The sequence below is a fragment of the Marinobacter sp. B-12 genome (genome assembly GCF_056857915.1).
The window spans coordinates 56,105-113,061 of the sequence record NZ_JBSXOB010000045.1 but is presented as its reverse complement, the minus strand read 5'-3'; the positions used below and the strand labels follow the sequence as shown (position 1 = coordinate 113,061).

Annotated in this window: 52 protein-coding genes and 1 other RNA gene (2 of these 53 running past the window's edge); 21 read left to right on the top strand and 32 right to left on the bottom strand. The window is 58.3% G+C overall.

Annotated features, from left to right (window positions below):
* The 3 genes in view from AC13D2_RS07435 to ptsP are tightly spaced (each overlapping or abutting the next) and all read right to left on the bottom strand, a layout consistent with a single transcriptional unit that may run on beyond the window.
* Positions 1-1,695, bottom strand: the 5' portion of a protein-coding gene (locus tag AC13D2_RS07435; protein WP_292048782.1) for a PTS fructose-like transporter subunit IIB. The gene continues 45 nt to the left of window position 1, outside the view; only the first 1,695 of its 1,740 coding nucleotides appear in the window; its start codon is at positions 1,693-1,695; its stop codon lies beyond the left edge, outside the window.
* Positions 1,692-2,675 carry a 1-phosphofructokinase gene (gene pfkB, locus AC13D2_RS07430; protein WP_292048781.1) on the bottom strand — a complete coding sequence of 328 codons (984 nt, stop codon included), beginning with the start codon at positions 2,673-2,675 and terminating at the stop codon, positions 1,692-1,694. Before pfkB ends, AC13D2_RS07435 begins: the two co-directional genes overlap by 4 nt.
* Positions 2,675-5,503 carry a phosphoenolpyruvate--protein phosphotransferase gene (gene ptsP / locus AC13D2_RS07425; protein WP_482938399.1) on the bottom strand — a complete coding sequence of 943 codons (2,829 nt, stop codon included), beginning with the start codon at positions 5,501-5,503 and terminating at the stop codon, positions 2,675-2,677. The genes pfkB and ptsP overlap by 1 nt, the downstream gene beginning before the upstream one ends.
* Positions 5,504-5,637: 134 nt before the next feature.
* Here ptsP and cra point away from each other — a divergent pair, with 134 nt between their 5' ends.
* Entirely contained in the window at positions 5,638-6,621 is a 984-nt protein-coding gene (cra, locus tag AC13D2_RS07420; RefSeq protein WP_292048779.1) for a catabolite repressor/activator, read from the top strand.
* Between the two features lie 21 nt (positions 6,622-6,642).
* Entirely contained in the window at positions 6,643-7,194 is a 552-nt protein-coding gene (locus AC13D2_RS07415; protein WP_292048778.1) for a macro domain-containing protein, read from the top strand.
* Positions 7,195-7,197: 3 nt separating this feature from the next.
* Here the strand turns inward: AC13D2_RS07415 and AC13D2_RS07410 are convergent, their stop codons facing one another.
* Entirely contained in the window at positions 7,198-8,250 is a 1,053-nt protein-coding gene (locus tag AC13D2_RS07410; RefSeq protein WP_292048777.1) for a ChaN family lipoprotein, read from the bottom strand.
* Between the two features lie 132 nt (positions 8,251-8,382).
* On the opposite strand from AC13D2_RS07410, the gene AC13D2_RS07405 reads away from it, so the two are divergent.
* From AC13D2_RS07405 to AC13D2_RS07380, 6 genes are all read left to right on the top strand, one after another.
* Positions 8,383-10,329: a CASTOR/POLLUX-related putative ion channel gene (locus AC13D2_RS07405; RefSeq protein ID WP_292048798.1), complete on the top strand. Its 1,947-nt coding sequence runs from the start codon at positions 8,383-8,385 to the stop codon at positions 10,327-10,329.
* A 191-nt stretch (positions 10,330-10,520) separates the two neighbouring features.
* Entirely contained in the window at positions 10,521-12,110 is a 1,590-nt protein-coding gene (locus tag AC13D2_RS07400; RefSeq protein WP_292048776.1) for an isocitrate lyase, read from the top strand.
* Between the two features lie 373 nt (positions 12,111-12,483).
* A complete protein-coding gene (locus AC13D2_RS07395) occupies positions 12,484-13,479 on the top strand; it encodes a hypothetical protein (RefSeq protein WP_292048775.1) in 996 nt (331 codons plus the stop codon).
* 59 nt (positions 13,480-13,538) lie between these two features.
* Positions 13,539-13,889: a hypothetical protein gene (locus AC13D2_RS07390; protein WP_292048774.1), complete on the top strand. Its 351-nt coding sequence runs from the start codon at positions 13,539-13,541 to the stop codon at positions 13,887-13,889.
* A gap of 12 nt (positions 13,890-13,901) precedes the next feature.
* Entirely contained in the window at positions 13,902-14,594 is a 693-nt protein-coding gene (locus AC13D2_RS07385; protein ID WP_292048773.1) for a C39 family peptidase, read from the top strand.
* Complete coding sequence (locus AC13D2_RS07380) at positions 14,594-15,091, top strand: hypothetical protein (RefSeq protein WP_300498308.1); 498 nt, start codon at positions 14,594-14,596, stop codon at positions 15,089-15,091. Before AC13D2_RS07385 ends, AC13D2_RS07380 begins: the two co-directional genes overlap by 1 nt.
* An 18-nt stretch (positions 15,092-15,109) precedes the next feature.
* Here the strand turns inward: AC13D2_RS07380 and AC13D2_RS07375 are convergent, their stop codons facing one another.
* The 5 genes from AC13D2_RS07375 to AC13D2_RS07355 all read right to left on the bottom strand — a co-directional run bounded on the left by AC13D2_RS07375 (position 15,110) and on the right by AC13D2_RS07355 (position 20,720).
* Positions 15,110-16,186, bottom strand: coding sequence for a transporter (locus AC13D2_RS07375; protein ID WP_292048771.1), 1,077 nt, complete (start codon positions 16,184-16,186; stop codon positions 15,110-15,112).
* Positions 16,183-17,574 (bottom strand): sigma-54 dependent transcriptional regulator, encoded by a 1,392-nt coding sequence (locus tag AC13D2_RS07370; RefSeq protein WP_292048770.1) that lies wholly within the window; start codon positions 17,572-17,574, stop codon positions 16,183-16,185. Before AC13D2_RS07370 ends, AC13D2_RS07375 begins: the two co-directional genes overlap by 4 nt.
* Positions 17,575-17,819: 245 nt before the next feature.
* Complete coding sequence (locus tag AC13D2_RS07365; protein ID WP_292048769.1) at positions 17,820-18,311, bottom strand: acyl-CoA thioesterase; 492 nt, start codon at positions 18,309-18,311, stop codon at positions 17,820-17,822.
* A gap of 41 nt (positions 18,312-18,352) precedes the next feature.
* A complete protein-coding gene (locus AC13D2_RS07360) occupies positions 18,353-19,423 on the bottom strand; it encodes a M48 family metallopeptidase (protein WP_292048768.1) in 1,071 nt (356 codons plus the stop codon).
* On the bottom strand, positions 19,401-20,720 hold the full coding sequence (locus AC13D2_RS07355) for a YjgN family protein (RefSeq protein ID WP_292048767.1): 1,320 nt from the start codon (positions 20,718-20,720) through the stop codon (positions 19,401-19,403). The genes AC13D2_RS07360 and AC13D2_RS07355 overlap by 23 nt, the downstream gene beginning before the upstream one ends.
* Positions 20,721-20,916: 196 nt before the next feature.
* Between AC13D2_RS07355 and AC13D2_RS07350 the strand changes: the two genes are divergently transcribed.
* From AC13D2_RS07350 to AC13D2_RS07340, 3 genes are all read left to right on the top strand, one after another.
* Entirely contained in the window at positions 20,917-22,731 is a 1,815-nt protein-coding gene (locus AC13D2_RS07350; protein ID WP_292048766.1) for an SLC13 family permease, read from the top strand.
* Positions 22,732-22,813: 82 nt separating this feature from the next.
* Positions 22,814-24,190: a selenoneine synthase SenA gene (gene senA, locus AC13D2_RS07345; RefSeq protein ID WP_292048765.1), complete on the top strand. Its 1,377-nt coding sequence runs from the start codon at positions 22,814-22,816 to the stop codon at positions 24,188-24,190.
* Positions 24,191-24,199: 9 nt separating this feature from the next.
* Positions 24,200-24,943 carry a putative 4-mercaptohistidine N1-methyltransferase gene (locus AC13D2_RS07340; RefSeq protein ID WP_292048764.1) on the top strand — a complete coding sequence of 248 codons (744 nt, stop codon included), beginning with the start codon at positions 24,200-24,202 and terminating at the stop codon, positions 24,941-24,943.
* Here AC13D2_RS07340 and AC13D2_RS07335 read toward each other — a convergent pair whose 3' ends face one another.
* The 13 genes from AC13D2_RS07335 to AC13D2_RS07275 form a co-directional block, all read right to left on the bottom strand.
* A complete protein-coding gene (locus tag AC13D2_RS07335) occupies positions 24,944-25,582 on the bottom strand; it encodes a methyltransferase domain-containing protein (RefSeq protein WP_300498311.1) in 639 nt (212 codons plus the stop codon).
* Entirely contained in the window at positions 25,582-27,156 is a 1,575-nt protein-coding gene (locus AC13D2_RS07330) for a cation:proton antiporter family protein (RefSeq protein WP_300498313.1), read from the bottom strand. Before AC13D2_RS07330 ends, AC13D2_RS07335 begins: the two co-directional genes overlap by 1 nt.
* A 105-nt stretch (positions 27,157-27,261) precedes the next feature.
* Positions 27,262-28,209 carry an alpha/beta fold hydrolase gene (locus tag AC13D2_RS07325; protein WP_300498314.1) on the bottom strand — a complete coding sequence of 316 codons (948 nt, stop codon included), beginning with the start codon at positions 28,207-28,209 and terminating at the stop codon, positions 27,262-27,264.
* A 44-nt stretch (positions 28,210-28,253) separates the two neighbouring features.
* Positions 28,254-29,540, bottom strand: coding sequence for a phosphoribosylamine--glycine ligase (purD, locus tag AC13D2_RS07320; RefSeq protein WP_482938398.1), 1,287 nt, complete (start codon positions 29,538-29,540; stop codon positions 28,254-28,256).
* 21 nt (positions 29,541-29,561) lie between these two features.
* Entirely contained in the window at positions 29,562-31,142 is a 1,581-nt protein-coding gene (gene purH, locus AC13D2_RS07315; RefSeq protein ID WP_292048759.1) for a bifunctional phosphoribosylaminoimidazolecarboxamide formyltransferase/IMP cyclohydrolase, read from the bottom strand.
* An 85-nt stretch (positions 31,143-31,227) separates the two neighbouring features.
* Positions 31,228-31,545: a DNA-binding transcriptional regulator Fis gene (gene fis / locus AC13D2_RS07310; protein WP_292048758.1), complete on the bottom strand. Its 318-nt coding sequence runs from the start codon at positions 31,543-31,545 to the stop codon at positions 31,228-31,230.
* Positions 31,542-32,537 (bottom strand): tRNA dihydrouridine synthase DusB, encoded by a 996-nt coding sequence (gene dusB / locus AC13D2_RS07305; RefSeq protein ID WP_292048797.1) that lies wholly within the window; start codon positions 32,535-32,537, stop codon positions 31,542-31,544. The genes fis and dusB overlap by 4 nt, the downstream gene beginning before the upstream one ends.
* Before the next feature lie 219 nt (positions 32,538-32,756).
* Entirely contained in the window at positions 32,757-34,010 is a 1,254-nt protein-coding gene (locus AC13D2_RS07300; RefSeq protein ID WP_292048757.1) for a DUF3426 domain-containing protein, read from the bottom strand.
* 62 nt (positions 34,011-34,072) lie between these two features.
* The gene (prmA, locus tag AC13D2_RS07295) at positions 34,073-34,969 is read right to left on the bottom strand and encodes a 50S ribosomal protein L11 methyltransferase (RefSeq protein WP_292048756.1); all 897 of its coding nucleotides are present in this window, start codon (positions 34,967-34,969) and stop codon (positions 34,073-34,075) included.
* A gap of 38 nt (positions 34,970-35,007) precedes the next feature.
* A complete protein-coding gene (gene accC, locus AC13D2_RS07290; protein WP_300497134.1) occupies positions 35,008-36,354 on the bottom strand; it encodes an acetyl-CoA carboxylase biotin carboxylase subunit in 1,347 nt (448 codons plus the stop codon).
* A gap of 16 nt (positions 36,355-36,370) precedes the next feature.
* Positions 36,371-36,829 carry an acetyl-CoA carboxylase biotin carboxyl carrier protein gene (accB, locus tag AC13D2_RS07285; protein ID WP_300497137.1) on the bottom strand — a complete coding sequence of 153 codons (459 nt, stop codon included), beginning with the start codon at positions 36,827-36,829 and terminating at the stop codon, positions 36,371-36,373.
* Positions 36,830-36,857: 28 nt separating this feature from the next.
* Positions 36,858-37,298, bottom strand: coding sequence for a type II 3-dehydroquinate dehydratase (gene aroQ / locus AC13D2_RS07280; RefSeq protein ID WP_300497140.1), 441 nt, complete (start codon positions 37,296-37,298; stop codon positions 36,858-36,860).
* Positions 37,299-37,570: 272 nt separating this feature from the next.
* Positions 37,571-39,184 carry a diguanylate cyclase gene (locus tag AC13D2_RS07275; RefSeq protein WP_300497143.1) on the bottom strand — a complete coding sequence of 538 codons (1,614 nt, stop codon included), beginning with the start codon at positions 39,182-39,184 and terminating at the stop codon, positions 37,571-37,573.
* Positions 39,185-39,383: 199 nt separating this feature from the next.
* Between AC13D2_RS07275 and AC13D2_RS07270 the strand changes: the two genes are divergently transcribed.
* Positions 39,384-41,372: a bifunctional diguanylate cyclase/phosphodiesterase gene (locus AC13D2_RS07270; protein ID WP_482938397.1), complete on the top strand. Its 1,989-nt coding sequence runs from the start codon at positions 39,384-39,386 to the stop codon at positions 41,370-41,372.
* Between the two features lie 131 nt (positions 41,373-41,503).
* The gene (locus AC13D2_RS07265; RefSeq protein ID WP_482938396.1) at positions 41,504-42,553 is read left to right on the top strand and encodes a DUF2333 family protein; all 1,050 of its coding nucleotides are present in this window, start codon (positions 41,504-41,506) and stop codon (positions 42,551-42,553) included.
* A gap of 77 nt (positions 42,554-42,630) precedes the next feature.
* Here AC13D2_RS07265 and ppa read toward each other — a convergent pair whose 3' ends face one another.
* From ppa to rpiA, 3 genes are all read right to left on the bottom strand, one after another.
* Positions 42,631-43,158: an inorganic diphosphatase gene (gene ppa / locus AC13D2_RS07260; protein ID WP_036210530.1), complete on the bottom strand. Its 528-nt coding sequence runs from the start codon at positions 43,156-43,158 to the stop codon at positions 42,631-42,633.
* A gap of 102 nt (positions 43,159-43,260) precedes the next feature.
* Entirely contained in the window at positions 43,261-44,400 is a 1,140-nt protein-coding gene (locus tag AC13D2_RS07255; protein ID WP_482938395.1) for an acyl-CoA dehydrogenase family protein, read from the bottom strand.
* 216 nt (positions 44,401-44,616) lie between these two features.
* Positions 44,617-45,297 (bottom strand): ribose-5-phosphate isomerase RpiA, encoded by a 681-nt coding sequence (rpiA, locus tag AC13D2_RS07250; protein WP_292048749.1) that lies wholly within the window; start codon positions 45,295-45,297, stop codon positions 44,617-44,619.
* A gap of 139 nt (positions 45,298-45,436) precedes the next feature.
* Here rpiA and ilvA point away from each other — a divergent pair, with 139 nt between their 5' ends.
* Together ilvA and AC13D2_RS07240 are read left to right on the top strand one after the other, a co-directional pair.
* Positions 45,437-46,972 (top strand): threonine ammonia-lyase, biosynthetic, encoded by a 1,536-nt coding sequence (ilvA, locus tag AC13D2_RS07245; RefSeq protein WP_292048748.1) that lies wholly within the window; start codon positions 45,437-45,439, stop codon positions 46,970-46,972.
* A gap of 271 nt (positions 46,973-47,243) precedes the next feature.
* Positions 47,244-47,393 carry a hypothetical protein gene (locus AC13D2_RS07240; RefSeq protein WP_292048747.1) on the top strand — a complete coding sequence of 50 codons (150 nt, stop codon included), beginning with the start codon at positions 47,244-47,246 and terminating at the stop codon, positions 47,391-47,393.
* A gap of 3 nt (positions 47,394-47,396) precedes the next feature.
* Here the strand turns inward: AC13D2_RS07240 and AC13D2_RS07235 are convergent, their stop codons facing one another.
* A complete protein-coding gene (locus AC13D2_RS07235; protein WP_292048746.1) occupies positions 47,397-48,047 on the bottom strand; it encodes a 5-formyltetrahydrofolate cyclo-ligase in 651 nt (216 codons plus the stop codon).
* A 137-nt stretch (positions 48,048-48,184) separates the two neighbouring features.
* Between AC13D2_RS07235 and AC13D2_RS07230 the strand changes: the two genes are divergently transcribed.
* Positions 48,185-48,568, top strand: coding sequence for a DUF2750 domain-containing protein (locus AC13D2_RS07230; RefSeq protein WP_482938394.1), 384 nt, complete (start codon positions 48,185-48,187; stop codon positions 48,566-48,568).
* 18 nt (positions 48,569-48,586) lie between these two features.
* Here the strand turns inward: AC13D2_RS07230 and ssrS are convergent.
* The 5 genes from ssrS to AC13D2_RS07205 form a co-directional block, all read right to left on the bottom strand.
* Positions 48,587-48,767, bottom strand: a non-coding RNA gene (ssrS, locus tag AC13D2_RS07225) — 6S RNA.
* A gap of 64 nt (positions 48,768-48,831) precedes the next feature.
* Positions 48,832-49,128, bottom strand: a complete 297-nt coding sequence (locus AC13D2_RS07220) for a cell division protein ZapA (RefSeq protein ID WP_007153201.1) — start codon at positions 49,126-49,128, stop codon at positions 48,832-48,834.
* Positions 49,128-49,334, bottom strand: a complete 207-nt coding sequence (locus tag AC13D2_RS07215; protein WP_292048743.1) for a TIGR02449 family protein — start codon at positions 49,332-49,334, stop codon at positions 49,128-49,130. Before AC13D2_RS07215 ends, AC13D2_RS07220 begins: the two co-directional genes overlap by 1 nt.
* Before the next feature lie 102 nt (positions 49,335-49,436).
* Positions 49,437-50,711 (bottom strand): ABC transporter permease, encoded by a 1,275-nt coding sequence (locus AC13D2_RS07210; protein WP_300497159.1) that lies wholly within the window; start codon positions 50,709-50,711, stop codon positions 49,437-49,439.
* Positions 50,708-51,448: an ATP-binding cassette domain-containing protein gene (locus AC13D2_RS07205; protein ID WP_482938393.1), complete on the bottom strand. Its 741-nt coding sequence runs from the start codon at positions 51,446-51,448 to the stop codon at positions 50,708-50,710. The genes AC13D2_RS07210 and AC13D2_RS07205 overlap by 4 nt, the downstream gene beginning before the upstream one ends.
* A gap of 49 nt (positions 51,449-51,497) precedes the next feature.
* Here AC13D2_RS07205 and AC13D2_RS07200 point away from each other — a divergent pair, with 49 nt between their 5' ends.
* Positions 51,498-52,040: a DUF3299 domain-containing protein gene (locus AC13D2_RS07200; protein WP_421911414.1), complete on the top strand. Its 543-nt coding sequence runs from the start codon at positions 51,498-51,500 to the stop codon at positions 52,038-52,040.
* Positions 52,041-52,063: 23 nt separating this feature from the next.
* Here AC13D2_RS07200 and AC13D2_RS07195 read toward each other — a convergent pair whose 3' ends face one another.
* Positions 52,064-52,693: a ZrgA family zinc uptake protein gene (locus AC13D2_RS07195; RefSeq protein ID WP_482938392.1), complete on the bottom strand. Its 630-nt coding sequence runs from the start codon at positions 52,691-52,693 to the stop codon at positions 52,064-52,066.
* A 140-nt stretch (positions 52,694-52,833) separates the two neighbouring features.
* Between AC13D2_RS07195 and AC13D2_RS07190 the strand changes: the two genes are divergently transcribed.
* The 4 genes in view from AC13D2_RS07190 to AC13D2_RS07175 are tightly spaced (at most 27 nt apart) and all read left to right on the top strand, a layout consistent with a single transcriptional unit that may run on beyond the window.
* Complete coding sequence (locus tag AC13D2_RS07190; protein WP_292048740.1) at positions 52,834-53,430, top strand: UPF0149 family protein; 597 nt, start codon at positions 52,834-52,836, stop codon at positions 53,428-53,430.
* A gap of 27 nt (positions 53,431-53,457) precedes the next feature.
* Positions 53,458-54,780: a Xaa-Pro aminopeptidase gene (pepP, locus tag AC13D2_RS07185; RefSeq protein WP_482938391.1), complete on the top strand. Its 1,323-nt coding sequence runs from the start codon at positions 53,458-53,460 to the stop codon at positions 54,778-54,780.
* A 2-nt stretch (positions 54,781-54,782) separates the two neighbouring features.
* Positions 54,783-56,063 (top strand): 2-octaprenyl-6-methoxyphenyl hydroxylase, encoded by a 1,281-nt coding sequence (gene ubiH / locus AC13D2_RS07180; protein ID WP_482938390.1) that lies wholly within the window; start codon positions 54,783-54,785, stop codon positions 56,061-56,063.
* Positions 56,056-56,957, top strand: partial view of a UbiH/UbiF/VisC/COQ6 family ubiquinone biosynthesis hydroxylase gene (locus AC13D2_RS07175; protein WP_292048737.1) — the 5' portion only. 322 nt of this gene lie beyond the right edge of the window; the window shows 902 of its 1,224 coding nt (coding positions 1-902); the start codon lies at positions 56,056-56,058; the stop codon falls past the right edge of the window. Before ubiH ends, AC13D2_RS07175 begins: the two co-directional genes overlap by 8 nt.

Here is a 56,957-nt window from a genome sequence, read left to right as displayed (position 1 = left end):
GGCATAGCCAAACCCGATCACCAGTGAGCCGATGGCTATGGCGGCCACATAGGGCAGTACCGCGCTCACTGCATTGGGAATGGCGAGCACGAACAGGCCGCCATGAGGTGCCATGAGTTTGACGGTGAACAGCATGGACAGGGCGCCGGTGATGGCGCCCCCTACCATGCACACCGGGATAACCCGCAGTGGGTCCTTGGCCATGAAGGGGATCGCGCCTTCCGAAATAAAGCACAGTCCCAGCACAAAGGAGGCCCGCCCGGCCTGCCGTTCCGCTTCGGCAAACTTGGTATGGGCGATAAAACTCGCCACACCCATGCCGATGGCAGGCACCATGCCAGAAGCCATGATCGCTGCCATGGGGGCTGAGCCACCACTGCCTTCCGATAGCAAACCGACACCGAAGGTATAGGCGGCTTTGTTCACCGGCCCGCCCAGATCAAAGCACATCATGGCCCCGAGAATGCCCCCCAGCAAGATGGCATTGGTGGTGCCCATGCTTTCCAGGAAGTTGGTCAGCCCATCCATCAGGGTGGCGGCGGGTTCGCCGATCACGTAGATCATAGCCAGGCCTGTGACCAGGCTGGCCAGCAGCGGAATGATCAGAATGGGTTTGAGGGATTCGACACTCTCTGGCATTGGCAGTTTCTGGCTGATGAAGCGCGCCACATAACCGGCCAGGAAGCCGGCGATGATGCCACCAAGAAAGCCGGCACCGAGGGTGCTGGCCAGATAGCCACCGATCATGCCCGGCGCCAGGCCAGGCCGGTCGGCAATGGACCAGGCGATATAGCCGGCCAACAGAGGAATCATCAACTGGAAGGCAGTGCCGCCGCCGATCTGCATCAACGCGGCTGCCAGGGTGCCTTCCTCTTCAAACGCGTCAATGCCGAACACGAATGACAGGGCGATCAGCAAGCCGCCGGCCACCACCATGGGCAGCATGAAGGATACGCCCGTCAGCAAATGCTTGTAGGGGCCGCGTTTCTCGCCACCACCTCCTGAGGTCGCTTTTTTCTGGCCTTCCTCAACGGAGGCATTGGTCATGGCGTCATCAATGGTGGGCCCCGGTTTTTTCAGGGCGCTGCCGGTGGATGTGCGCCAAAGCCGCTTGCCGGCAAAACGGCTGGGATCGACCTCGATATCACAGGCCAGGATAACCACATCCGCCGCCTCGATTTCCTCGGCGGTCAGCGGGTCCTGTGCGCCCACGGAGCCCTGGGTTTCGACTCGGATCTGATGGCCAGCAGCCGTCGCGGCTGCGGTCAGGGCTTCTGCCGCCATGAAAGTGTGGGCAACGCCGGTGGGGCAGGCGGTGACGGCGACGATGCGTTTGCCTGCGTTACCTGAGGTGGCATGCTCTGGCTCTGAAACCTCTGTTGGTTGATAGGGCTCGGCCTGCTTTTCGGCCTGGTCCAGAATCGTACCGGGATCGGGTAGGGCGGCTGTTACGGGTACCTGATAGAGACGCTTGCCGGCGTAGGCGTTCAGGTCCGTTGGTGTTCCTGTTGCGGCAACGACCAGGTCCGCCGAGGCGATGACATCCTCGGGCAGGGACGACAGTGGTTGTTGCGGGCTGCGAATGTCTGTTCTGGATTCCCAGCCTTTTTGCTGCGCGGCCCGTTCCAGGGCCCGGGCCGCCAGGAAGCTGGTGGCCACGCCCTGAGGGCAGGCGGTTACAATGATCAGTTTCATGATGGCATCTCCCCATTGTTGTTGTGCCCGGGCCAGGGGGTGAAGGAGGTGTAGAGAGTGACGCGGGTTTGCTGAATCAGTTGGGTGAAGTCGTCGGCCATTGGATCGCCAACGCCAATGTGGCGAACGCATTCGGCCGACAGCGCGGTGGCGGTCGACAGCACCTGTTCAGGGTGGTGACGTTCGAGTAGGCCGTGAATCATTCCCGCCACCAAAGTGTCGCCGGCGCAGACGGTGCTTGTGGCGGTCACGGGCGGTGGCGACGCTTGCCAGTTGCCCTTCGGTGACAGCCAGAGCACGCCTTTCTCGCCCATGGAAATCACCACATTGGCGATGCCGGTGGCCTGAAGTGAGCGACCTGCCTCGGCGATGGCGTCGAGGCTCTCCAGAGGGTGCCCGGCCCACTCAGCCAACTCGTCCGTATTGGGCTTGATGCCGTCCGGCAGCGCTTTGACCCCAGCTATGAGGCCTGCGCCGCTGGTATCCAGCCACACGGGGATGTCTGCTTCGCGAGCCAGGGTGACCAGTTCCGCCAGCGCCTCGGGCGGAAAGCCGCCGGGAAGACTGCCGGCAATGGCAACGGCATCGAACCTGTTTTTCAGGTTTCCCAGACGTGCCTTCAATCGGCCCAGGGCATCAGCGGGTACATCGAATCCGGGCCCGTTCAGGTCTGTCACACGGCCATCACCCTCGGCAATTTTCACGTTGATGCGATTCTGCCCGGGGATGCGGACAAAGTGGTCTGCCAGGATGTCAGACGAAAACAGGCGATCGAAGGGCGCGGCGTTGATTTCTCCCAGCAACCCGGACACGGTCACGGTATGGCCGAGGCGTGACAGCACACGGCCCAGGTTAATGCCTTTGCCGGCAGCTTCCAGGCGTGTGGACCGAGAGCGGTTCACGTTACCCAGTCGGATTGAGTCGGTCTCGGCATTAAGGTCCAACGCCGGGTTCAGGGTGATGGTGAGTACGCGGGCCATTACAGTGTCTCCAGGGCGTCGCGCACTTCGGCTGCGGTGGCTTTGCCCAGCGCCAGTTTCGCCTGTTCACGGGCGTGTTCCCGGCTCAGCCCGCGGATACAGGCTTTGACCAGTGGCACTCGCCGGCTGGTCACCGACAGCTCGTCCACATCCAGGCCCAACAATACCGGAATAGCCTGGGGGTCGGAGGCGAGCTCGCCACAGATACCTACCCAGCGTTGGTGAGCATGGGCGGCTTCGACGGTCATGCGGATCAGTTGCAGCACCGAGGGGTGCAACCCGTCGGACTCGGCCGAAAGCTGGCCGTGGCCACGGTCGATGGCCAGGGTGTACTGGGTGAGGTCATTGGTGCCCACTGAGAAGAAATCCACTTCCGGTGCCAGGGTGTGGGCCAACAGGGCGCAGGAGGGCACTTCAATCATCACGCCCACCTGCAGGCCATGGCAGGGAATCTCGGCGCGGACCCGTTCGACGATGGCCTTCGCCGCGCGAAATTCTTCCAGGTCCTTGACCATGGGAAACATGATTCGCAGTGGGCGGTTGTCGGACGCCGTCAGCAGCGCTCGCAGCTGGGTTTCGAGGATCTCCGGTCGCGTCAGCGACAAGCGAATACCGCGCAGCCCAAGGAATGGGTTGTCCTCATGGGGAAGGGGCCAGTAATCCAGTGGCTTGTCGCCACCCACATCAAGGGTGCGTGCGACCAGTGGCAGGCCGTTGAGGGCGTCGAAGGCATCGCGATATTCTCTTACCTGGGTGTCCAGGTCAGGTGCTTCCGGGTGTTCCATGAAAATGAACTCGGTACGCAGCAGGCCAATGCCATCGGCGCCCCGGTCGACGGCATCCGGGGTGTGGGCGGTGTTGCCAAGGTTGGCGCATACGTCGATGGTGTGGCCATCGGTGGTGGTGGCTGGCTCGTTCCGGCACTCGTGGGCGTCCGCCTGCAGGCGGGTGAGTTGGTCCAGGCGACGGTCAATGCGGTCGCGGCGTTCGGCGCCGGGGTTGGGCACCAGGCAGCCGCGTTCGCCGTCGACCACCAGGTCCGTTCCGTCGCTGATGGTCAGAATACGGTCACCAGCCCCGACCACGGCTGGGAGCCCCAGCGCCCGAGCCAGGATGGCGCTGTGGGATGTGGCGCCACCACGTGCCGTGATCAGGCCTCGAACGCGTTGGGTGTCCAGCCTTGCCACATCAGAAGGGCCCAGGTCGTCCGCTACCAGTACATAGGGTTCGTCCGGCGGTGTCGGCATGGCCACTCCACAGAGGTTGGCCAGCACGCGCCGGCCAACATCCCGCAAATCTGCCGCCCGTTCGGCCAGAAGCCGGTCCGCCAGTGCTTCCTGGGCCCGCGCGGCGGTATCAATGGCGTGCCACCAGCCGGCTTCGGCGGACGCACCTTCGTTGATGGCTTCCAGGGCGGCCTGGTAGAGATCGTCATCCTGGAGCATCTCCACATGTACCGACAGAATTGGTGCCGCCTCTCCGCCTTCGGCCTGGCGAATCAGCGTACGCAGTTGTCCGTCGGCCTCGTCGATGGCCTGGCCCAGTCGGCTGGTCTGTTCAGCGGCATCGCTGGCGATGGCGGGGTAGTCCAATGTTGGCTGGCGCATGACGAAGGCGGGTGCCAGAGCCAGGCCCGGTGAGGCGGCGACCGCTTTCAGGGGTTCGTCATCGGTCAGAGGTTCGGGTTCCGGCTCGGCAGGCGCCGGCTGGCTCTGTTGTTGTCGAAGCGGGGAGACGGTTTCTCCGAGCCCGTCATTGATGGCCTGGCAAACGGCTGCTACCGCCTGTTCCGCATCGTCGCCGGTAGCGGAGATGATCAGGGTTTGCCCCCTGCGGGCACCGAGGCCGATGATCCGGGTGAGACTGGTCGCCGATACCGAATTGCCATCGCCGTCTTCCAGGCGGATGCGAATGTCAGCGTTGTGCTGGCGAGCCTCCTGTACCAGTTGTTTGGCCGGCCGGGCGTGAAGGCCATGGGTATTCAGCAGGCGCACTCGGTCGCTGACCGCATTGGCCTGCTCGCCGGAAAGCCGGGAAAGTACAGCATCCACGGACTGGCCTTCCAGAGGGATGTTCTGTGCCAGGAAATTATCGATACGCTCCAGCAGTTCGCGGCAGTCGTCGCCAGGGCCCGCCAGGCAGAAAACCCCGGCGAGGTCGTCGCTGGGTTCTTTGGGTGTTGCCAGTGCCAGCGCAGGTCGGATACTGCCAACGCTGTGGTGCACCAGCCAAAATCCCTGGCCCAGCCCGACGGGTGGCTGGCTGACAATTTCCTTCATAAAGCTGGCGTCGACACAACTCAGCCCCTGCAGCCGGGCAGCAGCGCTGACGGCCAGTTCGCTGGTGGCCTGAGTGTTGACGCCCAGGCACAGGGTCTGCGCGTCGCATTTTGGCACCACCGGCTCCTTCGACAGTAGAGTCACCAGCGCCTCGGTGTCGTCGGCTTCGGCCAGTTTCCGCGACAGGCCGGGTTTGTCCAGTACGCGGGTCAGGTGGCGCAGGATATCCAGATGCTCATCCGACTGGGCCGCGATGGCGACCAGCACATACACCGTGGCGTTGTCATGCCAGGTAACGCCGCCAGGAAACTGCAACACGCGGATGCCTGTGCTGGTAACCGCGTTGCGGCTTTCCGGTGTGCCGTGGGGGATGGCAATGCCGTTGCCAAGGACGGTGGAGGACTGTTGCTCCCTGGCCAGCATGCCCGCGTGGTAGTCGGGAGTGGTCCGGCCTGCATCCTGCAGTTCCTGGCTGGCCTGGTTCAGGGCATCCTGCCAGTCGGTTGCAGTGCAGCCCAGGCGGATATCATTGGCTGTTAGCGTCAGCATGTGGGGGGGCTCGCCTTGTTGTTGTGAATACCAGTAAAATCTGGGTTGCTGAATCGTGTCAGCAAACATAGAATGAATCATGAAACAGATATGATCAGAAATCAAGCAATCTGTGCCCAGGAGGAATCGGCCCCATGACCCTTGCAGAACTTGCCCTCCTGGCGGGGGTGTCCCGCACCACCGCCAGCTACGTGATCAATGGCCAGGGGCCAGCCCGCCGGATCAAGCCGGCGACTATCGAAAAGGTGATGGCGGTTGCACGGGACAACCACTTCCAGATCGACCCGCAAGCCGCGTCGCTGCGTGGCGGGGCCAGCCGTACCCTGGGGTTTATCCTGCCGGACCTGGAGAACGCCAGTTACGCCCGCCTGGCAAAGTTGCTGGAGCAGGGTGCCCGTGCCAGAGGCTATCAATTGCTGATTGCCGGCTCCGGGGATGACCCGGATACCGAGCTCGAGCTGGCCCGTTCTCTCAAGGCAAGGCGATGCGATGCCCTGATCGTCGCCAGCGCTCTGGCCCCGGACGATACTTTCTACGAGCAGTTGCAGCAGGAAGACCTGCCGGTGATCGCGGTGGACCGATCGCAATCACCGGGTGTGATCAGTTGCGTGGTCAGCGACAATCGCAAGGGCGCAGCCACACTGGCCCGTTCAGTGCTGGAACCGGGCACCGGGTCGGTGGTCTGGCTTGATGCGGTGCCGGCGCTGGCGATGACACGGGAGCGCCGCGAGGGCTTTGAGGAGGTGGCTCGGAGTCGTAGTGGGCAGTGGGCGGTCTACAGCGGTGAACGCTATGACCGAGCCTCCGGCGCCCGACTGATGCAGCAGGTGCTGGCGGATCAGGGGCTTCCGGATGCGTTGATTACTGCCTCTTACACCCTCTTGCAAGGGGTGCTAGACGTGCTGCTGGAGCAGCCGGGAGGCTTGCCGCAATCGCTCAGGATGGCTACCTTCGGAGATGATCGGCTGCTGGATTTTCTGCCGGTCAAAGTCCACTCGTTACCCCAAAAACACGAAGCCATTGCGGAGGCAACGCTGGATCGGGCTCTGGCTGCCATCGCAGGTCAAGGCGAGCCGGAAACCGTTATTATAAACCGCTCGCTGAAGCGGCGACGCTGAGGCAATGGCCGGGAGGTTTCCATGGCACAGGTTGAACTGAATGGCAAAACCGTGGAATGCGTTCGCGGCGACATCACCCGCCAGGATGATCTGGAAGCGGTCGTTAACGCCGCCAATGCCCAGTTGATGTCCGGGGGCGGTGTTGCCGGTGCGCTCCATGCGGCCGCAGGGCCAGGGCTGGCTGAGGAGTGCCGGCCCATGGCACCGATCCGTCCGGGTGAGGCGGTTCTTTCAGGGGGGCATAACCTGCCAAACCAATACGTCGTCCACTGCCTGGGCCCTGTCTACGGGGTGGATGAACCCTCTGATCACTGGCTGGCGGAATGCTATCGCAATGCCCTCGAGTTAGCAGACAGTAAAGCCATTGAATCCATTGCGTTTCCCGCCATTTCGGCAGGAGCTTTCGGTTACCCCGTGGAAGGGGCAGCGGAGGTTGCCATGGCCACGGTCAGACAGGTATTGCCGCGCCTGGGACGTGTAAGGTACGTGCGCTTCGTACTTTTCAGTGAAGCGGACGAGGCAGTCTTTTCCCGTGCCTTGGAGTCGGCCTTCGCGAAGGCCGATGGGGCTTAGTCCTTAGTCACAGGTTGTTTCGGGCACCTTCCGGAATGCGTCCATCATTGCTTCGTGCCCCCGTGCTTCGTCTCGGTACTCCGGGGGCAGGGGCAGCAGGAAATAGAGATAGTCGCCCTTGTTCCGGTTAGCGGTGACCGGAAGTTCGTCACTGTCGAACTGCTCTTCCTTAAAAACCGGGCTTATGACTGCTACGGACAACTCGGGGTTCCGCTGCAAAAGGGCCTCTACCGTGCCCAGGCGTTCCTCGCTGTGGAAGGTGCCTGTCAGGTGGATGACCTGGTGCCCGGGGTGGCGTTTCCGTGCGGCCAGAATCCGGCTTGCCATGGTGTTGTCCCGCAATAACTGGGCGTGATAGGTGTTCTGCAGCCGCTCATTGTCTGCGGCACCATGCCGGCCGCCCATGGTGCCAAAAAATTTTTCCCGGTAGGCCGCGCTGCCTGCGAAGGGCGCGTCCGGGATGTAGCGCTTCTGAGCCGCGTTCAGGTCCGCCAGGTAGTCGGGGCCTTCGCGCCCCACGCAACGAACAATATCATCCGGCGCGTTTGCAGCGATGACCGGCAGGCCCTGGCGCCGGGCAAATTCCATCAGGGGGCGATAGGCGTATTGGTAGTTTGGCCAGGCATCGGCATCTTTGACCAGTTCCATTTCACCGATATCGTCGTTCAGGTAACGGTCAAGAACCGCTTGCTGGTCCACCTCAAACTGTTCCATGGATAACACCTGATCGGGGCGATGCTGGTACAGATGAGCCTGCAGGCGGGATTGGAGCAGGTGAGCGCCCTGGTGGCCGTGATATTCGCCAATCATGACCACATCCTGTTCTGCAAGCCGCCCGGCCAATTGCGGTACTGAGACCACCGTGCCAGATACGGCCTCCACCACGGGGGCATGATAGTGGGTTTGTGGTGACGCCGGTTCCGGTGTTGGTGCCAGCAGGGAGCATCCCGTCATCAGCGGGATGACAGCAAGTGACAATGTGATCGACGCATGGGACATGAAAAGCCGGCCAGCCTTGCAGCCGCTCAGGGCCGCGTTGGAGAACTTGATGGACATCTATACGATGCTGCGGATTGCATGGCCAGTCAATTGTTCATGAACGAGCGTGCTATACGGCAACGCTCCGGTTTTATTCCATACGTTCTGCGCTATGCTACCGACATTCCCCATCTGGCCAGAAGGAAGATCATGATTCCCTTTCGTTTTGTTGACCGCGTGAAGTTCATCGTTGAGCGCCAACTCGTAAAAGGTGCGGGCTTTCAGTTGTTGGTGGTGGGTGTCTTTATAGGCATTATTTCGCTTGTCGGCGGCTTGCTGGTGATCCCCCTCGGAACGCCGTTTGAAGATGTCGGCGACGCCATCTGGTGGGCCTTTTTGCGGCTGACGGACCCAGGCTATCTGGGGGACGATGTGGGTAACTGGCAGCGTTTTGTGTCAACCATTCTCACCGTCAGTGGTTATGTGGTTTTTATGGGCACGCTGGTGGCGATCCTGACGCGCTGGTTGATCGCCAAAATGACCGACCTGGAGCGTGGATTGACCCCGGTTACCCTGAGAAATCACATCGTAGTTCTGGGTTGGACCAGTCAGACCTTGCCGCTACTGGGCGAGTTGCTGGGGTCTTCAGGTCGCATGCGCCGTTTCCTGGAGAAACACGAAACCAACCGCCTGCGTCTTGTGGTGCTTTCGGAGAACGCCTCGGCAGCCCAGGTGCATGAGTTACGCGACGAGCCTGGCATCGGTCGCAAGTCTCGTCAGATCATCCTGCGTGCAGGCGCTGCCATCCAGCCGGATGCTCTGCAGAGGGTTGCCTGCCTGGATGCGGCGGCAGTGATTGTACCCAGTGCCTCGCATCAGGCGGGCAGCCTGGTGACGTCGGACGTGGAGACAGTGAAGGCGCTGCTGTCCATTGCCGCCCAGGCTCGGCATCTGGGGGCATCGCTGCCCTTTGTGATTGCCGAAATACAGGATGTACGCAAGCTGCCGGTGATTGAGCGCGCCTATCCCGGGGAGGTGGAAGTCGTCGCCGGTGATGCCACCATAAGCCGGCTGATGGTGCAGAACATCCTTCACCCGGGATTGTCGGAAATTTACAATGAACTGCTGACCGCCGGTGAGGGCTGCGAAATCTACATCCGGGGTGGCGATGCCCTGGCGGGGCTGTCCCTCGGCGAATTGGCTTCCCAACGGTCCCAGGCGATTGTGCTGGGTATTCTGAAGCGGTCGGGCAAGGTTTGGGCGGTAAGGATGCCGGCATCGTCAGACACGGTGATTGAGGCTGGGGACCGGGTAGTCATGATGGCGAGGGATTACACCGAAACCGAGTCGGATCCGAAGGCGCCGCCGCTGCCAGTCATCAATCGAGGTGAACCCACAAGCCGGACTGCCTCGCTTTCAGGCGGGGTTCACAGGGTTCTCGTGTTGGGGTGGAACCGCCGGCTGCCAAGCCTGATTGATGAGTTTTCCAGCTACCGCCAACGGCGGTTTGAGGTCGACATCGTCTCGGTGGTGCCTGCCAAGGAGCGAGAACAGGAAATCGACCGTTACCTCGGGGGGCAGCGGGAGGTGACCTGCCGCCACATCGAGGCGGACTACATGGTGGAAGGCGAGTTGAGGCGCGTTGGGCCACTTAATTATGACTCCATCATGCTGCTGAGCAGCGATCGCCTGGCTTCCGGTGAAGAAGCCGACGCCCGCGCCATGGTGGGGTACCTGCAACTGGAAGACCTGTTGAGTGAAGGCGATAAACGCCCGCAACTGATCATGGAACTGAGCGACCCGGACAACCGCAACCTGTTGATGGGCCATCAAAGTGAAATGCTGATCAGCCCGATGATCATCAGTCACGTGCTCGCCCAGGTTGCCCTGAGGCGGGAGCTGAGGGTGGTGCTGGATGAGCTGTTTACGGTGGGCGGTGCCGAGGTGCAGTTCCGGGATCCGCAGGACTATCCGTTGCCTGCCAGTGCGGATTTTCAGGTACTGGAGAAAACGGTCGCAGCGGAGGGCGAAGTGGCACTGGGCGTCTGGCGCGCACAGCCCGATGCGCTGGGGCGGCATCTGGCGCTGAGCCCTCCCCGGGACGAGTATCTGGACCTGAATCACGCCGATCGCCTTGTCGTCCTTTGCAGCGCGTGAACGGAGTATTTGCCATTCATTTGAAAAATGCCGAATATAGATAATATAAATTTCAATTATAAAATCAAAGCCACTAAAGTAATCGTCAATGTCAGCGGTCTGGTTGTTTTTTGAACGGACGCTGGCTCGCCGAAGTCGCTTTTATGCTTCATAAAAGAGCACCTCAAACCTTAGAAGACAGGACTGAGACCATGCCATACGCAAAAGACGTTGACGCCATCGCTTCCCTGCTGAAGCAAAACCCGACCTGGAACGCCATCAAGCCCGAGCACGCGGCTCGCATGCGTGCCCAGAACAAATTCAAGACCGGTCTGGACATCGCCAAGTACACCGCGAAAATCATGCGCGAAGATATGGCGAACTACGACAAGGACACGGCTCAGTACACCCAGTCTCTGGGTTGCTGGCATGGCTTCATCGGCCAGCAGAAGCTGCTGTCGATCAAGAAGCACTTCGGTACCACCAAGCGTCGTTACCTGTACCTGTCTGGCTGGATGGTTGCCGCCCTGCGCTCCGAGTTTGGCCCTCTGCCTGACCAGTCCATGCACGAGAAGACCGCTGTATCTGGTCTGATCGAAGAACTGTACACCTTCCTGCGTCAGGCGGATGCCTGGGAACTGAACCACCTGTTCCGCGCCCTGGAAGAAGCTCAGAACGCTGGCGACAACGCCAAGGCTGACGAGCTGATCAAGCAGATCGACAACCACGAAACTCACGTCGTGCCCATCATTGCCGACATTGACGCTGGTTTCGGTAACGCCGAAGCAACGTACCTGCTGGCCAAGCAGATGATCGAAGCAGGCGCTTGCTGTATCCAGATCGAGAACCAGGTATCCGACGAGAAGCAGTGTGGCCACCAGGACGGCAAAGTGACCGTTCCTCACGCCGACTTCCTGTCCAAGATCAACGCCGTTCGTCTGGCCTTCCTTGAGCTGGGTGTGGACGACGGTGTCATCGTTGCCCGTACTGACTCCCTGGGCGCTGGCCTGACCCAGAAGATCGCCGTAACGGAAGAGCCGGGCGACCTGGGCGACCAGTACAACAGCTTCATCGACGGTGAAGTGATCGAGAAGGCTGAAGACATCAACAACGGCGACGTTGTGATCAAGCAGAAAGGTCAGCTGGTTCGTCCCAAGCGTCTGGCGTCTGGCCTGTTCCAGTTCAAGCCTGGCACTGGCGAAGACCGGGTGGTTCTGGACTGTATCACCAGCCTGCAGAACGGTGCCGACCTGCTGTGGATCGAAACCGAGAAGCCCCACGTTGGCCAGATCGCGGCCATGGTTAACCGCATCAAGGAAGTGGTTCCCGATGCCAAGCTGGTTTACAACAACAGCCCGTCCTTCAACTGGACCCTGAACTTCCGTCAGCAGGTATTCGACGCATGGAAGGAAGAAGGTAAAGACGTGTCTGCTTACGAGCGCGCCGACCTGATGAATGCCAAGTACGATGAAACCGACCTTGGCAAGCTGGCCGACGAGTGGACCGCCAACTTCCAGCGTGACGGGTCACGTGAAGCCGGTATCTTCCACCACCTGATCACTCTGCCGACTTACCACACCGCTGCTCTGTCGACTGACAACCTGGCGAAAGGCTACTTCGGTGACGAAGGCATGCTGGCCTACGTTGCAGGCGTTCAGCGCAAGGAAATCCGTCAGGGTATTGCCACTGTGAAGCACCAGGACATGGCCGGTTCCAACATCGGCGATGACCACAAGGAGTTCTTCGCAGGTGATGCGGCTCTGAAGGCCGGTGGTAAAGACAACACCATGAACCAGTTCTAAACAACGGTTCGGTTGTTACTGAAGCGGGCTGAGAGGCTCGTTTCAGACCACGAAACCCTGCCTTGCGCAGGGTTTTGTTTTTTTACAGTAACGTTTTCCTCTAGGCTTCTGAAATTAAAACATAAACTGCCTGTTTTATTTTTTCCCCCACCGACTCTGTTTCATTACTGGAACAGTTTATCTCGATCAGTCGTGTTGAGTGTTTGTTCCTTATCGCATTAAAAATATTAAAAACAGTAAGTTGAGATTGTCTTTCGGATACTGGCACGGGAATCGCTGTGTTCGTCTGGCGGGGCCGAACCTTGGCTTACCGAAGGCTAGCGGTTTGGGTCAGCCCCCTCTGAAAGCCAATAATCGAAAAGGAATTGACATCATGGATACCAAAAAAAGTTTGCTGGCAGCTGCCATCGCAATGAGTCTGGGTGTTTCCGGTTTCGCATACGCGGATTTGGGAGGAGACGGAGATCCGAATACCAATGCGGACGATACCTCCACGGCTAACAATGACCATTCCGGCAATACCGACTCCGGTAACGACAACTCCACCAATACCGACAATACGAACAATTCGGACAACTCGGACAACAGCACCGATGTGGCCGATTCGTTCAAAATTGCCGATAGTGGAAATGACAGTTCGGACAACTCGGACAACTCAGATAATTCCGATAATTCTGACAACAGCACCGATGTCGCTGATTCGTTCAAAATTGCCGATAGTGGTAATGACAATTCCGACAATTCGGATAATTCCGACAATTCCGACAATTCAGACAACAGCACTGACGTTGCCGATTCGTTCAAGATTGCCGACAGCGGAAACGATATGTCGGACAACTCGGACAATTCCGACAACTCCGATAATTCGGACAACTCTGATAACTCGGATAATAGCACCAGTGTGAGCGATTCCTTCAAAATCGCTGACAGTGGCAATGATATGTCCGACAACTCCGATAACTCCGACAACTCCGACAACTCCGATAACTCCGATAACTCCGACAATTCGGACAATTCGGATAACTCGGATAACTCGGATAACTCCACCAACATTGCGGACAGTGGAAACACCACCGTGTCTGACAGTGGCAATAACAGTTCCGATAACTCTGTGGCCCTGGATCTGGACGTGTTCCTCAACAACGCAGATCTGGACGGTACCGTATCGAATACCGCAACCACATACGGTGATTCCAATGGCAGAGCCTCACACACCGAGGTTCACAACAGCAACGAAATCTCTGGTGGTTCAGCGAACTACACCGGTGTCGGAGCATTTGCCCAGAACGCAGGTAATGGCAGCGTTACACAGGCCAATGTCAGTGTAATGTCCAACCTGTCCACCGGCGGCGGTGGCGGTACCCAGTGAGGAATTCAGGCCGCATCTGTCGGTAGTCGATGCGGCTTGGTTATTCCGGGAGAAATGCCATGGGTCAAGTCATCAAATGGAAACTGAGGGCTGTCTTGCTGGCATTATTGATCGGCGCAACGGGATTTGTATCGGCTGAGGAGTGGATGGATGCCACACCATTGTCGGCGGATCAGCTGGCGGATTCGAGTGGTCGCCAGGGAATCCCGATGCAGTGGCAGATTAACGATAACCAGCAAAATGCGAATGTGTCCGATAACCTGCTGTCGGGTAATGTTGTAACAGGTGATAACAGTATTTCCGACAATGCGTTCGGCAACATGAGCGGGGTTGCCACGGTGATCCAGAATACCGGTAACCAGGTGGTCATTCAGGACAGTACCCAGATCAACATACTGATAAATCACTGACGGAGGTGGGCCATGGCCAGAAAGGTTCTTGTTGCGATCTGCACGAGTGCCGGGCTGCTATGGTCCACTGCCTTCGCCGGCTCGGTCATGGTGCCGGGTATTGGTGGTGATGTACGGGTAGATATAAACAGTTATGAGAACAGGCGCTTCGATAGTGTCATTCGCCAGCAATACGATTTCAGTTGCGGCTCCGCAGCTGTTGCGTCGTTATTGGCGTTTCATTACGAAGATCAGGTAACAGAGCACGATGTATTCGTTGAAATGCTCGCGTTGGCAGATGAGCAAAAAGTACGTAAGCATGGGTTCTCCATGCTTGATATGAAGCACTATCTTGAGGCTCGAGGATACCGGGCCGATGGGTTTCGCATGGCGTTGAGCGGTCTCAGGGAGAAGGTGCGCTTGCCGATGATTGTGCTGCTGAACATCGAAGGCTTCCGGCATTTCGTCCTGATCAAAGGTATCAGCGAGGACGAGGTCCTGGTGGGGGACCCAGCGCGGGGGCTGAAGGTATACTCCTACGCACAGTTCAGCGATTACTGGAATGGCACCGCCTTTATTATCCGTAGCCATCTTGAGCAAGGTCGAGACACTTTTCTTGGCGAGGGACATTGGCCTCAGGTGGCCAGGGCGCCAGTACAAAAAGGCCTGGACGATCCTTCACTCGGGCACATACTGCCTTACTGGCCCTCTACAAGGGAATGGTGATGATCATGATAGTTCGAATGCCAGCTATCGCACTATTGGCTCTTTCATTTGCAGCCATATCGCCGTCTGTCCAGGCAGAACTCACGCTTGGTGTTGAGCCACTGAGTGATCCGGAGCTGGCTGATTACCGGGGAGGCTTCCTTATGGATAGCCTGGAGATCAGTATCGGTCTCGAGCAGATCGTTGGTATTAACGGTGACACCCTCGTGATCAACCGTTTGACCATCCCCAATCTCAACCAGACGGTAAACAACCGTCAGGTTGATCATCAACTGGAAACAGTTCTCGAGGTGATCAGTGCGGACCGGAGTGGCAGCGCACGGGTATTCAGCAATATGGGCGGCCCCAATGGATGGATGACGGTGGTTCAGAACAATCTTGATAGCACCGTCATACAGAATATGCACCAACTGAACATTGAACTGAACAATTTGGGTGTCGGTAATCAGTTCCCGGCAAGGTTCAATGATCAGTTGGTACAGTTGCTGGGTCGTTGATGGCTCTTCGAGTCCTGTCTATAGGCTGATTGGGAGCCTCAGAGTAATTTCGCTGTTGGGTGCATTTTCCGTAACTCCTACGCTCACTGTCAGGCTCAGGCTTGTGGACCGAGTCAGCCGTTGGGACAAGCCGAACGATAACGATCCGATCTGAATTCGGTCAAAGTTGGCGGCGAACAGATCGTTATTCCTCTCGAACGTTGTTTTCCGGATGATCGAGTGGTCATAGCTTAGACTAAAGGAAGTCCGGTCATTAAAGGCGAACCCCATCCCGAAGCCGAAGCGCACTATGTCGCCCGGGTCGACCGTGCCGCCATTTTCGAAGCCTTGCTCCTCTTTAAGTGTCCAGACATAACTCAGGTTTCCGAATAGCACGGCTGGGTCAGTCGGATAAATGAATGAAAAGCCTGGTTCGAATGCCCAGAAACCAGAACCGGTAGGTCGATTTTCAAGTTCTATACCAATTGGGTTGCCCTGATTGTCTCGAATAATCCTTTGGTCGACGTCGTAAGGACCTTCTCCAGTTGGTGCTTTCACCCGCATTGCGCCAATAACATAGGGCCAGCCACCCAGGCCATCCGTCAACTGGTAGCGAGCGGAGAGTTCAACATCACCGAGGCCCTCGCCAGACGACTCGCGAAGCGTATCCACCGGTGTGCCCTGGAAAACCTCGCGCTCCCGCAGGTCTTCATTGATGCTGAGATAGGGTACACGGATCGCTGCCTCAAGCTTGCTGGTAAAGCCGTACTTCAGTGACATCGCGCCGACGAAAATATCACGTTGAATTTCCGAAATGTTGATCAGCCCGATGAGCAGGGCCGGTATCACGGTGTAACCTTCCACAGCGACGGCCGTTGAGTTGCTAAGGGCATGAGAAAAAGACGGTTCAATGGTAAACCGTCCCGGTCGGGTCACAATGCCACGATCTGCGGTAATGGAGGCAATATCGGTTGCAGGGTCGTGCTCGTGCTCAGACGATGTTACCGATGTGCTGCCATCCGTTGATGCTGTGTCCCTATCCGATGGTGCAGCCGCTGCAATTAGTGGCGTCGCTGCGAATACCACAGGGACCAGCCAGGGCAATTTTGTAGTCATTGGACATCTCCTTGCGTCCCCTTCGACGGCGAAGGGGATGGTCTGTGTATAACATGATGTTTGTCCATCAACCGGTAAAACGAAACTCTTGAGATGTTAAGCAGTCGCGCAGCGGCGGAAATGTTGTTTTGAGCCAGCGCCAGGCTTACCGCAATTGCCCGCCGATCTGCCTGAGAGCGGAAGCTGTCCAGAGATAGTTTCTCGCTCTGGCCATTATGGTCGGCAGATGACTGACCAAAGCCCATATCGCCTGGTTCAATGAACGCGGCTTGCCCGAGTAGCAGAGCCTGACGCAGCCGGTTCTGAAGCTCCCGAAGGTTACCGGGCCAGGGGTGCTCTGCAAGGCAGATGGTGGTTATTTCAGCAAGCCGTTTTGGCTCCAGAGAAGACGGAGCTGCGGCCAGTATGCGATTTGCCAACTCAGGAATGTCTTCCTTGCGTGCCCTTAGAGGAGGCAGAAGAACATTTAAACTGCCGAGTCGGTAAAAAACATCACTGCGAAAATGCCCCTGGGCGACTAGTTGATCAAGTGGGGTTGTGCTGGTCGCGATGACCCGGACATCCACTTTTATCGGATGGCAACCCCCAATACGTTCGATCTGGCCTTCCTGAAGGAAACGCAAAATGGCCGATTGTTGTTCCAGTTTTAGTTCATCAATGCCGACAAGTAACAGAGTGCCACCGTCGGCGGTTTCAATTCTGCCCTTGCGAGAACTCATGGCGTGAGTGAACGCGCCCTTCTCATGTCCGAACAGTTCATTCTGAGTCAGTGAAATGGGCAAAGCGGCACAGTTGACAACAACTAAGGGTTTGAGTCTGCGGGGGGAGTGGTTGTGAATGAACGATGCGGCCGCTTCTTTTCCGGTGCCATTTTCACCGTAGATCAGTACGGGTTCCTCCGTGTGCGCGAACCTGCCAAGTAGCTCCCTCGTCTGCGTGATCGCAGGAGATTTACCCTCCAGGGCAAACTCGTGGTAGCTCACAGGCTTGTCGTGGAAAGCCCGAGACTGGAGCTCCGACATGCCCCATAGGTGGCCAAGTGCTGCATGGAGCCGTTCAGGCTGAAGCGGTAATGTGTGGTAATCCCCACAATGGTGGTTGATAAGTCTGCAAACCTCGGGATTATAAACCTGGCCAGGCTCAAGAATGGCTACCCAGTGTTCGATCTGCAATGCTTCCAGCCAGTTGTTTACACTCCCAAATTGATCGTTGGGAACGTCGCTGAGATCGAGCACGCCAACCCGAGCACTGACGCCGGAAAGGTTGCCGTGGTGCAGTTGGGACGAGACGGTGATAGGAATCAACTGCCATTCTGGCAGTTGATTATTGCGTGCTTCTGAACCGGTGTGTTCCGCCGACAACCAAACGAGCGATCGTTTTTCCTTCATGGCGAATCTCCATATGAGCTCGTTTTAGGAAAACGGACTGCGATACGTTTAGTAAATGTTGATAACGCCGGGACGGCTTGCTCCAGCCACTACCCTGTGATCGTTAATGGCTTCGTACAACAGGGGAAACCTCTCGGAACACGTATTCAGATTGCATGCCAGTTTTGAGACTTGTGGTGGTTTCAGAAGGTTAGGATGCCGAAGCTATGCCTGAGATTGATCTCTGTAAAATTTGCCGACACAATTTAGCGTTCGCTCAGCTTTTTGCGGGTTTCGAGGCGACCTTCCCGACGGATTTCGGCGTTGTTGAAGCGGCGTTTCTCGTCGTTGGTTTCCGGTTCTACCGCAGGCACGTCCACGGGCTTGTCGTTCTCATCCAGCGCCACGAAGGTGAAAAATGCGGAAAGGATGTGTCGGGACTCTCCGGTGTAGCTGTTTTCCGCTTCCACCCGAGCGCCGATTTCCATGGATGACCCCCAACTGCGGTTCAGGGCAAGACTGAACAACAGCGTATCGTTGCCCTTGGCGGGCGCGCGGAAGTGAATCGAATCCACCGCTGCCGTGACGCAGACATAGCCGGAGTGCCGTTCGGCCACCACCAGGGCCAGACGGTCGCACTTGGCCATGATCATGCCCCCGAACACCGTCTGGTGTGCGTTCATGTCATTGGGAAAAACCTTGTAGACATGTTTGTCGATGGCAGAGGCCGAGACCGGCCTGGCGGGTCTGGATGGCATAGCGTGTGCTCCCGGTGGTGGACGTATCGCTACTATACCGATCAGCGCGTCTGTTTAAAGCGTTCGATGCGCTCGCCGGTTTCCGGATGACTCGACAGCATGTCGCGCAGGGTGTCCCACCGGCTATTGTCCTCCTCGGCCTCTGGGCCCCGATCCTCGCCATGAGCGGCCATCAGGCGCTCCATGATGGTGACAAAGAGCGTCGGATTCAGGTCGTGGTCCGACATTGCTTTCAGGGCATAGGCGTCAGCTTCCCGTTCCATGTCGCGGGAGTAGGACAGGCTCATCATGACTGCCGGAACCACCACGGTTGCGTCGGAAAACGCGGACAGGTCTCCGGTCATCATCACGATCAGCCAGAAAGTCAGTGACGATTGCACCATGCCTTTCATGCCATGGTTATGGGCGACATGGCCGATTTCATGGGCGAGGATGGCGGTCAGTTCGTTGTCATCTTCGGCCAGATTCACCAAGTCGTCTGTGAAGATCATCGTGCCGTCCGGCAATGCCATGGCGTTGGCACCGATGGCGGGAGACGAGCGGAAAATCACTCTCAGGTCCTTGCCCGCCACTGGCGTCAGGTAAGGCTCGAAGTGGGCCTGCAGCGCCTGTTGACGTTCCTTCGACAGTGCAGAAGGTTCAAGCCAGGTGCTGTCCAGCGTACTGAGTGTGGAGTCGCCAACCTGCTCCGCTATACTATCCGGGAGCGCATTTGCCACGGCCTGGGCCGCCCAAGGCACGCCCCAGACAAACGCCGCACCGGTAGTCGCGACGGTGACGACGACCGCAACCAGAATCAGCCCCAGGTGATTCTCCAGCGCGTGTAGCAGGCGATTACCATGCCCTCGCCGGGATTGTCGGCTAAGCTGATCCACCGCGTCGTTGTCCCCGGTTTCGAATACGCCATCGTCAGGCAGGTGGAGGTAGCGGGGGGTGTTGCCAATCCGTGGTGATATGGTCACATCGTCGGGTTTGAGGCGCAGTCGGGTGTCACCCGCATCAACGATGATCACGCCAGCGGCGGAGCGCAGTACTGCGCCCTGCCGGCTGGAGTCATTACCCGAATAGAACTGGCCTTCGATCGTGACTTCAGATGGCGGCGAAGTCGACATCGAAGGCATCTCCCAGCTCCTGTCCCAGCGCACTGGTGCGGTTCTGCTCGGCCGCAACGAAGTGGTTCAGGTCACCGCTGACCCTCATGGCCGTGCAGGAAGCCCGGTACCTTGCCATACGCACCTTGGCCCAGGGTGTGAACAGGCCAAGGGTGAGGACGACCAAGAAACTGTTGGACAGGTAAATCCACACCATTTGCAGCGGTTGCAGGCGAGATTCAAAGCCGTGATGGTCGAGATGGACGGCATTGAGGAAGAGGTTCGAAATTCCTGCCATGAAATAGCCGAACAGTGTCAGGTAGCCAGCACCGGCAATGATCGACCCGACGGTAAAGCCGACATAGCGCATGGCGAGGAACGCCGCAACTCCGAAGGCAATGGCGATCAGCAGACCTTTTCCGAAGAAACGGTAGTAGGATCCGGTATCGGCTTTGAGTGCGAACTCGGTGGTACCGTATCGGCTGCCGTTGGCAATGAATTCGTGGGTTTTCTTCATCACCAGTGGGGTAAGCAGCAGCAGGGTCAGCACGTTCAATAGTGGCCACACAAACGCCACCATAAAGGCCTGGCCATAACGGCCCTGAAAGTCGAAACGGATGTTGCGATAGGCACTGTTGACGGCTTTGAACCGCAGCGAGCGTACCATGATCCAGGGTATGATGGGGATAAATGCAATGGCGAAGACCAGTGCGGCCTCGACGTACATCTCGGAAAGCACCACGTAGACAACCAGAATGGCCAGGGCAATCAATCGGCCTTTGAGGATAGTGATCGGGCTGGCCAGGTATTGGAAACTGGCACCATCGAGTTTGGTGTTGCCATAGAAGTATTGATTGTTACGTACCGTGGCCCAGGCAGAATAGATACCAAGGGTGACAATGGTCAGCAGGATGTTGACGATCCAGATTCCGAAATACTCGCGGCCGTTACCGGTGAACTCCAGCGGTGTTTCCTGCTGTGGGCCGGTCGGGTTGGCCGTTGCCGGCTCGGCGTTCGACGACACTGGCGGTTGGGCGCCGGCGGTTTCCGTTTCGAGGTTTACAGCAGCGGCTGGTTGTTTCGCAATGTGTACTTCGGCACCGGCTTTTGTCAGTCGCTCATGGTAAACCACGGCGTCCGCGTGACTGAGACCGGACTTGAGTGTCTTGGTGGCACCGCTGAAAAGACTGGCAGTACGTTCGTCCGAGATCCGAAACAGGGCTTGTACATTTCCCCTGACCTCTGCGTCGTTGAATCCGTCGAGAATCTGTCCGGCAAACGTTATCTGATAGAGTTCGTTGTGGCGTTCCTTGGTCATGACGTCCCTTGTACCTGTTGTTCCCTGATGGGGTGTTCATGTCACCCGTTGTAATCGAAAAGTGGGGTTGCGCTCGTAAAAGACGGTTACGGGAAGAAAGTTACCAGAAATTCATGTGGCATCCGTGATATCAGGCACAAATAATCCATGTTAAACCGACAATAAACCGTCGTAAGGAAAATTGGGGGCAGGTGTTGTGACCACAGAACAGGGAGTTGTCTTCGCAGTGCTGGCGGCCACATTGGCTCTGTTCATCTGGAACCGGCTACGGTTTGATGTGGTGGCCATGCTGGCGTTGTTGTCGATCGCAATTGCCGGCTTGGTACCCACGGACGAACTGTTTTCCGGCTTTGGTCACCCTGCCGTGGTGACTGTTGCGGCGGTTCTGGTGATCAGCCAGGGCCTGGTAAATGGCGGCGTGGTGGACAACATAGCCCGGTTCCTGGGGAGGGTAGGGCACCGTCCCACCTTGCAGGTGCTCACCCTGACGGCGGTCGTTGCGCTCTGTTCCGGTTTTATCAACAACGTGGGTGCGTTGGCGCTGTTGATGCCGGTAGCGGTGTGGATGTCCAGGGAGGCAGGGCGCTCGCCCTCACTGTTGCTAATGCCACTGGCGTTTGGTTCGCTGCTCGGAGGCACCATGACACTGATCGGTACGCCTCCGAATATTATCATCGCCAGCTATCGGGAAGGCACCGAAGCGTTCGGCCTGTTCGACTTTGCGCCGGTGGGCGCTGCGATCACTTTTGCCGGCATCGCTTTTATCGCTCTGGCGGGTTGGCGATTGACACCCAGAAGGGGCGACGATAGTGGGGATGACGACAAGCTTTTCAGCGTTGGCGACTATCTGACCGAACTGAAAATCCCCGAAGGATCTCCTCACGCTGGCGCGACGCTCCACAACCTGCTGGCGGAAAGCGGGGAAGACCGGGACGTGGTGGTGCTGGCGCTGATTCGCGACGACAAACGCCAGCTTGCGCCATCGACCTATAAGGTGCTGCAAGAGAATGACCTGCTTCTGGTGGAATCGGACACCGAGAGCCTGCAGGCGTTCCTCGACAACACCGGCCTGGAACTCGGTAGCCAAGATGACGCCGACACCGAGTCCGAAGAGGACAAAGCGGCACGGAAAAGCCGTAAAAAGGAACTGAATGAAGGTGAGGTGCAGCTGACCGAAGCGGTGATTACCCCTGAGTCTTCCCTGGTGGGGCAGACGGCCAACCGTCTCAACCTGCGCGAGCGCAACGGCCTCAATATTGTTGCCGTTGCCCGACAGGGGCATCGGCTGAAGCGCCGTCTGGGGGATATTCGCTTCAATGCCGGTGATATTCTGCTGGTGCAGGGCTTCGAAGACACACTAACCTCGACGTTGTCCGACATCGGTTGCCTGCCCCTGGCCGAACGTGGGTTGCGCCTGGGCTCTTCCCGCAAGACCTTACTGGCATCCGGCATCTTTATCATCAGTATCGTTGCCATTGTCAGCGGTTGGCTGTCAGCCCCGGTGGCATTAGTGTCTGGCGCTGTGGCCATGGTACTGACCAAGCTGATTGACGCCCCCGGTGCCTACCGGGCCATCGACTGGTCTGTGATAGTGCTGCTGGCGGCGATGATCCCGGTGGGACAGGCGCTGGAAACCACGGGTGGCGCAGAGCTGATCGCCGGCCAGATGCTGGCAATTGGCGACGGACTGGCCCCGTCGGCCGTGTTGGTCATGGTTCTGGTGGGAACCATGCTGTTGTCGAATGTGGTCAATAACGCAGCGGCGGCCATTCTGGTCGCGCCTATCGCGCTGAGCCTGTCCGCTGAACTTGGTATGGCCTCCGATGCGGTGCTGATGGCGGTTGCGGTCGGCGCGTCCTGCGCCTTCCTGACGCCCATTGGTCATCAGTCGAATGCGTTGGTGATGGAGCCCGGAGGTTATCAGTTTGGCGATTACTGGCGTCTGGGGTTGCCACTGTCGATCCTGGTCACTGCTGTTGCCGTACCGATGATCCTGCTGGTTTGGGGGTAATGGGTCGGGCATCGAGAGCGTTTCCTGTGCCGGCCTCTCTGTTATGCTGAAAGCGAGAAACGGGTAAATCAACGGAGCCGACATGACGCAGAGCGAACAGGCGCAAAAAACAGAATTGCTGGCCGAGTTGGAAGCGACCCGCCACCGGACCTTTGAACTGGTTGGCTCCCTCAGTGATGAGCAGCTTGAGGTGCCCTACCACCCGGGTGTGAACCCGCCACTTTGGGAAATGGGGCACGCGAGCTTTTTCTACGAAGTGTTCGTTTTTAACCGTCTGGATGGTACCCCGAGCTACGATCCGTCCATGGACGACCTCTGGGATTCGTTTCACATCGACCACGGAGACCGTTGGAGTCGCAAGCTCTTCCCCGGTCGAGAGCAAACCCTTCAGTATTTCAACATCATCTACGATCGCGTTGCCTCGCGCATCGCACAGCAACCACTGACCGACGAGGCCCTGTACCTCTATCGTTACGCCATTTATCACCAGCACATGCACATTGAATCGATGACGTGGTGTCGGCAGACGGTTGACCTGCCAGCTCCCCCTGGCTTTGTTGGCGCCTTGCCAGAGCGTTCGGAACCTCTGGCCGGGGATGCACTCATCCCCGGCGGTCGCTACCAGATCGGAATGCCGGGCGAGTCTGCCTGCTACGCCACCACAGACTTTGCCTTTGATGGGGAAAAGCCGCGTTTCGAAACCCCGGTGGAGCCCTTTGCCATCTCCCGCACCCTTGTGTCCAACCGGGAGTTTCTGGCGTTCGTTGAGGATGAAGGCTACCGGCGACCGGAACTCTGGTCTTTCGGAGGGCGCAAGTGGTTGAGTACCGATATTGATATTTCCCTGGTGCATGGCAGCGCCCAACCAATGTTACGGGAGCCCAGGCACCCGCTTTACTGGCGCTGGCACGAGGGCGAATGGCAGGAGCGTGTGTTTGACCGCTGGCAGGCCCTGAACCTGGATGCGCCTGTCGCCCACGTCAGCTATTGGGAGGCTGAGGCCTATTGCCATTGGGCGGGCCGGCGCTTGCCAACAGAAGTGGAGTGGGAGGCAGCGGCACTGGGTAACCGGAGTGGCGAGGAATTTCGCCGTTTTCCCTGGGGGAATGAACGGCCAACTCCCGACCACGCGGATCTCGACGCCACCCATATGGCGCAACAGCCGGTATGGGATTATCCGGCGGGTGAGAGCCGTTCCGGCTGTCGCCAGATGATTGGCGGCGTCTGGGAATGGACCAGCAGTCAGTTTCTTCCCTACGACGGATTCAGGGTCGATATGTACCCCTTTATGTCCACCTTGCAGTTCGGTGATCATAAGGTGACCCGGGGCGGCGGGTGTGCGACATCCTCGTGCCTGATTCGGGGTACTTACCGACAAGCCTACCTGCCCCTGCGCAACGACGTGTACACCGGGTTTCGCACCTGTGCGCTGTCTGATGCAGCTTCCGGTACACGGTGAGGATCATATATGAACGTTTACGAGACTGACGAATTACTCGGGCAGTACCTGGGGTTTCATTTTGGTGAAAGCCACTTTGGGGTAGGAAATTATCCCGCCCGCTGCGCCGGTATCTGCCAGGAATTGATGGCGGGCCGGGATAAACGACGGGCGCTTGACCTGGGGTGTGCCGTAGGCCGAACCGCCTTTGAGCTTGGTCGGGTCTTTGATCATGTGGTGGGGGTGGATCTTTCCCGCCGGTTTATCGATGCGGCTACAACGCTTCAGAAGACCGGTGAGATCGATTACTTTCGCCGCGACGAAGGGGAGCTTGGCGAGCGGATAACGGTGAGCCTGAATGCCCTGGGTCTCGACCGGGCGGCTGAAAAAGTATCATTTGCCACCGGTGACGCCAGCAACCTGGGGCCGGAACATGTGGATTATGATCTGGTCTTCGCCGGCAATCTGATCGACCGCCTTCAGGATCCGGGCGCCTTTCTGGAAAGTATCCATCGACGCCTGGCGGTGGGTGGCTCACTGGTAATCAGCTCGCCCTACACCTTGATGGATGAATTCACCCCGATTGCCAACTGGATCGGCGGGTACGAACGCAATGGCCAGCCGTATACGGTCTATCAGGGAATGAAAGAGATACTCTCGCATCATTTTGAAGAGAGTCAGCCGCCCAGGGACGTGCCGTTTGTCATTCGGGAAACCCGGCGTAAGTTTCAGCACACCATTGCGGAGCTCAGTGCCTGGCGTCGAATCCGATGATCAGTCCCGGCGGGCAAAAAGCGCCGTCTGCGTGGGGTGCCCAACCCCGGGTACATAGTCTCCAATACCTCCAAATCGCACGTCATAGCCATTGCGCTCCGCCACGCCACTGGCCCAGCGCTGGAACTTGGCTCTGTCCCATTCGAATTTATGGTCTTCCTCGCGGAATTCACCCGGTGCCAGGTCGAACAGGGGGTTATACTCCCGATTTGGGGTGGTCATAAACAGATACCCTGGCCGGTATTCCCCGAACACCGCGCGTTCCACCTTTGATAGCTGCTCCGGCGGGACATGTTCAATGGTTTCTACCATGGCGGCCGCGTCGTAGCCGGTCAGGGCCGCGTTGCTCTCGGCGTAGGAGCCGCGGACCAGTCGGATTCTCGGGGTTTCCTCGCGCAGGTATTCGGCGAGCACGGCACGGGCCTGCTGCAGAGACACACCGGAATCTTCCAGGCCGGTTATGCTCTCAAATTGGTCGTCCGCCAGCATCCGGTAGAGCAGGGAGCCGGAACCACAACCCAGGTCCAGTACACGCTTTGCCCCGGTTGACTTCAGAGTACGCAATACGAAATCCAGACGCTCCTCGTGCAGGGATGTCATCTGGGTCATCATGCCGTCCGGAACCATAAGTTCGTGCATCAGGCTTTTGCGTTCTCCGTCGGTGGTGGTGCCTGGTGGTTGCGGTGCAACACCTGGCTTGCCAGGGCAACACCGGTTTCGCTCATCGTGAGATAGGCCTCGTCCGCACCGGCTTCGCGAATTCGTTCTGCTTCGTCGGCGTACAGGGTATGCGCCACGATATAACCGGTGAACCCCTTTTTCCGAAGGTTTCTGGCGGCGATCAGTTTGCCTTCGATGTCGCCCATGGCAAGGATGACGGCTTCAACCGCCGGCATGTGCAGCCCCTGCCAGAAAGAGATGTCCTCCGCGTCACCAAAGACCACATTGCGTCCTTCCCTCTGGTGTTTTTCCACCTTTGCCGGATCGGAGTCAAGCGCCTTGATCAGTGGCTCCTCATGAGCAAGCTGGTCATAGGCGGCTGAGCCGGTACGACCCATACCCATCACGAGTAATCTGGTGTTACCCAGGGAGATGGGTTGCTCATCGGGGTGGCGCCGCTGGCTTTCGAAACGAGCCAGGCGAGCACTGAAACGCTCATAGACCGCGTGGGAAAGCCGGTTCACGGGGGCGGACACCACGAAGGACAGCGCTACGGTGATGGCCAGCGGCACCAACCATTCCGGCAGGGCAACACTGGCCACGATAAGGCCAAACTCACTGTAATTGGTCAGTGACAGGGCGCTCAGGAAACTGCTGCGCGAGCGCAGGCGGAAGGCCAACAACAGGAAAAAAAACAGTACTCCCTTCAGGGGCACTACTAGCAGCGCTACGGCTGCAAATAGCAATGCCTCACCATCCGGCAGGCCGCCGATACCAATCTGCAGGAAAAAGCCCACCAGGAACATTTCCTTTACGCTCCAAAGCGATTTGGTCAGCTCCTGGGCGCGAGGATGATTGGCCAGCATGGCACCTAACACCAGGGCGCCAAGCTCCGAACTCAGCCCAACTGCTTCAAAGCCGAGCCCGCCAAGCACCAGGGCCAGCAGGAGCCCGAGCAGAACCAGCAACTCATCGTGGCCACTGGCGTCCAGAAGTTTGAACAGCAGTGGTCTGAGCAGGGGCAGGCCAAAGATGATGAGCGCCCACTGGGAGGGCGTCTGGCCGGCGGCCAGGCTCATCACCACGAGGGCAACCAGATCCTGCATGATCAGGATTCCGATGGCGACGCGTCCATGGAAGGCCCTCAATTCACGCTTGGTCTCCAGCACCTTGGCCGCCAGTACCGTACTGGAAAAAGAGAGCGCAATGGCGAGCAGAAATGCGGTCTGCCACGTGAGCTCCATCAGCAGGTAGAGGCCGGGGGTAAACACCGCACAGGTGATGCCAAAGTGCAGCAGACTGCCACCGATGACTTCAGGGCTGATGATGGAGCGTAGCTTGAGCTTCAGGCCAACGGTAAACAGCAGCAACAGGACGCCCAGGTGGGCAATGTGTTCAAGAACATCGGTAGCTTCAATGGCGAGGTCAGTGGCGGCGGAGAGACCACTCAGCACAAACCCCGCTGCCAGGTATCCCACCAGGGGCGGCAGGCCAATGGCTTTGACCGTCAGGCCGAGGACAAAGGCAAAGGAAATCCATAGTGCTTCGGGCATGGGTCACGTCACGGTTTAGAAATACGACTCTGGCAAGGCTACCGTGTTTCTGTCGGGCCGTGTAGTCAAAACTGACTTGTCGTGCCAGTTATCACGCGTTGGCGATCACTTTCCCTGGCCGGTGGCGGTTGCGACGAACTCGCGGAACAAGCGTGCGGATTCTTCTGGCACCTCGACCATGGGGGCGTGGCCGACGCCTTCCAGAAGCACTTTACGGGCATCTGGGATTCGCTCGACGAACACATCAGCGTTGCGATAGTTGATCACCCGGTCTTCCATACCCCAGACCACCAGAACCGGTGCCTGGATGCGGGTGATGGCATTGCGGAAGTCATCCTCGTAACCGGTATCCCGGATGGCATCGAAAATCACTTCGTTGACGTCGCGGTTGGCAATGGCCTTCTCTTCCATGATGTCGTAAATGGGCCAGGGCACGAAGGGTTTCTTCTCCAGCGCAAAATCAACCAGGCGTTCAAAGTCGCCCTCCTGGGAGGGGATCAGCGGATTGTCACCGCCCATGACCAGGCTGACCAACTCGCTGTCGTACTCAAAAATTCCCGCCGGATCAAAGAGGGTGGCGGTGAGGATCTGGTCCGGGTAGGTCGCTGCATAGAGAGCGGTGATGGCGCCGCCCATGGAGTTGCCCATCATGTGCGCTCTCTGGACGCCCAGAGCATCGAGAATCCTCGACAGGTGCCTGACCTGATCCTCGAATCGATATCCCAGGTCCAGCTCCTTGCTGCTGTCACCATGGCCGGGCAGGTCGATGGCGTAAACGTTGAACTCATCCGTCAACTGCCGCGCCAGTCGGGTCCAGTTGTCCTTGTTGGCGCCAAAGCCATGGACGAGCACGATGGTGTCGCCGTCCACCGGCTCTGCATTGCTCAGGTAGGCAATGGTCATCTCACCAACGGTGATACTGGATTCCTCCAGCCCGGCACTGGAGCGTTCCCAGCCAATGGCGTTGTCATACAGAGCCTGGCGGGAACAGGCACTGATCATCAAGGTGATGATCAGTATTGAGAGGGTCGACAGGACAGATCGTTGAGCCATCAGAGCGTTCCTTGCGAAGAGTGGGCAGATTCGGGCCTGCGCTATCAGGTGTTTTCCCTGGCAATCGCGCGATAGGCAATGTCCTTGCGATAGAAGGCACCGTCCCATGAAATGCGCGCAGCTACCTCGTAGGCGCGCTTCTGTGCCTCCGTGACGGTATTGCCCAGGGCCGTGGCGCACAGCACTCGTCCACCGTTGGTAGCCACCTGTTCCCCGTTCAAACGGGTACCGGCGTGGAAGACCTTCTCGCCCTCGGTTTCCGATTCTGGCAGCCCGGATATGACGTCGCCCTTGTTGTAGCTGCCAGGATAGCCGCCCGCAGCCAGCACGATGCCCACGGAAGCGCGCTCGTCCCAGTCTGAACGGCACTGGTGAAGCCTGCCGTCAATGGCGGCACCGCAGAGTTCCACCAGATCCGATTTCATCCGCAGCATGATGGGCTGGGTTTCCGGATCGCCAAAGCGGCAGTTGAATTCAATAACCTTGGGGGCACCTTCGCCATCGATCATCAGGCCTGCGTACAGGAATCCCTTATAGGGATGGCCTTCCGCCGCCATGCCGCGAACGGTGGGATAGATTACCTCATCCATGATTCGCTTATGGACATCCTGAGTGACCACCGGAGCCGGGGAGTAGGCACCCATGCCGCCGGTGTTGGGGCCGGTGTCGCCATCGCCCACGCGTTTGTGGTCCTGGGAGGTGGCCATGGGCAACACGTGCTCGCCATCCACCATCACGATAAAACTGGCTTCCTCGCCGTCCAGGAACTCCTCGACCACCACGCGGCTACCGGCATCGCCGAAGGCATTGCCCGCCAGCATATCGCGAATGGCATCTTCGGCTTCTTCCAGCGTCATGGCGACAATCACGCCTTTGCCGGCGGCGAGGCCATCGGCTTTTACGACGATAGGCGCGCCCTGCTTGCGTACATAATCCAGTGCCTGGTTCACGTCGGTGAAATTGGCGTAGGCGGCGGTGGGGATGTTCTGACGGTCCAGGAAGTCCTTGGTGAAGGCCTTGGAGCCTTCCAGTTGCGCGGCACCGGCGCTGGGGCCGAACACCCGCAAACCGCGCTCTTCGAACAGGTCCACAATGCCATCAACCAGCGGCGCCTCGGGGCCGACAATGGTCAGGCCCACATGGTTGGCCGCGGCAAAGTCCGCCAGACCATTGAGGTCCATGACGTCAATGTTGATGTTCTCCAGGCCGGGTTCGCGGGCGGTGCCGGCGTTGCCCGGTGCGACAAATACACGATCCGCGCCCGGTGACTGGGCGGCTTTCCAGGCGAGGGCGTGTTCGCGACCGCCGGAGCCAATAACAAGAATATTCATGGTCGGTTCCTGTGTGTCGGATTAGTGCCGGAAGTGGCGCATGCCGGTAAACACCATGGCAATGCCGTGCTGGTTGGCAGCGTCGATCACTTCCTGGTCGCGCATGGAGCCGCCTGGCTGGATCACGGCGGTAATGCCGGCTTCAGCGGCGGCGTCGATACCATCCCGGAACGGGAAGAAGGCATCGGATGCCATCACCGAGCCTTTGACTTCAAGGCCTTCGTCGGCGGCCTTGATGCCGGCGATTTTCGCACTGTATACCCGGCTCATCTGGCCGGCTCCCACGCCGATGGTGCGCCCGGCCTTGGCGTAAACGATCGCGTTGGACTTGACGTACTTGGCCACTTCCCAGGCAAACAGCAGATCGTTCAGCTCCTGCTCGGACGGCTCACGCTCGCTGACCACCTTGACGTCTTCCATCGCCACCATGCCCAGATCGCGGTCCTGAACCAGCAGACCACCGGTGACGCGCTTGTAGTCCAGGGACTTGGCGCGCTCACCATCAAATCCGCCGCAGGCCAACAGGCGGACATTCTTCTTGGCGGCAACCAGCTTCAATGCCTCCGGAGCGATGGTTGGGGCGATGATTACTTCCACGAACTGGCGGTCAATGATGGCCTTGGCGGTTTCCGCGTCCAGTTCTCGGTTAAAGGCAATGATGCCGCCAAACGCAGAGGTGGGGTCGGTGGCGAAGGCCAGATCATAGGCCTGTAGGATGTCAGCACCGATGGCCACACCGCAGGGGTTGGCGTGCTTGACGATCACGCAGGCGGGATCGGCGAAGGGCTTGACGCATTCCAGCGCGGCGTCGGTGTCGGCGACGTTGTTGTAAGACAGTTCCTTGCCCTGAAGCTGTTTGGCCGTGGCAATGCAGGCTTCCCTGGGGTTACGCTCGGTGTAGAAGGCAGCCCGCTGGTGGGGGTTCTCTCCGTAGCGCATGTCCTGAACCTTCAGGAACTGGGTATTGAAGGTGCGAGGGAAGTCGGCGTTGTCGTTATCGGCGGTGCGACCACCAAGATAATTGGCGATAGCACCGTCATAGCCGGCAGTGTGCTCGAAGGCCTTCACAGCCAGGTCGAAGCGCGTGGTGTAGCTCAGCTCGCCGTCGTTGGCTTCCAGCTCTTTCAGGACCCGGCTGTAATCGGAGGCGTTCACCACAATGGCCACATCGTTGTGGTTCTTGGCGGCCGCGCGAACCATGGTTGGCCCGCCAATGTCGATGTTCTCAATGGCGGTGGCGAGGTCGCAGTCCGGCTTGGCGATGGCATCCTCAAATGGGTAGAGGTTTACAATCACCATGTCGATAGGGTTGATGTTGTGCTCTGCCATCACCGCGTCGTCGATGCTGCGACGCCCCAGGATGCCGCCGTGGATTTTCGGGTGCAGGGTTTTGACGCGGCCATCCATCATTTCCGGGAAGCCGGTGTAGTCACTGACTTCGGTGACGGGTACCTGATTGTCCTGGAGGAGGCGAAAGGTGCCACCGGTAGAGAGCAGTTCGATGCCGCGATCGGTCAGTGCACGGCCGAATTCAACGATACCGGTTTTATCAGACACGCTGATCAGCGCACGACGGACGGGGGTATTAGCCTGATTTGCCATGGGTCACTTATTTCTGCTGGGTATGAACGAATGAAGGCCTCGCGAATGGTGTCCGGGAGGCCCTCGTTGCAATCGGGTAGCTGGATTATAGCAGACCGTACTGTTTGAGCTTCTTGCGCAGGGTGCCGCGATTCAGGCCAAGCATGGTCGATGCCTTGGTCTGGTTGTTGCGGGTGTATTTCATCACCTGTTCGAGCAGCGGAGCCTCGACTTCCGATAACACCAGTTGATAGACCTCGGTCACTGGGGCGCCATCGAGTTGGGCGAAATAGTTTTTAAGGGCAACTTCCACGCTGTCGCGCAGGGTAACCGTGTTGCCGCTGCCGTTCACCGTTTGCAATTGATGAATATCATCGTTGGCCGGTGGGGTCAGGTTCTCTTTAGCCAAAGTCTCAGCGGTCATGCTGCGAATACCTCTCCATTTCGTAAGCCTGCAAAGTACTGTTGAATACTGTCTTTCTGCGCCATCGCGTCGTCAATGGCGTTGAAGCGTTTTCTGAACTGTTTGTCTTCGTCGTGGGACTGGAGGTACCAGCCCACGTGTTTCCTGGCAATTCGTACGCCCATGGTTTCGCCGTAGAAGCGGTGCAGGGCGTCCAGGTGTTCGCTTAGTACCTGTTCCACCTCATCCACAGGCGGCTCTGCAAGGTGCCTGCCGGTTTCCAGGAAATGCAGGATCTCCCGGAAAATCCAGGGCCGGCCCTGTGCGCCACGGCCGATTAGCAGCCCGTCAGCACCGGTGAACTTCAGTACATGCTGTGCCTGTTCCGGCGAGTTGATGTCGCCGTTGGCAAATACTGGAATGCTCACCCGGGACTTCACGTCGGCGATCGTGTCGTACTCGGCTTCGCCCTTGTAGGCATCGGCGCGGGTACGACCATGAATGGCCAGGGCCTGGATGCCAGCGTCTTCTGCCATGCGGGCAATCAGTGGCGCATTCCGATGTTCCCTGTCCCAACCTGTGCGCATCTTCAGTGTCACCGGGATGTCAACGGCGGACACGACCGCTTCCAGGATATCCCGCACCAGCGCCTCATCTTTCATCAGTGCTGAGCCGGCGGCCTTGTTACACACCTTCTTGGCCGGGCACCCCATGTTGATGTCGATGATCTGGGCGCCGAACTCGGCATTTAGCCTTGCGGCGTTGGCCAGCATTTCAGGATCGCCGCCGGCAATCTGCACAGAGCGGGGCTCGGGTTCGCCTTCATGGTTCATGCGCGTTTGTGACTTGCGCGTATGCCACAGTTTGCTGTCCGCAATGACCATCTCGGATACAGCCAGCCCAGCGCCCATTCGCCGGCAGAGCAGGCGAAAAGGCCGGTCTGTTACACCGGCCATGGGTGCAACAATCAACGGATTGGGCAGGGTATACGGCCCGATTTTTGCCGTTGGCAGCATGATCTGAATCCGTGTAACAGCGGGTTAAGCGAACGTCGGATGTGATCGGCTGCTCAATAAGTAATCGATCCTGATCCGAAGGGCGGTAATGATACCGCTGGCAGAGATCCTATTGAAGGGGCGAAGCCATGAAAAAATTGATTATTTTTCGTCCTTTCTGGTTGACTTTCGGTCTATTCGGTGGCCGCACCCATTTTCTGTTGAGTGAGGACTTGCTTACTCCTGATAGGCGCGGAAGGCTATATTGTAGTTCACGGCGTCCTTTCCAGGGTCGCGGATGTTGATGACGATTCTGACCGGGGTATCGGTGGGCATTGCCTCAAGATCACGGCCGTCTCCCGCCAGGTACTCGTCCGGTGTGAACACACTCTGGGCGACCACATCACCATTCAGGTTGGAAAACGTCAGGGCGATGGCGGGGAATGGCTGTTCAAAAGCGGCCCGGTTGATGATGACGGCATCGACCACCAGTTGGCTGCGGTTTTCCGGGTTGGTTCGAACTACCAATTTGCGGCTCTGGATGGCATCCACATTGAGTAGCGGGTTCAGTTCGCAACCGGCGATCTCGCAGCCCTGTTCGTAAAAGGGGCGCAGTTCCGGTATGGAAGACAGGCGGTCGAACTGGAACCAGGTGACTTGCGCCACCAGGACGCCGAGCAGCGCGAGGACGATCAGGGTCCATAGCGCCGTTCTCACGCGCCCCCTGCCATTGCCTGCCACAGAGACCGGTTCCCTGCGCAGGTTGCTGTACGGGGAAACGGCGACTAGAGGTTCGTTGTCAGTCACCGGGCCGGCGTCATAGTCGAAGGATGATGATTGAGGTTCATCGACGTAGAAACCATCCGCGTTGTCTACGGGTTCCAGGCTCAGGTCTTCGGGTTCCCGTGGTGTTTCTTCGGGCTCATCCCACGCCGGTTCTTCAAATGGCTCGTTTTCGGGGGGCTCTGATTGTGGTTGGTCGAACTCCACAGGTTCTTCTGGTGGCTCGGGTTCTGTAGGGGCGGGCTTGGCCCTGCGTCTGGTGTCGTCTTCTTCGGACAACATCGCCTCGGCCCAGCTTTCATCGATTTTTTCGTCGGTTACGTCGCCATTGTCGGTCTCGAACGTGCCACTGCTGCGCTCGTCGACGGTGCGAAAGCTGTCGCTCAGTTCGTCGTCGGAGAAGGTCAGCCGGGTACCGGCGTATGGGCCCTCAGCAGCATCTTCCTCAGGGTTGTCCGCAAAAATCAGGTCATCATCCGAGGTGAACCCTGGATCTGCCGGAGCATCCTGCTGTTCCGATGCGGCCGGGCCGCTCTTTTGGCTGGAAATGCCTGAAGCGCCCTCGCTTATCCGGTGTTCGACGGCATTGAACACCGCCATGCAGTTGCCGCAACGCACTTTTCCGCTGGCTACGCTCAGCTGTGCGTCGGTGACCCGGAATCGGGTTTCACATTTTGGGCATCGTGTCTGCAGGCTGCTCTGGGTCATGCTTCTTTCCTGTAAGCGGCGTCGCTACGAGTCACGGAGTTTAGTTGGTTCGTAAGAGTTCGTCACCTGTCGTTGCGCCGTCCTGTGAGCCGTATCCACTCCTCGCGTTGTTCCGGCTCGTCCATGATGAACCAGGGCTCGTAGGCCTCCATGACCTCCCGGGCCTGGTTGGACAGTATGCCGGACAACACAATATCACCGCCCGGTTTTACCTTTGCAGCCAACCTGGGCGCGAGGCCAATCAATGGCTGAGCCAGTATGTTGGCCAGCATGATGTCCGCCATGGTATCGGGTTCATCCCCGGGCAGGAACAGGTCCAGCCGGTCTTCTTCAACCTTGTTGCGGCGCGCGTTTTCCCGGCTGGCCTCCAGTGCCTGGGGGTCTGTGTCGACCCCGATAACGTGGTCGGCGCCCAGCAACAGGGCCGCAAGACCCAGTATGCCGGAGCCACAGCCATAGTCGATCACTTGCCGTGAGGTCACGTTCTGACCATCAAGCCATTCCAGGCATAGAGCCGTGGTGGGGTGGGTTCCGGTACCAAAGGCCAGGCCGGGATCCAGCAGCAGGTTGGCGGCGTGTGGGTCTGGAGCGTCATGCCAGCTGGGTACGATCCATAGCCGGTCACCGAAGCGCAGCGGCTTGAAATCGTCCATCCATTCACGCTCCCAGTCCTTGTCCTCCACCAGGGTAACGTCGATGTCGGGCAGTGACTGTTGTGTCTGCTGATGCCAGGCATCCTTAACGGCGGCGCAGAGCTCTTCGATGTCGCGATCGGACCCGAACAGGCCGGTGACGCTGGTCTGGTGCCAGAGCGGCGTTGTGCCCGGGTCGGGCTCGTACAGGGGCTGGTCTGCGGCATCTTCCATGGAGACGGCCTCAGCGCCCATCTCCATGAGCAGATCCTCAAGCTGGTCCGCGTTCTCCGGATCAGCTGGGATCTGTAGTTGTATCCAGGGCATGTGGGTGTCCTGTTTGGTAGACGAATCGACTGATCGGGTCAGTCCCGTATCAGTTTTTCCAGATAATGGATGGTGAAGTCTACCTGTTTAAAGCCACCATCGCGCACCAGTTTCCTGTGCAGCGCCTGATTCGTCTTGATGCCCTCGACCACCAGTTCATCCAGCGCATTCTTCATACGGCGGCGGGCGATCTCCCGATCGTCTCCCCAGGTAATCAGCTTGGCAACCATGGAGTCGTAGAACGGGGGTACCGTATAACCGCTGTACAGGTGAGAGTCGACCCGTACGCCGTTACCACCAGGCGCATGGAAGTGTTTGACCTTGCCTGGGCTAGGTACAAAGGTTTGCGGGTCTTCTGCGTTGATGCGGCATTCCAGCGCGTGGCCGGTAATCTTGATCTCGTCCTGGCTGTATTGCAGGGGTAGGCCACTGGCGATACGCAACTGCTCGCGAACGATATCGACACCGGTCACCATTTCCGACACCGGATGCTCCACCTGTACCCGTGTGTTCATTTCGATAAAGTAAAAGGCGCCGTCCTGGTACAGGAACTCGAACGTACCTGCACCCACGTAGCCGATTTCCTTGCAGGCGTCGACACAGGCTTTCAGGGTTTTCTCGCGCGCTTCCGGGTCGATATTCGGCGCAGGGGCTTCTTCGATGACCTTCTGGTGCCTACGTTGCATGGAGCAGTCACGGTCGCCAAGGTGAATGACGTTGCCGTGGGTATCCGCCAGTACCTGCACTTCGACGTGGCGGGGGCGTTCCAGATATTTTTCGAGATAAACCGTAGCGTCCCCGAAAGAGTTCTTCGCTTCCGACTGTGTGACCTGCACGCTCTTTAGCAAGGCCGCTTCGGAATGAACCACCTGCATGCCACGACCGCCGCCGCCAGAGGCGGCTTTGATAATGACCGGATAGCCAATTTTACGGGCGATTTCCAGGGTGCGGTTGTCGTCATCCGTCAATGGGCCGTCGGAGCCCGGCACGGTGGGAACACCCGCCGCAATCATTGAGTTGATGGCAGAGACTTTGTTGCCCATCAGGCGAATGGTATCTGCTCTGGGGCCGATAAAGCGGAAGCCGCTTTTTTCGACCTGTTCAGCGAAATCCGCGTTTTCGGCGAGGAAGCCGTAACCGGGATGGATACCGACGGAGTCCGTCACTTCAGCCGCACTGATAATGGTCGGGATGTTCAGGTAGCTGTCTGTGGCACTGTTGGGGCCGATACAGACCGACTCGTCCGCCAGGCGAACATGCATGAGGTCGCGGTCGATCTGGGAGTGGACAGCCACGGTTTTGATGCCCAGCTCCTTGCAGGCACGCAGGATGCGCAGGGCAATTTCGCCGCGATTTGCGATCAGGACTTTTTCTAACATAGCCATGAGAGTATCACCGGGTTCAGGAAATGATGATCATCGGCTGGTCGAATTCGACCGGCTGACCGTTTTCCACCAGGATCTCGGCGACGGTGCCGCTCTTGTCTGCCTCGATCTGGTTCATCATCTTCATGGCTTCGACGATGCACACCACGTCGCCGGCTTTCACTGACTGTCCGACTTCCACGAACGCTTTCGCGGTGGGCGAGGGCGAGCGGTAGAAGGTGCCGACCATTGGCGACTTCACCGCGTGGCCGGAGGGCTCTGCCGGCTTTGCGGGCTCGTCGGCGGCTGGCGCGGACGGCTGCGGTGAGGCGGGCTGGGGTGCTGGTGAGGGATACTGGGCCATATACTGTGGCGCAGCCAGTTGTTCACGGCGTCGGGAGATGCGAACAGAATCATCACCCTCGTGAATCTCCAGCTCCTCGACGTCGGATTCCTCCAGCAGTTCGATAAGTTTCTTGATCTTGCGAATGTCCATAGTCAGTCCGATCCCGTTTTAATCAGTTCTATCGATGAATTCGTTGCAGGGCGGCTTCGAGTGCAAGGTCGTACCCCAGGCTGCCCAGCCCGCAGATAACGCCATCGGCGATATCAGAAAAGTATGAGTGATGACGGAATGCTTCCCGCGCATGCACGTTGGAAAGATGGACCTCAATAAACGGTATGCCCGAGGCCAGCATGGCGTCCCGCAGTGCAACACTGGTGTGGGTGAGCGCCGCCGGGTTGAAGATGATGAAATCAACCCCTTCTGATCTGGCTTCATGTATCCGCTCAATCAGTTCATATTCCGCGTTTGACTGTAAATGTAGCAGGTGATGGCCATCTTCGGCGGCTTTCCGATGCAAACGGTCGTCAATGTCCGCCAATGTCTCGTGGCCGTACACCTCCGGCTCGCGGGTTCCCAGCATGTTCAGGTTGGGGCCATGAAGTACGAGTATGGTCGACATGATTTCGTCTGCCTTGCTGACTTTTTTACAGGATCGCCGAATTTAGCGACATTTTCCCTCAATGGTGCGTTCTTGAAGTCTTCAGATCAACACTTTTTGACAATCGGGTATGTGTCGAAAAGTATCTCACCCACACAAAAGCAATCTTTGTCGTTTGCACGGTCATTGTCGTGAAGGGTGATCAGGAGTTCTATAAGACGTTGGTTTCATAAAACGGCCCCGAGAGCGGGGCGGGGCCGTTGGTGGGGAGGGCCAATCAGTGTCGGTTGGATTCAGTCGCCGGCGGCGGTCACGCAATTGCGGCCCTGGGCCTTGGACCGGTAAAGCGCCCTATCCGCACGTTCGCAGATGGCCTGAGATGTATCGCCTTTCCATGCGGCAACGCCGCAGCTGAAGGTGACGTTAAACTCTCGGTCACCAGCCGGTTGCAAGAGCTCTGAGAAACGCTCGCGGATTTCGTTCAGTACATTGCGGGCGTCACTCTCGCGGGTGGCCGGCAGGATAATGGCAAACTCCTCGCCGCCGTATCGGCCAATATGGTCGGTCTTGCGCAATCGTTGTTTCAGGAACATGGACAGGCTTCGCAGCACACGGTCGCCAATGGGGTGGCCGAAGGTATCGTTCACCTTTTTGAAGTAGTCGATGTCGATCATTGCAAAGCACAGTTGTTGGTCTTTCTGCCGCGCCCGTACGATCTCCTGATCAAGCAGGTGCAGGGTATGGGTGTGATTGAACAGGCCGGTAAGGCTGTCGCGGATCATCAGCGCCAGCAGCGATCGGGCACGGCGGCCACGATTGTGTATCGTGGAGATCAGATGTTTCGGGTCAATCGGCTTGGTCAGGAAGTCATCGCCCCCAAGGCTCATGGCATGCAGCTGTTTGGTAACGTCTTCCTCCGCAGAAAGGTAAATGATCGGCACGCTGTGGAAACGGTCCTGTTGGCGGATCACCCGCGCGATCTCCATGCCGGTGCAGCCGGGCATGTACATGTCCAGAATGATGATCTCTGGCGAGAACGATTCCAGTGCATGAATGATTTCCATGGGGTCGGTGATGATGTGGGCATTCATGCCGGCCTTTTTCAGCACCGTCTCCATGAACTTGGCCTGGGCGCGAGAATCATCCAGCACCAGAACCTTGTAAGGCTCCACCGTATTGCCATGGGTGTAGGTTTCAATTTTTTCGATCAGCTGGCCGGGGTCAACTGCTGGGTAAAAGAATTCCTCGCCACCGCATCGGGACGCCCGCAGGCGGGTTTCTATGGTGCCGTCCTCATCGCTCATGAAGATGATGGGAATGGGAGTGTCGTGGCGTTCCTGAAGCCGTTCAATGGTGGCAATCCCGCTAAGGGGCTCGCCGCCGTAGTTAACATCCATCAGGATGGTTTCGGGTTTGTGGAGTGCGCAGGCTTCGATCAGCTTGTCGGCGGTATTGAATGCCGACGCACGAAAGCCGAAAAACTCAAGCTGGCGGATCAGGCGGCTGGCCATTTCTTCACTGGCCAGAGCAATATAGACAGGCGTACGTCGATATTGCTGGGGGGCTTCACTGGCTTCCTGGTCGGTCCGTCTTGACGTGCAGTGAGACAGTTGCTCAATGGCATCCTGGAGTTTGCGACCCAGGCCTTCGGGGAGCATGCTGCCTTCCGGCCACTCACCAATCAGGTCAAACACCTGGCGCCCGGAATCGGCATGACTTTCCATGTCGAAGCGCTTTGCGTAGCGAACCAGTTTGTCGGCTGCCCTGGCAAAATCGCCCTTGAAAGCGGCAGACTGGCCGGTGTCTTCACGGATTTTTTGCCATGTATCCAGGACCACGCGTGCCTGGGTGGTGACACGGCGAGCGAAGTGCTGCCTGAGTTTGTCTTTCTGGCTTTCGTCGTTCATGGTGCTCCGGCCTGTGTTTTTCTCGTTCTGAGCCGCCCGTTTCCGGTACAGACGGATATTTTCAACAGTAATCTTTTTGCAGAGTCTATAGTGTTTAGTGTTGTCGGCGTAGGTGACGCAGTGTAAATGTTTGTCAACTCTGCGGGACAGGTCACATCAGATGTCCGACAATCCTTGCTTCAGACAGGGGCTGCCAGTGATGGCACGGACGCAAAACGACAGACATGTTTCTCGCCAGCGGGGTGTAATCACCTTGCGGAGTCTGCTGCTGCTGTTTACCGGTGGCATGTTACTACTCGTCCTGGTGGCAGCGGCAAGCGTCAGTTTTGACCGGTTCCGGGATTACCTGTCGGGCCAGCTCCAGGGTCACGCCCGGGACGGCGCCACGGCCATCGGCCTTTCATTGTCCGGTGCCATTGATGGTCGCGACCCGGTGGCCTCATCTTCATTGATCGATGCGGTTTTCGACAGTGGCCGTTATCTCTCTGTGGTCTACGTCAATAACCAGGGTGAGGAAGTGGTCGGGCGGGAAACCTCACTGCGTGAGGTCGATGTGCCGGACTGGTTTATGGCGCTGGCGGATCTGCCCCTGCCGGCGGGCGAAGCGGAAGTGGTGCGTGGCTGGAGCCGGCTGGGCAAGGTGCGGGTCGTAAGCCACCCTGGCCGGGCCTACGAAGACCTGTGGGTGGTGACGGTGAGAATCGTGGCCGGCTCTGCCCTGATTGGTGGCCTTGGGCTGATCGGCCTGTTCTGGATGATGACACGCCTGATGCGTCCGCTCAGGGCTGTTGAGAAGCAGGCCAAGGCCTTGGGTAAACGGGACTTCAGGCGCCGGGTTGACATTACCTCCACGCGGGAATTGAACCAGGTTACCCACGCCATGAATCAGATGGCGGATGACCTCGGTCGACTCTTTGAGGGCCAGGCCAAACTGATTCAGCACCTGCGCAAGGTCAACAACGAAGACAGCCTGACCGGGCTTGCGAGCCGGGGGGCGTTCGAACAGCGCCTAAAGGTTGAAGTGGAATCGGAAGAGCGGTCCGCCCCAGGGGTGCTGTTCCTGATTCAGTTGGGAGCGTTCGCCCAGTATAACCAGAGTTATGGCCGCGACGAGGCCGACCGTATGCTGATTCGCATTGCGGGTGCGCTGAATGCCTTTGTTAACGCCCACAGCGATTCGTTCGCCGGCCGCGTGACTGGCGCCGGGTTTGCGGTCTTCCTGCCTGGCGTTTCACGCGCCGACGGCGTGATCTGGTGTCGTCAATTGGTCGAGGAGCTGGACGGCATCTACTCGGACCTCTCCGCTCCCATGGATGTGGCTGTTCACGCAGGCATTGCCCAGGCCGCCGAAACCCGCAAAGCGGGTGAGCTGATGTCGGCGGCCGACGAAGCGCTCCGGCAAGCACAGATGGAGGAGGGATCTGCCTGTCATGCGGCTGATCGCGACCGGCCTGAGCACCATGACAGTGAAAAATGGCGAGTCATGATTGGCGAAGCGATTGCACAGGGACAGATGTCATTGTGGATGCAGCCCATGATCAGTAGTGGTGGTGATGAAGTGCTGTTTCACCAGGTCTTTTCCCGAATGAAAACGGTGGACGGCTGGATCAAGGCGGGTATTTTTGTGCCCATGGCGGAACGGTTCGGCATGATCCCTGACATTGATCGCTGGGTGCTTGAACGTTCCCTGGTGCTTTTGCGTCAGGAGCCGGACACCCGTCTGGCATTAAGTCTGGGCATGGTTTCTGTGGCCAGCGAGGCATTTCGTAAGGATTTCCTGGAACAGCTGTCCGCTGCAGGCAGCGAGCGCCGGCGAATGCAGATCGGCATTTCAGAGCAAGCTATTCACCACCACCGTGCGGCGGTGGGACTCCTGGTGCGTGAGCTGAACCGGCTCAAGTTGCCTGTGATTGTCGACCGGTTCGGTGTAGGTGGGGTGCCCTTCAGTTACCTGAAGGATCTGAGGTTCCAGGCGCTGCGTATTGATAACAGCTTCGTTCATGATATCGATAGCCATGACGACAATCGCTTCTACCTCGAATCCGTGACCACCATCGCCCACAGTCGCGGCGTTCGAGTCTACGTTGCAGGTGTTGAAACGGCCCGTGAATATGCGGCACTTCAGGGTGTCGGTATTGATGGCGCAATGGGTTACCATCTAGGCCGGCCGTTTGAGACGGAATACTAGTGTTTGATCGCGGCCCCAGTGCCGCAAGAAACGTCGCAAATTGCATAAACGTTGCCGTTGCTTCATGGTATTCGCAGTGTGTAAACGGATAGCGTACGGGATATAACGACAGACAGGGGAACTGAAAACCGATGCCAGGAAGAATCAGACAGTATTTCAGTGATCGCAAAGACGATGTTCGGGATTACACCGGTGGCGGGGTTGTCGGTAAATTTATACTGGCCGTCGTGGTTGTCTACCTGCTTGTTGCGATTGTGCTCGGCATGATCTGGAGTAGTGAGCCAGACCTGTTCTCGGTACGCGAACACACACGCACTGTGGCAGACGAAATGCAACGTGAACCCGTGGCCGGTTTCGCAACAACGGTAACCATGATCCGGGTTGCAGAGACTCTTCTCGATAAGCCCGGCGGCTACGTTTCCAATGACATATTCCCGCCAGGGCTTTGGCTCGACAATATGCCCAACTGGGAATACGGTGTGCTCGTTCAGCTTCGCGACCTGTCTCGCGCCATGCGCAAGGACATCAGCCGTTCCCAGAGCCAGTCTGCTGAGGACCCGGATCTGACGATTGCCGAGCCCCAGTTCCACTTTGACAGCGGCAGCTGGGCTATTCCGTCCACCGAGGCGGAATATCGGCGTGGCATCCAGGCGCTTCGCAGCTACCTGGATCGCTTGTCACGCCCGGATCAGCCCAATGCCCAGTTCTTCGCCAGGGCCGATAATCTGGCCAACTGGTTGGCAGACCTGGAAACCCGTCTGGGCAGTCTTTCGCGCACGCTTGGTGAGAGCGTCGGTAAAGCGTCGGTGTCTGACGCTGTGTCCAACGTCAATCCCGGAGACCCGCTGTCGGAAGATGTCATGGGCGAGGAGGTCAAGACTTCCTGGACGAAGATAGACGACGTGTTCTACGAAGCGCGCGGCAGTGCCTGGGCCCTGTTGCATATCTTCCGCGCCATTGAAGTGGACTTCCGCAAGGTGCTTAACGACAAGAACGCCCTGGCCAGTGCCAAACAGATCATCATCGAACTGGAAGGTGCGCAGGGCGAAATGTGGAGCCCCGTGATCCTGAACGGCAGCGGCTTCGGTGTGCTGGCCAATCATTCATTGACCATGGCGGCATATCTGTCCCGCGCCAGCGCTGCGATCAGCGACATGCGTGACCTGCTGACCCGAGGCTGATGCCGATACAGCATCGCCGCATAAAAAAACCGGGCCACGCAGCCCGGTTTTTTGTCGTTGCCTGAAGGCTCCTCCGATCAGCCTTTGTAGGCCTTCACGGACGCTTCGATGGCCTTCTTGGCTTCGGCTGCATTGGCCCAGCCCTGAACCTTAACCCACTTGCCCGGCTCCAGCGTCTTGTAGTTCTCGAAGAAGTGCTGGATCTGGTCGCGGAGAAGTTGCGGAAGATCTTCGACATCTTTCACGTCGGTATAGCTCTTGGTGAGCTTGTCGTGGGGGACGGCAACCAGTTTGGCGTCACCACCGGCTTCGTCTTCCATGTTCAGCACGCCAACCGGGCGGCAGCGAATCACGGAACCGGCCTGTACCGGATACGGAGTCACCACCAGCACGTCAATCGGGTCGCCGTCGTCAGCCAGGGTATGGGGAATGAAGCCGTAGTTGGCCGGGTAGAACATTGGAGTTGCCATGAAGCGGTCTACCAGAAGAGCGCCCATGTCCTTGTCCAGCTCATACTTCACCGGGGAACTGTTGGACGGGATTTCGATGGCGACGTAGATGTCTTCCGGCGGGTTTTTGCCAGCAGGGATATGGTCGAAGTTCATGATCGATCCTTTCTGAAGTGCGTTTAACTGCGATTAAAAAGTGGGCGCAATTATACGGGACAATGGTGTGGATCGAAACTAAACGTTGGTATCGCCTTACCGCTACAATTGCATTTGTTTGGCAATCAATTCCTTCATGATCTCATCGGTACCGCCACCAATCGACAGGATCTTGCCATCCCGGTAAAGCCGCTCTACGACGGATTCACGCATATAGCCCATGCCGCCGTGGATCTGAACGGCTTCGCGGGTGACTTTCTCACACACCTCCACCGCAAAGTTCTTTGCCATGGCAACCTGCTTGATGGGGTTCTTGCCTGCCTGCATCAGTGCGGCGCAGCGATAAGTATACTCCCGCGCCACGTCCACCTGCGTGGCCATATCCACCAGCTTGTGACGGGTGACCTGGAATTTGTTCACCGGCCGGCCAAACGCCTCCCGTTGGCTGGCCCAGGCTATCGAGGCTTCGAGGGCGATTTCAGCCGTCATGTAGGCCATGATCGATAAGCTGAGGCGTTCGAACAGGAAATTGCTCATGATCGCGATAAAGCCGGCATTCTCGGCGCCAATCAGGCGGTTGGCAGGCACCCGGCAGTCCTCGAAAAACAGCTCCGCCGTATCGCTGGCCCACCAGCCCATTTTCTTGAGCTTCTTGCCGGTGGAAAAGCCGGGCATATCGCGGTCAATCAATAACAGGCTGATGCCACCATGGCCTTCGCCACCGGTGCGAACCGCAACCGTGTAATGATCGGCGCGCATGCCACTGGTGATAAAGGTTTTACTGCCGTTGACGATGTAGTCATCGCCGTCCCTGCCGGCCCGTGTCTTGATATTGGCAACGTCAGAACCACCGCCCGGTTCGGTGACGGCCAGGGCAGTGATTTTCTCACCACGTAACACCGGCGGGACGATGGCCTCTTTCACCTCCGGTCGTGCCCATTTCGCCACCGGCGGGAGGCCGATATCCAGCGACCCCAGGCCGGCGACCAGGCCGCCTGAGGTGGAGCGCATCAGCTCCTCGGAGACGGCGACTTTCATGAAGATGTCGCCTTCACCAATGCCGCCAAGACTCTCCGGAAAACCGACCCCAAGCAGCCCGGCATCCCCAGCGGTCTTATAGAGCTCCCTGGGGAACTCGCCAGCTTCCTCCCAGTCGTCTATATAGGGCAACACATGAGTGGCAACGAACTTGCGGGCACTCTGGCGAACCTGTTCATGGGTATCGTTGAAATAATCAGACACGGAAAGCCTCCCTCAATAGGAAATCATGAGAGCAGTCTCACGCAAAAAAAGGAACCAAGCAAGCGCTTGGTTCATGGAGGGCCCAAAAAGAGTCAGAGCCACGAAGAGGTGGGGTCATCAGGGGGCGTCAAAAACAGGGATGTTTTTGTCGAGCGTACACGGACGTATTAACAGCGTGCCCCTGATGACCCCACCTCTTCGTGGCTTCCTCCCAAGTCAGTCATCCTTGCGGGAGATCGTCTTCACCCCATCGTCAGTACCAAGCAACAACAAATCCGCAGGCCGCCGAGCAAACAGCCCATTGGTCACAATGCCCACAATATTGTTCAACTGCTCTTCCACCTGAATCGGGCGGGAAATATCCAGATTGTGGATATCCAGAATGATATTGCCGTTGTCGGTGGTAAAACCCTCACGATAAACCGGGTCGCCGCCCAGCTTGACGATTTCGCGGCCAACATGACTGCGGGCCATGGGCACCACTTCAACCGGAAGCGGAAACGCGCCCAGGATATCCACCTTCTTGGACCCATCGGCAATGCAGATAAACGTCTTGGCCACTGCCGCCACGATCTTTTCCCGGGTCAGGGCGCCACCGCCGCCCTTGATCAGCTCCAGGCGTTCATTGGTTTCATCGGCACCGTCGATATAAAACTCAAGGGGGCCGGCACTGTTGAGGTCGTACACCGGAATACCATGGCTTTTCAGGCGCTCTGCCGTGGCGTCGGAACTGGCGACGGCCCCATCGAAATCGGTGCGGATATCCGCCAGCAAATCGATGAAACAGTTGGCCGTACTGCCGGTACCCACGCCGATAACGCTCTCCTGATCCAGGTGCGGCCTGATATGGTCCAGTGCGGCCTTGGCGACGGCTTTCTTCAGTTCGTCCTGATTCATCGATCAACTCCGGTTTCGCAGGAAAGTGTGGTTCAAACCGCCATTATAGCCCGTCTGTGGGGCGAGCTTATAGACGGAACCCCGGCAAAGTTTCTACACTGTCCGTTTTCCCAACGACAATCCAACTCCGGACGGACCCATGCCGCAACGCTACATAAAGAAAATCCTCGATGCCCGTGTCTACGATGTGGCCATCGAGACCCCGCTGACTGAGGCCCGCAGCCTCTCCAAGCGCTTTGGCAACAACATTATGCTCAAGCGCGAGGACCTTCAGCCGGTGTTTTCTTTCAAGATTCGCGGTGCCTACAACCGGATTGCGCAGCTCTCTGAAGAGCAGAAAGCCAAGGGTGTGATTTGCGCCTCCGCCGGCAACCATGCCCAGGGCGTGGCCCTGGCTTCCAAGAACCTGGGCATCAAGGCCGTTATCGTCATGCCCCAGACCACGCCAGAGATCAAAGTGCGGTCTGTGCGTGATCACGGCGCCAAAGTGGTTCTCAAGGGCGATGCCTTTGACGAAGCTGCAGCCCATGCCCAGGAATTGATTGCAAAGCACGGGTACACCTACATCCCACCCTTTGACGATCCAGACGTGATCGCCGGGCAGGGCACGGTGGCCATGGAAATCATGTGGCAGTTCAGCAAACCCATCCATGCCATCTTTGTCTGTGTTGGCGGCGGCGGACTGATTGCTGGCATAGCGGCTTACATCAAATACCTGCGCCCTGAAATCAAGGTGATCGGTGTTGAACCCGAGGATTCCAACTGCCTGCAGGCGGCCATGAAGGCCGGCAAGCGGGTGGTGCTCGATGAAGTGGGCATTTTCGCGGACGGCGTAGCCGTCAAGCAGATCGGCAAATACCCCTGGGAGATCTGCAAGGACTACGTGGATGAGGTGATCACCGTCTCCACCGACGAAATCTGCGCCGCGATCAAGGATGTGTTCGAAGATACCCGCTCCATCGCTGAGCCGGCCGGTGCGCTCGGCGTGGCTGGCATCAAGAAGTACATCGAGCGCGAGCAGATCGAGAATGAAAACCTGGTGGCCACCCTTAGCGGGGCCAACATGAACTTTGACCGCCTGCGCTATATCTCGGAACGTACGGAGATCGGCGAAAAACGCGAAGCGATCCTGGCGGTGACCATTCCAGAAAAACCGGGGGCCTTCAAGACGTTCATCAACGCCCTGCACAAGCGCAGCATCACCGAGTTCAATTACCGCTACGCCGATGCCACCAATGCGACCATCTTCGTGGGCATCCAGATTGCGGCAGGCGGCCATGGCCGTGAAGACCTTATCCAGGATCTGCGGGAAACCGGTTATTCTGTCATAGACCTGACTGAGAGCGATCTGGCCAAGCAGCATATTCGTCATATGGTGGGCGGCCACGCCCCGACGATAACCAACGAGAAGGTTTTCCAGTTTGAGTTCCCGGAGCGTCCGGGCGCGTTGCTGAAGTTCCTGATGTCGCTTGGCACCCGCTGGAACATCTCCATGTTCCACTACCGCAACCACGGTGCCGCCTACAGCCGTGTTTTGCTGGGAGCCCAGGTGGAAGACGACGAAGTGAAGGACTTCGAGAAAATGCTCGGCAAGGTTGGCTTCCGCTACGAGAACATGACTGATAACGAGGCTTATCAGCTGTTTTTGGGAGCCGGGAACAACAAGTCCTCGTAATTTGCTGCGAGAACCGGGGAGGGAATACCCTCCCGAAACACGCTCGGGCACATCCATGTGGCGCTTGAGCTCCGCCATCCATGGCTCCGCACATTTTCGGGAGGATATTCCCTCCCCGGTTCGGCGAATTTTGGCTGAGCTTACAAAAATTTAATCTGTGAAAAATTGTAAAACGCCGGATAGGTGTTAGTCTTTCGTCTAATTCTTGAAAACAAGAATAGTTAACTGATTTAGATCGATTTTACTATTCAAAACACCGGAGACTTCCCCCATGGGCCGCAAGCCTGACATTATCCGGACGATTGCGCTGATTTTCGCCGTTGGCCTCGTTATTACAGGCTTCACGTCGCTTCAGGCCGCTGACGATGAGCCGACGGCTTCTGATAGCAACGCCATAACAGTGTCCGCCGTTCGAGACTAAACCTTACCGAAAACTCTTTTCCCTCATTCGGTATCGTTCCCTGTCAGTCACCACGCTGTGTAGAGGGATATCCCAGGGCTCCAGTGGTAACTCCGATACTTTCTGACAGTCATGGGCCAGCCCGATCAGCTTCGGTGCCAGGCGTGGCCGGATTCGCGTGAACGCAAAGGTGCGATCGTAGAAGCCGCCACCCATGCCCAGCCGGCCACCAAAACCATCAAACCCTACTAGTGGAAACAGCACCGCATCCAGCGCCCATGGCGGCCGCTCCAGTCCTTTATGGAAAGGCGGTTCCGGAATGCCAAAGCGGTTGGCTGTCAGTTCGGTGCCATTGGTAAAGGGGCTGAAGACCAGTCTGCCGCGGTGAACGGGATGCAGCACCGGCAAATAGAATTGGATACCCCGCCTGCGGGCAACGTGAACGTAGACCTGGGGGTCTATTTCACCGTCGTTGGGTAGGTAAACCGCGACATGGCGGGCCCGGAACAGGTCGGGGTGTTTCAACAGGTTCAGCGCAAGCTGGTCGGCGGCGACCTGTTGTTCTTCCACGGACAGCGAGCGGCGCTTCTTCCGAAGGGCTTTGCGAAGATTGCTTCGGGATTGCGAGTCAGGGCGTTCTTCAAAGGGCTGGGGTGAGACAACGTTGGTCAACATAACGCTTTTTCTACCATCGGGTTGCCCCTGTTGTACAGAAAAATGTCGTCTGTCACCGGTCTCTGGTTATGTCGGTGTGGAGGGTCGATACGCTATCATTGGCCCTTCAATTTTTTCGTTCAACAGCAGGTCGATCCATGAACCAAGATGCATTAACGAGTGTCCTCGAATTAGACGGCGAAGAACGATACGACTATTTTCTGAGCCAAGTCGGGGAGGAGCGTGAAATCTGGATTCTGGTGAATACGGAGAATCGCTTCCTGAAAATCGTGTCTGAAGTTGGCGATGTGGAGTATTTGCCGGTATGGCCCAGTGAGGCATTCGCGGTGGAATACGGTAAAGGGTCCGAGGATCTCACGCCTAAGTGTATTCCGTTGCCGGATTTTTTCAGGAAATGGGTGCCGGGTCTGACGAAAGATGGGCTGGACGTTGGAGTGCTGCCCGGTGTGGATGCAACCCTTTGGATAACCGAGCCGGAAGAGCTGAAACGCGACCTGCAGGATGAATTGTCGAGTTTCTGATGGCCTTGGTTGAAAGTAAAGCTTCCCGGGCTGCCGTTTATCGGATGTGGCCCTTGAACCCAGAGTTCAAGGTCGGTGGCCGCTGTGACATATTAGGCTTTCCCCATATGGGGACGTGCTCACAATGCCCTGAAGTAGCCACCTGGGTAGTGCGCATCGGCTCGAGGACGAATCCGACCAGCGAACAGCCCAGGAAGTTAGATTTATTATACGGGCATTGCCGGGGCTGATTGCAACACCTGAATCGGATTCCTGCGCAAAGACTAGTTACCGGTGCCTTCGCCCAAAGCGGTATCGAGCTTTTCGTCCATGGCGTTGAGAATCGAACTGGCGGTGTCCGACATGGTGTCCCGCTCGAGCATTTCATTGGTGATGTTGAGAGCTGCCATCACGGCAATACGTTCGGTACCGAATACCTTGCCGCTGGCGCGTATTTCCCGCATTTTGGTGTCCAGGTGCCTGGCGGAGCGGAGAAGGGCTTCCTGCTCTTCCTGCGGGCAGGCGACCAGGTATTCCTTGTCGAGAATCTTGACTTCGACGGTTGTCGGCTGCTGTGGCATCAGTGGTGCTCCAGGGCCCGGAGGCGGCCTATCATGGCTTCGATCTTGTTTTTGGCAAGATCATTCTTGTGCATGAGCTGCGACCGCTCACGGTTCCAGTCGTCCTGCAGCTCGCGCAGCATCGCGTTGTCACGTTCCAGTTTGCGACAGTGTTCGATCAATCTGTCGAGTTTGTCCGCCAGTGCCTGTAGTTCGGACTGTTCCATGAGTCGTCCAACGCCTATATCAAAGAAGTGAACTAACTATAAGTGTGGACTGCAAGTTGGTCAATTTACAGGGATGTCATGGCCTGCGTTGCGTGATGTCCGTCACTCGGGGGCCACGTGTCCCAGTCCCTGTTTGCGGCTGCCACGCCAGGCCTGGAGCGCCGGAATCAGTCCCACGAGCAATGCTGCCAGAGGTACACTGGCGATGATCGACCATTCCGTTGCATTCAGCGGCCGCAGGCCTACCTGAACGCCCCACGTATCCAGTAGCCAGGGGCTAAGAGCCGCGATGCCGGCCGCTCCGGCGAGTATCGCGAGCCCGCAGGCCGCGATGGCCAGCAAAACGCACTCGATCACGTGCAATGCCGAGATGAGCGCCGGCGAAGCCCCGGTAGCCCTGAGAATCGCCACTTCCTGCCGGCGCTGCGCTTGCAGCGTCAGTAACACGGCCACGAGCCCGATCAAACTGGTGACCACCACAAAGCCGGTGATCCCCAGTAGGGCCTTTTCGAACTGGCCCATGATTCGCCACAGTTCGCTGAGTGCCACCCCCGGAAGAATCGCTGATAGTGGTTCGAGCTGCGATTCATTGATCTGGCGCTGAACCTGAAACGTCAGCACTTTACGGTCGATGCCCACGAACGCGGCGGTAATCGCGTCCGGTGTGAGATCCCGTTGCCTGGCCTCTTCGGGTGTGACGGTTCTCCCGGGGATGGCAACACCGGATTCCCAGCCAATATGGATGGCTTCCAGGCCCTCAAGGCTGACGTAAACCGCCTGATCCACCGGTGTGCCGGTAGGGGCTAGGATGCCTGTGACCGTGAACGGAGTGTCCTTGTGGTTGGAGAAGCTGGTCTTGCCGCCGCCATGGGACAGGGTAACCCTGTCGCCGGTCTGGTGGGCGTGCGTGAGGGCCACCTCGGCCCCCAACACCACGTCGAAGACATCGGCGAACCATTCTCCCTCAGCCAACTCGGGTTGCTGGTCCCGGCCGTAGCGGAAATGTTCCGGGAACTGCTCGCTGGTGCCCACAACCCGGTGCCCGCGATAACTGTCGCCCAGCGAAATGGGCACCAGCCAGCCGATGCGTTCATCCTCCTGCAGCTTCTCGTAGGTACTCCAGCGGATGTTGTTGGTGGCGTCACCGATGTGGAAGACGGTGTACAGCAGCAGGTTCAGCTGGCCGCTGCGAGCGCCCACGATCAGGTCTGTGCCGGAGATGGTGTTGGTAAAGGACTGCTTCACTTCGGTGCGAAGGTACTGAACGCCCAAAAGCAAGGTGATACTGAGCGTCAGGGTCAGGGTCACCAGCGCCAGTACCCTGCGCCGATACCACAGGCTTGCCATGGCCAGAGACAACGTCAGCCGCAGGTTCATGGGGTTACCTCAAGGGCCAGTTGGTGGTTAAAACGTTGCGCCAGGCTACTGTCGTGACTGACAAAGACAACGGATGAGTGTTTTTCCGCTGCCAGCCCCAACAACAATTCGATAAAGCGGTCCCGGTTGTCGCTGTCCAGGGCAGAAGTGGGCTCGTCCGCCAGGATCAGTTCCGGGGCGCCGGTCAGTGCTCTGGCGGCGGCTACTCGCTGTTGTTGCCCGACGCTGAGGGTGGTAACACGTCGGTGCCAATGGTTCTGGGGGATGCCCAGGGCAGTCAGCAGGGATTTCGCCTCTGCCTCCGGAGAAGACAAGGCCCGCGCCCGGCGTTTCTGTGACAGCCGGCAGGGCAGTGTGACGTTGTTCAGCGTGCTCAGATAAGGCACCAGGTTGAACTGCTGAAAGATAACGCCCATGTGGTCCGCCCTGAAACGGTCCCGCTGGCCGCTGGTCAGGCCTGCCAGGTCTGTGCCCAGCAATTCCAGGCGACCGGAATTCGGTACGATCAGGCCGCCCAGCAGGCTCAGGAGTGTGCTTTTACCGCTGCCGCTGGGGCCTTGGAGGAAAAGGTGTTCACCGCTGTTCAGTGCCACGTCGGGGTAGCGGATGCCCGGCTGGGTCCGGTCCCAACGAAAAGTAAGTTCGCTGATGCGGAGGGTCTGCCGTGGGGTTACGGAACTCTCTGGGGTTACAGAGCTCTCTTTGTGCAAGTCTGTCTTGCCGGTCATGTCAGGCATTGGTCATCCGGTGTATGATCCCTGAATCGTTACAGGAGACGTCAGTTTTATGTCAGAACCTCTGGAATCCCGCTCACGGAAACGCTCTCTGTTTGCCACCCTGTTTATGGTGACGCTGGTTGCCGCCATCAGCTTTTCAACCGCGGTTAGCGCAAAAGACGCCTCGCAAGAGATCGACTGGCTGGAATTGATGCCGGAGGAGGATCTCAACCTACTCGAGAATATGCCAGAAGTCTCCCATGAGGGTGACGGCCCTGCCACATTGCCGGACGAGATCATGACAGGCCGTGTGGTGCCTGAAATGGATGGTCGGTCGGGCCGGATTCCAGGTTTCGTTGTGCCGCTTAAAACCACGCAGGATATGCGCATTCTGGAGTTTTTCCTGGTGCCATACTATGGCGCCTGCATACACGTGCCGCCACCCCCTCCCAACCAGATCATCCACGTGAAATACAAGAAAGGCTTCAAGCTGGAAGCACTCTACGATCCCGTGTGGATTGAGGGCACCCTGATGATCGAGAAGACCGAGAACGACATTGCTTCGTCTTCATACTCCATCGTGGCGGAGAACGTCTCGCCCTACGAGGAATAATGCCCCGTCAGGGCGTTCGTAAGTCAGTTGTTGACAGTGAATGCCCGGTTTGAAGGTGCCAGCCGGGCACTGCCCTGGCTGGAGGGGCTGACCCATTCAATGGTGAGTTCCTCCATGCCCTCGAACCTCTCCATCAGTGCCGATGTGAATTCCTGGTCGGCGTCGATGCGGTTGCATTCCAGTTGCTGGGATACATCGTATTCCCGATGAGTGGCTTCCCCATGATGTTCTTTGTCGTGATGTCCGTCCTCGTGATGATCGTGCTCGTCGTGGCCGTGATCGTGATGAGTATCCCCATCATGGTTTTCTTCTTCCCCGCCGAGTTCCACAGCAGCGGCTGTCACGCGGCAGTCGTCCGCTGCGGTGTTGATCAGCGGCGTGGTTTCCAGCCAGCGGCTAATGTCCGCCAACCGGCTTTTCTCCGCGTCCGTGCGGGCGCCATGCTCGAACCCGGCGAGATTGTAAGCCGGGGAATTGAGCATCAGGTCAATACGGTTTTCTTCCACCGCCATCTGCAATCGGGCATGGCCGTGCTCGTGGGCGCCGGGATTGTCGGCGGCCAGCGCCACCGGTGCCAGGCTGCAGGCGGCGATCATGCATCCAAGTTTATGCAGCGAGCGGGGACGGTTGGGGGGTATGCATTTGGCGGACATGGCTAACGGCTCTCCTTGGTATTGATATGTTATAACATAATTTACTCTTTCCCGGTCCGGAATCAAGAGGGCAAGTGTCTTAAATGCGCCTGAATGCTAGGATAGGGCCTTCACTCATTCATACAGGACCGTCCCGTTTCATGTCCGAAACCGACACCTCCAACGCCCGCGCCGTCGCCTTTGAGCGCTGGGCCAATGTGTTTACCGCTCACAAGGCTTTCAGTCATCCATCGGAGCTCCACGGCGTACTTTGTGGCCGGCTTGCTGTTGGCGCACGTATTAGTGAAGAGGAATGGCTGGCCATGGTTTGTGAGCACATGGGCCTGCCCCAGGCTGCGATCGACGAATCGGACGAACTGCGGGAATTTATGGCCTCGGCCTATAGCCAGACGCTCGAGTTGCTGAAGGCTACCGATATGAGTTTTCAGCCCTTGCTGCCGGATGACGATTACGCCATCGAGCAGCGACTGGAAGCGCTCACCTCCTGGGTGCGTGGTTTCCTTGAGGGTATGGCGCTGTCCGCTGGCCAGGCACTGGGCGAGGCGCCGGACGAGATTCGAGAGCTCATTGAAGACATGGTGGCGATCAGTCAGGTGGCCGATGATGACGAGCCGGACGATGAAAGCGAACAACAACTGATGGAAATCGTCGAATATGTACGTCTGGGTGCGCTGGCGGTGTTCACTGAGTTCAATCCGCCGGAAAAGCCGTCACCCAATACCCCGACTTTGCACTGAACAACGCTGATACCCGTGGGAGACATTATGGCTTCACTGATACCCGTCAAGGAATTCAACGATCGCCGGCACCGGCTGATGGAGCGAATGGCGTCGGACAGCATTGCCATCCTGCCGGCCGCCCCCGAACGGGTGCGTAATCGGGATGTCCTGCATCCGTTTCGTCAGGACAGTGACTTCCACTATCTGACCGGATTTGGCGAGCCGGAAGCGGTGTTGGTGCTGATTCCCGGCCGGGAGCATGGTGAGTCCGTTCTCTTCTGTAAGGAACGAAATCCGGAAAAGGAGCTGTGGGATGGTTTCCTGGCCGGCCCCGAGGGTGCTATCGAGACCTTCGGCCTGGACGATGCCTTTCCCATTGCCGACATTGACGACATCCTGCCCGGCATGATCGAAGGCCGCAGCCGGGTATATTACCCACTGGGCAAGGATCATAATTTTGATGCCAAGGTGATGGACTGGGTCAAGATGATCCGCAGCAAGGTTCGCTCGGGTGCTCATCCGCCAGGAGAGTTCGTAGCCTTGGAGCACCTGCTCCACGACCTGCGCCTGTACAAGAGCGCAGCGGAAATCAAGGTGATGGCCAGGGCCGGTGAGATCAGTTGTGAGGCCCACAAGCGGGCAATGAAGCGGGCCGGCAAAGGTGTCTTTGAATACGCCCTGGAAGCTGAGCTGATTCACACCTTCATGGAAAATGGTGCCCGCTCCACGGCTTATCCGTCGATTGTGGGTGGCGGCCAGAACGCCTGCATCCTCCACTACATCGAAAACAGCGCCCCGTTGAACGAGGGTGATCTGGTGCTCATCGACGCGGGCTGTGAATTGGAATGCTACGCCTCCGATATCACCCGTACCTTCCCGGTCAGCGGAAAGTTCAGCCATGAGCAGCGGGCCCTGTATGAAGTGGTTCTGGCGGCCCAGTACGCGGCCATTGAGGAAGTCCGTCCCGGGAATCACTGGGACCACCCCCACCAGGCCGCACTGAAAGTGCTTACCCAGGGCTTGATCGAGCTTGGCCTGCTCAAGGATACGACAGTAGAGCAGGCCATCGAGGAGCAGGCGTTCAAACCGTTTTTCATGCACCGTACTGGCCACTGGCTGGGCCTGGATGTACATGATGTCGGGGACTACAAGGTGGGCGATGCGTGGCGGGAATTGGAGCCAGGCATGGCGCTGACCGTGGAGCCCGGGTTATATGTGGCGCCGGATAACACCAGCGTGGATGAGAAGTGGCGTGGTATCGGCATTCGCATTGAGGATGACGTGGTGGTGACGAAAGAGGGCTGTCGGGTCCTCACTGATGCGGTTCCCAAGACCATTCCCGAGATTGAAGCGCTGATGGCCGACTGACCGTGAACCAGCACGATACCGATATCATTATCGCCGGTGGCGGGCTGGCGGGAGCCACCCTGGCGTTGGCGCTGGCGAGAACCCTGCCGCAACTGCGGGTGACCGTGGTGGAGGCGTTTCCGTTGTCTCCGGAGGCCCTGCCGGACAGCTATCAGCCCAGCTACGATGCTCGTTCCACGGCGCTGGCCTGGGGCTCAAGGTTGATCTTTGAAGAATTGGGCCTGTGGCAACGGCTCTCCGAGCACGCTACGCCCATTCGCCATATTCATGTATCGGACCGTGGGCATTTTGGCGCCACGCGCCTGAACGCGGCCGAGCACCAACAGGAGGCCCTGGGCTATGTGGCGGACAACCGCTGGATGGGGCTGTGCCTGATGCGGGAGCTGCTGCAGACCGATGTGGTCTGGGAAGCGCCGGCGGAAGTAACCGCCATGCAGCCGCTACCGGAGGGTGTCCGCGTTACCCTGGGTGCCGACAACGGCGAACGGGAACTGACTGCGCAGTGCCTGGTGGTGGCTGACGGTGGCCGCTCCGGCCTGCGTGAAACGCTGGGCTTCCGGGCCAACGAACAGGCCTATGATCAGCATGCCCTGATCGCCAATGTTTCCACCTCCGATAGCCACGGGTTCACGGCGTTCGAGCGTTTCACCGATGCTGGCCCTATGGCGTTGTTGCCTCACGGCTCACCAATCCGGGCGGGAACCACTGCCGCGTTGGTCTGGACCCTGAGCAGTGGGGCACTTGAGGAACTGCTGTCGCTGAGTGATGAGGACAAGTGTCAGCGGCTTCAGCAACGGTTTGGCTGGCGTCTCGGGCGGTTTACCCACATCGGGGAATGCAGCCACTATCCGCTGACCTTGAAAACCGTGGATGAGGCGGTTCGCCCCGGTGTTGTGTTGGTAGGCAATGCGGCGCACACCCTTCATCCGGTTGCCGGTCAGGGCTTCAACCTGGCCTTAAGGGGGCTAACGGCTCTGGTTGAGCAGTTTCGTGTGGCGGTCGAGCAGCAGCAACCCCTGGGCAGCCTGGGAGTACTTAACGCTTACCAGATTCGTCATCGCCGGGACTGGCAACAGACAGTGCGGTTTTCCGATTCACTGATCCAGCTCTTCGGCAATCACTTGCCCCTGGTGACCACGGCACGCGACGCTGGCCTGATGGGGCTGGATCTGTTGCCTGGCGCCAAGCGCTGGTTTGCTCGCCAGGCCATGGGCATGGGTGGGCGCCGGGCCGAACTTCGCACTCCTGACAACGCTTTCCCGGAACGTAATGACCATGAGTGAGCAACCGCAATTCGATATTCTGGTGGTCGGCGGCGGCATGGTGGGCTCGGCCCTTGCGCTGGGCTTGTCGCGGCAGGGCTGGAATGTCGGGCTGGTGGAAGGCGCCGACCGAAAGTCCTTGATGCAGGCCCCCGGAGAAGCAGCATCGGTGGAGGATTTCGATCCTCGCGTGAGCGCCATTTCGGTCGCCAGTCAGCGCCTGCTGGAACAGTTGGGGGTATGGTCGGACATAACCGCTGGTCGCCATTGTCCCTACCAGACGATGACCGTATGGGACGGCGATGGCACCGGTCGCATCCAGTTCGAGGCGGCAGAACTCCGGGCACCAGCATTGGGGACCATCATCGAGAACCGTCGAATTGTACGGGCATTGTTTGACGCCCTGGCCGATAGTACTGCGACTCTGATTGATGGCGTCAGGGTGAGTGGCTGGTGGCAGGATGAGCAGACGCGTGGCATACGCCTTGAAGACGGTCAGGCCATAGGGGCCAGGCTTGTAGTAGCTGCGGACGGTGCCCATTCCCGACTGCGCCAGTGGGTCGGGTTGCCGACCCGCGAGTGGGATTACGGCCAGCAGGCCATCGTATGCACCGTTCGAACTGCCCAGAGCCACGGCTTTACGGCCTGGCAACGGTTTTCGCCCACTGGGCCACTGGCGTTCCTGCCATTGCTGACGGAGTCCGGCGATGAGCATTTCTGCTCCATTGTCTGGTCCCAGGATACCGAAGAGGCCCGGCGCCTGATGGCGCTGGAGGATGATGTTTTCAAGGCGGAACTGGAGCGTGCGATAGAGCGTGAACTGGGCGCAGTGGATGTCGTTTCCCGTCGCCACGCATTTCCTTTGCGTCAACGCCACGCCAAGGAATACATTGCCACCGGCTTCGCGCTGGTGGG

Bases quoted from the DNA above. Each gene is read 5' to 3' on its own strand.
- pfkB (WP_292048781.1), bottom strand. From the start codon at position 2,675: ATGGCCCGCGTACTCACCATCACCCTGAACCCGGCGTTGGACCTTAAT.
- ptsP (WP_482938399.1), bottom strand. From the start codon at position 5,503: ATGCTGACGCTAACAGCCAATGATATCCGCCTGGGCTGCACTGCAACC.
- cra (WP_292048779.1), top strand. From the start codon at position 5,638: ATGACCCTTGCAGAACTTGCCCTCCTGGCGGGGGTGTCCCGCACCACC.
- AC13D2_RS07415 (WP_292048778.1), top strand. From the start codon at position 6,643: ATGGCACAGGTTGAACTGAATGGCAAAACCGTGGAATGCGTTCGCGGC.
- AC13D2_RS07410 (WP_292048777.1), bottom strand. From the start codon at position 8,250: ATGTCCATCAAGTTCTCCAACGCGGCCCTGAGCGGCTGCAAGGCTGGC.
- AC13D2_RS07405 (WP_292048798.1), top strand. From the start codon at position 8,383: ATGATTCCCTTTCGTTTTGTTGACCGCGTGAAGTTCATCGTTGAGCGC.
- AC13D2_RS07400 (WP_292048776.1), top strand. From the start codon at position 10,521: ATGCCATACGCAAAAGACGTTGACGCCATCGCTTCCCTGCTGAAGCAA.
- AC13D2_RS07395 (WP_292048775.1), top strand. From the start codon at position 12,484: ATGGATACCAAAAAAAGTTTGCTGGCAGCTGCCATCGCAATGAGTCTG.
- AC13D2_RS07390 (WP_292048774.1), top strand. From the start codon at position 13,539: ATGGGTCAAGTCATCAAATGGAAACTGAGGGCTGTCTTGCTGGCATTA.
- AC13D2_RS07385 (WP_292048773.1), top strand. From the start codon at position 13,902: ATGGCCAGAAAGGTTCTTGTTGCGATCTGCACGAGTGCCGGGCTGCTA.
- AC13D2_RS07380 (WP_300498308.1), top strand. From the start codon at position 14,594: ATGATCATGATAGTTCGAATGCCAGCTATCGCACTATTGGCTCTTTCA.
- AC13D2_RS07375 (WP_292048771.1), bottom strand. From the start codon at position 16,186: ATGACTACAAAATTGCCCTGGCTGGTCCCTGTGGTATTCGCAGCGACG.
- AC13D2_RS07370 (WP_292048770.1), bottom strand. From the start codon at position 17,574: ATGAAGGAAAAACGATCGCTCGTTTGGTTGTCGGCGGAACACACCGGT.
- AC13D2_RS07365 (WP_292048769.1), bottom strand. From the start codon at position 18,311: ATGCCATCCAGACCCGCCAGGCCGGTCTCGGCCTCTGCCATCGACAAA.
- AC13D2_RS07360 (WP_292048768.1), bottom strand. From the start codon at position 19,423: ATGTCGACTTCGCCGCCATCTGAAGTCACGATCGAAGGCCAGTTCTAT.
- AC13D2_RS07355 (WP_292048767.1), bottom strand. From the start codon at position 20,720: ATGACCAAGGAACGCCACAACGAACTCTATCAGATAACGTTTGCCGGA.
- senA (WP_292048765.1), top strand. From the start codon at position 22,814: ATGACGCAGAGCGAACAGGCGCAAAAAACAGAATTGCTGGCCGAGTTG.
- AC13D2_RS07340 (WP_292048764.1), top strand. From the start codon at position 24,200: ATGAACGTTTACGAGACTGACGAATTACTCGGGCAGTACCTGGGGTTT.
- AC13D2_RS07335 (WP_300498311.1), bottom strand. From the start codon at position 25,582: ATGCACGAACTTATGGTTCCGGACGGCATGATGACCCAGATGACATCC.
- AC13D2_RS07330 (WP_300498313.1), bottom strand. From the start codon at position 27,156: ATGCCCGAAGCACTATGGATTTCCTTTGCCTTTGTCCTCGGCCTGACG.
- AC13D2_RS07325 (WP_300498314.1), bottom strand. From the start codon at position 28,209: ATGGCTCAACGATCTGTCCTGTCGACCCTCTCAATACTGATCATCACC.
- purD (WP_482938398.1), bottom strand. From the start codon at position 29,540: ATGAATATTCTTGTTATTGGCTCCGGCGGTCGCGAACACGCCCTCGCC.
- purH (WP_292048759.1), bottom strand. From the start codon at position 31,142: ATGGCAAATCAGGCTAATACCCCCGTCCGTCGTGCGCTGATCAGCGTG.
- fis (WP_292048758.1), bottom strand. From the start codon at position 31,545: ATGACCGCTGAGACTTTGGCTAAAGAGAACCTGACCCCACCGGCCAAC.
- AC13D2_RS07300 (WP_292048757.1), bottom strand. From the start codon at position 34,010: ATGACCCAGAGCAGCCTGCAGACACGATGCCCAAAATGTGAAACCCGA.
- prmA (WP_292048756.1), bottom strand. From the start codon at position 34,969: ATGCCCTGGATACAACTACAGATCCCAGCTGATCCGGAGAACGCGGAC.
- accC (WP_300497134.1), bottom strand. From the start codon at position 36,354: ATGGCTATGTTAGAAAAAGTCCTGATCGCAAATCGCGGCGAAATTGCC.
- accB (WP_300497137.1), bottom strand. From the start codon at position 36,829: ATGGACATTCGCAAGATCAAGAAACTTATCGAACTGCTGGAGGAATCC.
- aroQ (WP_300497140.1), bottom strand. From the start codon at position 37,298: ATGTCGACCATACTCGTACTTCATGGCCCCAACCTGAACATGCTGGGA.
- AC13D2_RS07275 (WP_300497143.1), bottom strand. From the start codon at position 39,184: ATGAACGACGAAAGCCAGAAAGACAAACTCAGGCAGCACTTCGCTCGC.
- AC13D2_RS07270 (WP_482938397.1), top strand. From the start codon at position 39,384: ATGGCACGGACGCAAAACGACAGACATGTTTCTCGCCAGCGGGGTGTA.
- AC13D2_RS07265 (WP_482938396.1), top strand. From the start codon at position 41,504: ATGCCAGGAAGAATCAGACAGTATTTCAGTGATCGCAAAGACGATGTT.
- ppa (WP_036210530.1), bottom strand. From the start codon at position 43,158: ATGAACTTCGACCATATCCCTGCTGGCAAAAACCCGCCGGAAGACATC.
- rpiA (WP_292048749.1), bottom strand. From the start codon at position 45,297: ATGAATCAGGACGAACTGAAGAAAGCCGTCGCCAAGGCCGCACTGGAC.
- ilvA (WP_292048748.1), top strand. From the start codon at position 45,437: ATGCCGCAACGCTACATAAAGAAAATCCTCGATGCCCGTGTCTACGAT.
- AC13D2_RS07240 (WP_292048747.1), top strand. From the start codon at position 47,244: ATGGGCCGCAAGCCTGACATTATCCGGACGATTGCGCTGATTTTCGCC.
- AC13D2_RS07235 (WP_292048746.1), bottom strand. From the start codon at position 48,047: ATGTTGACCAACGTTGTCTCACCCCAGCCCTTTGAAGAACGCCCTGAC.
- AC13D2_RS07230 (WP_482938394.1), top strand. From the start codon at position 48,185: ATGAACCAAGATGCATTAACGAGTGTCCTCGAATTAGACGGCGAAGAA.
- AC13D2_RS07220 (WP_007153201.1), bottom strand. From the start codon at position 49,128: ATGCCACAGCAGCCGACAACCGTCGAAGTCAAGATTCTCGACAAGGAA.
- AC13D2_RS07215 (WP_292048743.1), bottom strand. From the start codon at position 49,334: ATGGAACAGTCCGAACTACAGGCACTGGCGGACAAACTCGACAGATTG.
- AC13D2_RS07210 (WP_300497159.1), bottom strand. From the start codon at position 50,711: ATGAACCTGCGGCTGACGTTGTCTCTGGCCATGGCAAGCCTGTGGTAT.
- AC13D2_RS07205 (WP_482938393.1), bottom strand. From the start codon at position 51,448: ATGCCTGACATGACCGGCAAGACAGACTTGCACAAAGAGAGCTCTGTA.
- AC13D2_RS07200 (WP_421911414.1), top strand. From the start codon at position 51,498: ATGTCAGAACCTCTGGAATCCCGCTCACGGAAACGCTCTCTGTTTGCC.
- AC13D2_RS07195 (WP_482938392.1), bottom strand. From the start codon at position 52,693: ATGTCCGCCAAATGCATACCCCCCAACCGTCCCCGCTCGCTGCATAAA.
- AC13D2_RS07190 (WP_292048740.1), top strand. From the start codon at position 52,834: ATGTCCGAAACCGACACCTCCAACGCCCGCGCCGTCGCCTTTGAGCGC.
- pepP (WP_482938391.1), top strand. From the start codon at position 53,458: ATGGCTTCACTGATACCCGTCAAGGAATTCAACGATCGCCGGCACCGG.